53 protein-coding genes (2 of these 53 only partly in view) are annotated in these 55733 nt (G+C 70.1%); 24 read left to right on the top strand and 29 right to left on the bottom strand.

Annotated elements, in window-relative coordinates:
• Positions 1-901, top strand: partial view of an ATP-dependent DNA ligase gene (locus OG984_RS25820; RefSeq protein WP_328528987.1) — the 3' portion only. Its footprint begins 215 nt before the window's first position; 901 of the gene's 1116 nt are visible here — the last part of the coding sequence; its start codon lies beyond the left edge, outside the window; the stop codon is at positions 899-901.
• 10 nt (positions 902-911) lie between these two features.
• Entirely contained in the window at positions 912-1436 is a 525-nt protein-coding gene (locus OG984_RS25815) for a hypothetical protein (protein WP_328528986.1), read from the top strand.
• Between the two features lie 199 nt (positions 1437-1635).
• Here OG984_RS25815 and OG984_RS25810 read toward each other — a convergent pair whose 3' ends face one another.
• Entirely contained in the window at positions 1636-2721 is a 1086-nt protein-coding gene (locus OG984_RS25810; RefSeq protein ID WP_328528985.1) for a DNA polymerase domain-containing protein, read from the bottom strand.
• A 140-nt stretch (positions 2722-2861) separates the two neighbouring features.
• Between OG984_RS25810 and OG984_RS25805 the strand changes: the two genes are divergently transcribed.
• The 3 genes from OG984_RS25805 to OG984_RS25795 all read left to right on the top strand — a co-directional run bounded on the left by OG984_RS25805 (position 2862) and on the right by OG984_RS25795 (position 6449).
• Positions 2862-4127, top strand: a complete 1266-nt coding sequence (locus OG984_RS25805; protein ID WP_328528984.1) for a hypothetical protein — start codon at positions 2862-2864, stop codon at positions 4125-4127.
• Between the two features lie 111 nt (positions 4128-4238).
• Positions 4239-5114 (top strand): DUF4349 domain-containing protein, encoded by an 876-nt coding sequence (locus OG984_RS25800; RefSeq protein ID WP_328528983.1) that lies wholly within the window; start codon positions 4239-4241, stop codon positions 5112-5114.
• A 39-nt stretch (positions 5115-5153) separates the two neighbouring features.
• Positions 5154-6449, top strand: coding sequence for a GNAT family N-acetyltransferase (locus OG984_RS25795; RefSeq protein WP_328528982.1), 1296 nt, complete (start codon positions 5154-5156; stop codon positions 6447-6449).
• A 4-nt stretch (positions 6450-6453) separates the two neighbouring features.
• On the opposite strand, the gene OG984_RS25790 is transcribed toward OG984_RS25795, so the two are convergent.
• Positions 6454-6897, bottom strand: a complete 444-nt coding sequence (locus OG984_RS25790; protein ID WP_328528981.1) for a cysteine dioxygenase — start codon at positions 6895-6897, stop codon at positions 6454-6456.
• A gap of 98 nt (positions 6898-6995) precedes the next feature.
• On the opposite strand from OG984_RS25790, the gene msrB reads away from it, so the two are divergent.
• From msrB to OG984_RS25775, 3 genes are read left to right on the top strand one after another with little or no spacing between them, the layout of a single operon-like run.
• Positions 6996-7400 carry a peptide-methionine (R)-S-oxide reductase MsrB gene (msrB, locus tag OG984_RS25785; RefSeq protein WP_328528980.1) on the top strand — a complete coding sequence of 135 codons (405 nt, stop codon included), beginning with the start codon at positions 6996-6998 and terminating at the stop codon, positions 7398-7400.
• Positions 7401-7436: 36 nt separating this feature from the next.
• A complete protein-coding gene (locus tag OG984_RS25780) occupies positions 7437-8132 on the top strand; it encodes an HAD family hydrolase (protein WP_328532392.1) in 696 nt (231 codons plus the stop codon).
• Positions 8132-9025, top strand: coding sequence for an aminotransferase class IV (locus OG984_RS25775; protein WP_328528979.1), 894 nt, complete (start codon positions 8132-8134; stop codon positions 9023-9025). Before OG984_RS25780 ends, OG984_RS25775 begins: the two co-directional genes overlap by 1 nt.
• 4 nt (positions 9026-9029) lie before the next feature.
• Here OG984_RS25775 and OG984_RS25770 read toward each other — a convergent pair whose 3' ends face one another.
• Both OG984_RS25770 and OG984_RS25765 read right to left on the bottom strand, forming a co-directional pair.
• Complete coding sequence (locus tag OG984_RS25770; RefSeq protein ID WP_328528978.1) at positions 9030-9848, bottom strand: hypothetical protein; 819 nt, start codon at positions 9846-9848, stop codon at positions 9030-9032.
• 25 nt (positions 9849-9873) lie between these two features.
• A complete protein-coding gene (locus OG984_RS25765) occupies positions 9874-10644 on the bottom strand; it encodes an LLM class F420-dependent oxidoreductase (protein WP_328528977.1) in 771 nt (256 codons plus the stop codon).
• Between the two features lie 104 nt (positions 10645-10748).
• On the opposite strand from OG984_RS25765, the gene OG984_RS25760 reads away from it, so the two are divergent.
• Positions 10749-12029: a uracil-xanthine permease family protein gene (locus OG984_RS25760; protein ID WP_328528976.1), complete on the top strand. Its 1281-nt coding sequence runs from the start codon at positions 10749-10751 to the stop codon at positions 12027-12029.
• Between the two features lie 8 nt (positions 12030-12037).
• On the opposite strand, the gene OG984_RS25755 is transcribed toward OG984_RS25760, so the two are convergent.
• The 4 genes from OG984_RS25755 to hemQ form a co-directional block, all read right to left on the bottom strand.
• The gene (locus tag OG984_RS25755; protein ID WP_328528975.1) at positions 12038-12298 is read right to left on the bottom strand and encodes a hypothetical protein; all 261 of its coding nucleotides are present in this window, start codon (positions 12296-12298) and stop codon (positions 12038-12040) included.
• Positions 12295-15849, bottom strand: a complete 3555-nt coding sequence (locus OG984_RS25750) for a colicin E3/pyocin S6 family cytotoxin (RefSeq protein ID WP_328528974.1) — start codon at positions 15847-15849, stop codon at positions 12295-12297. The genes OG984_RS25755 and OG984_RS25750 overlap by 4 nt, the downstream gene beginning before the upstream one ends.
• A gap of 9 nt (positions 15850-15858) precedes the next feature.
• A complete protein-coding gene (locus OG984_RS25745; protein WP_328528973.1) occupies positions 15859-16566 on the bottom strand; it encodes a WXG100-like domain-containing protein in 708 nt (235 codons plus the stop codon).
• 149 nt (positions 16567-16715) lie between these two features.
• Positions 16716-17435 (bottom strand): hydrogen peroxide-dependent heme synthase, encoded by a 720-nt coding sequence (hemQ, locus tag OG984_RS25740; RefSeq protein ID WP_328528972.1) that lies wholly within the window; start codon positions 17433-17435, stop codon positions 16716-16718.
• Positions 17436-17493: 58 nt separating this feature from the next.
• Here hemQ and OG984_RS25735 point away from each other — a divergent pair, with 58 nt between their 5' ends.
• Positions 17494-18447: an alpha/beta hydrolase gene (locus OG984_RS25735; protein ID WP_328528971.1), complete on the top strand. Its 954-nt coding sequence runs from the start codon at positions 17494-17496 to the stop codon at positions 18445-18447.
• A 77-nt stretch (positions 18448-18524) separates the two neighbouring features.
• Here the strand turns inward: OG984_RS25735 and hemG are convergent, their stop codons facing one another.
• Entirely contained in the window at positions 18525-19838 is a 1314-nt protein-coding gene (hemG, locus tag OG984_RS25730) for a protoporphyrinogen oxidase (RefSeq protein WP_328532391.1), read from the bottom strand.
• A 44-nt stretch (positions 19839-19882) separates the two neighbouring features.
• Positions 19883-20194, bottom strand: a complete 312-nt coding sequence (locus tag OG984_RS25725; RefSeq protein ID WP_328528970.1) for a ribosomal protein L7/L12 — start codon at positions 20192-20194, stop codon at positions 19883-19885.
• A gap of 100 nt (positions 20195-20294) precedes the next feature.
• On the opposite strand from OG984_RS25725, the gene OG984_RS25720 reads away from it, so the two are divergent.
• Positions 20295-20999, top strand: coding sequence for a DNA alkylation repair protein (locus tag OG984_RS25720; protein WP_328528969.1), 705 nt, complete (start codon positions 20295-20297; stop codon positions 20997-20999).
• 74 nt (positions 21000-21073) lie between these two features.
• On the opposite strand, the gene OG984_RS25715 is transcribed toward OG984_RS25720, so the two are convergent.
• From OG984_RS25715 to OG984_RS25690, 6 genes are all read right to left on the bottom strand, one after another.
• Positions 21074-21571 carry a flavin reductase family protein gene (locus tag OG984_RS25715; RefSeq protein ID WP_328528968.1) on the bottom strand — a complete coding sequence of 166 codons (498 nt, stop codon included), beginning with the start codon at positions 21569-21571 and terminating at the stop codon, positions 21074-21076.
• Positions 21571-22917 (bottom strand): MFS transporter, encoded by a 1347-nt coding sequence (locus OG984_RS25710; protein WP_328528967.1) that lies wholly within the window; start codon positions 22915-22917, stop codon positions 21571-21573. Before OG984_RS25710 ends, OG984_RS25715 begins: the two co-directional genes overlap by 1 nt.
• 11 nt (positions 22918-22928) lie before the next feature.
• Entirely contained in the window at positions 22929-24077 is a 1149-nt protein-coding gene (locus tag OG984_RS25705; protein ID WP_328528966.1) for an LLM class flavin-dependent oxidoreductase, read from the bottom strand.
• Between the two features lie 31 nt (positions 24078-24108).
• On the bottom strand, positions 24109-25317 hold the full coding sequence (locus tag OG984_RS25700) for an SfnB family sulfur acquisition oxidoreductase (RefSeq protein WP_328528965.1): 1209 nt from the start codon (positions 25315-25317) through the stop codon (positions 24109-24111).
• Entirely contained in the window at positions 25314-26420 is a 1107-nt protein-coding gene (gene sfnG / locus OG984_RS25695) for a dimethylsulfone monooxygenase SfnG (RefSeq protein WP_328528964.1), read from the bottom strand. The genes OG984_RS25700 and sfnG overlap by 4 nt, the downstream gene beginning before the upstream one ends.
• 161 nt (positions 26421-26581) lie before the next feature.
• A complete protein-coding gene (locus tag OG984_RS25690) occupies positions 26582-27823 on the bottom strand; it encodes an acyl-CoA dehydrogenase family protein (protein WP_328528963.1) in 1242 nt (413 codons plus the stop codon).
• A 141-nt stretch (positions 27824-27964) separates the two neighbouring features.
• On the opposite strand from OG984_RS25690, the gene OG984_RS25685 reads away from it, so the two are divergent.
• The gene (locus OG984_RS25685) at positions 27965-28879 is read left to right on the top strand and encodes a LysR family transcriptional regulator (RefSeq protein WP_328528962.1); all 915 of its coding nucleotides are present in this window, start codon (positions 27965-27967) and stop codon (positions 28877-28879) included.
• On the opposite strand, the gene hemE is transcribed toward OG984_RS25685, so the two are convergent.
• Positions 28858-29940 (bottom strand): uroporphyrinogen decarboxylase, encoded by a 1083-nt coding sequence (gene hemE / locus OG984_RS25680; RefSeq protein ID WP_328528961.1) that lies wholly within the window; start codon positions 29938-29940, stop codon positions 28858-28860. The two genes, OG984_RS25685 and hemE, sit on opposite strands and share 22 nt — an antisense overlap.
• A 70-nt stretch (positions 29941-30010) precedes the next feature.
• Here hemE and OG984_RS25675 point away from each other — a divergent pair, with 70 nt between their 5' ends.
• On the top strand, positions 30011-30649 hold the full coding sequence (locus OG984_RS25675) for a DUF3000 domain-containing protein (protein ID WP_328528960.1): 639 nt from the start codon (positions 30011-30013) through the stop codon (positions 30647-30649).
• On the top strand, positions 30646-31914 hold the full coding sequence (locus tag OG984_RS25670; RefSeq protein WP_328528959.1) for a ribonuclease D: 1269 nt from the start codon (positions 30646-30648) through the stop codon (positions 31912-31914). The genes OG984_RS25675 and OG984_RS25670 overlap by 4 nt, the downstream gene beginning before the upstream one ends.
• A 121-nt stretch (positions 31915-32035) precedes the next feature.
• Here OG984_RS25670 and OG984_RS25665 read toward each other — a convergent pair whose 3' ends face one another.
• The 4 genes from OG984_RS25665 to hrpA form a co-directional block, all read right to left on the bottom strand.
• Positions 32036-33364, bottom strand: coding sequence for an ABC transporter substrate-binding protein (locus tag OG984_RS25665; protein WP_328528958.1), 1329 nt, complete (start codon positions 33362-33364; stop codon positions 32036-32038).
• A 142-nt stretch (positions 33365-33506) separates the two neighbouring features.
• Positions 33507-33917 carry a type II toxin-antitoxin system PemK/MazF family toxin gene (locus OG984_RS25660; RefSeq protein WP_328528957.1) on the bottom strand — a complete coding sequence of 137 codons (411 nt, stop codon included), beginning with the start codon at positions 33915-33917 and terminating at the stop codon, positions 33507-33509.
• 274 nt (positions 33918-34191) lie between these two features.
• Positions 34192-34788: a hypothetical protein gene (locus tag OG984_RS25655; RefSeq protein ID WP_328528956.1), complete on the bottom strand. Its 597-nt coding sequence runs from the start codon at positions 34786-34788 to the stop codon at positions 34192-34194.
• A gap of 133 nt (positions 34789-34921) precedes the next feature.
• Positions 34922-38803, bottom strand: a complete 3882-nt coding sequence (hrpA, locus tag OG984_RS25650; RefSeq protein ID WP_328528955.1) for an ATP-dependent RNA helicase HrpA — start codon at positions 38801-38803, stop codon at positions 34922-34924.
• Between the two features lie 187 nt (positions 38804-38990).
• On the opposite strand from hrpA, the gene OG984_RS25645 reads away from it, so the two are divergent.
• On the top strand, positions 38991-39998 hold the full coding sequence (locus OG984_RS25645; RefSeq protein ID WP_328528954.1) for an alpha/beta hydrolase: 1008 nt from the start codon (positions 38991-38993) through the stop codon (positions 39996-39998).
• A gap of 52 nt (positions 39999-40050) precedes the next feature.
• Positions 40051-41061, top strand: a complete 1011-nt coding sequence (locus OG984_RS25640; RefSeq protein ID WP_328528953.1) for a helix-turn-helix domain-containing protein — start codon at positions 40051-40053, stop codon at positions 41059-41061.
• Between the two features lie 64 nt (positions 41062-41125).
• Here OG984_RS25640 and OG984_RS25635 read toward each other — a convergent pair whose 3' ends face one another.
• A complete protein-coding gene (locus tag OG984_RS25635) occupies positions 41126-41596 on the bottom strand; it encodes a hypothetical protein (protein ID WP_328528952.1) in 471 nt (156 codons plus the stop codon).
• A 101-nt stretch (positions 41597-41697) separates the two neighbouring features.
• Positions 41698-42684, bottom strand: coding sequence for an ArsR/SmtB family transcription factor (locus tag OG984_RS25630; protein WP_328528951.1), 987 nt, complete (start codon positions 42682-42684; stop codon positions 41698-41700).
• A gap of 169 nt (positions 42685-42853) precedes the next feature.
• On the opposite strand from OG984_RS25630, the gene OG984_RS25625 reads away from it, so the two are divergent.
• The 3 genes from OG984_RS25625 to OG984_RS25615 all read left to right on the top strand — a co-directional run bounded on the left by OG984_RS25625 (position 42854) and on the right by OG984_RS25615 (position 45066).
• The gene (locus tag OG984_RS25625) at positions 42854-43045 is read left to right on the top strand and encodes a hypothetical protein (protein ID WP_328528950.1); all 192 of its coding nucleotides are present in this window, start codon (positions 42854-42856) and stop codon (positions 43043-43045) included.
• 69 nt (positions 43046-43114) lie between these two features.
• The gene (locus tag OG984_RS25620) at positions 43115-44419 is read left to right on the top strand and encodes a citrate synthase (protein ID WP_328528949.1); all 1305 of its coding nucleotides are present in this window, start codon (positions 43115-43117) and stop codon (positions 44417-44419) included.
• Entirely contained in the window at positions 44416-45066 is a 651-nt protein-coding gene (locus tag OG984_RS25615; protein ID WP_328528948.1) for an HAD-IA family hydrolase, read from the top strand. The genes OG984_RS25620 and OG984_RS25615 overlap by 4 nt, the downstream gene beginning before the upstream one ends.
• A gap of 9 nt (positions 45067-45075) precedes the next feature.
• Here OG984_RS25615 and OG984_RS25610 read toward each other — a convergent pair whose 3' ends face one another.
• On the bottom strand, positions 45076-46317 hold the full coding sequence (locus tag OG984_RS25610; protein WP_328528947.1) for an MFS transporter: 1242 nt from the start codon (positions 46315-46317) through the stop codon (positions 45076-45078).
• Between the two features lie 70 nt (positions 46318-46387).
• Between OG984_RS25610 and OG984_RS25605 the strand changes: the two genes are divergently transcribed.
• Both OG984_RS25605 and OG984_RS25600 read left to right on the top strand, forming a co-directional pair.
• Positions 46388-46927, top strand: coding sequence for a MarR family winged helix-turn-helix transcriptional regulator (locus tag OG984_RS25605; protein WP_328528946.1), 540 nt, complete (start codon positions 46388-46390; stop codon positions 46925-46927).
• Positions 46928-47179: 252 nt separating this feature from the next.
• On the top strand, positions 47180-48328 hold the full coding sequence (locus OG984_RS25600) for a S1C family serine protease (RefSeq protein ID WP_328528945.1): 1149 nt from the start codon (positions 47180-47182) through the stop codon (positions 48326-48328).
• 118 nt (positions 48329-48446) lie between these two features.
• Here OG984_RS25600 and OG984_RS25595 read toward each other — a convergent pair whose 3' ends face one another.
• Together OG984_RS25595 and OG984_RS25590 are read right to left on the bottom strand one after the other, a co-directional pair.
• The gene (locus OG984_RS25595) at positions 48447-49469 is read right to left on the bottom strand and encodes a GNAT family N-acetyltransferase (RefSeq protein ID WP_328528944.1); all 1023 of its coding nucleotides are present in this window, start codon (positions 49467-49469) and stop codon (positions 48447-48449) included.
• Positions 49466-51157, bottom strand: a complete 1692-nt coding sequence (locus OG984_RS25590) for an ABC-F family ATP-binding cassette domain-containing protein (protein ID WP_328528943.1) — start codon at positions 51155-51157, stop codon at positions 49466-49468. Before OG984_RS25590 ends, OG984_RS25595 begins: the two co-directional genes overlap by 4 nt.
• A 118-nt stretch (positions 51158-51275) precedes the next feature.
• Between OG984_RS25590 and OG984_RS25585 the strand changes: the two genes are divergently transcribed.
• Positions 51276-52190, top strand: coding sequence for an alpha/beta hydrolase (locus OG984_RS25585; RefSeq protein WP_328528942.1), 915 nt, complete (start codon positions 51276-51278; stop codon positions 52188-52190).
• A 116-nt stretch (positions 52191-52306) separates the two neighbouring features.
• Positions 52307-53647 (top strand): cytochrome P450, encoded by a 1341-nt coding sequence (locus OG984_RS25580; RefSeq protein WP_328528941.1) that lies wholly within the window; start codon positions 52307-52309, stop codon positions 53645-53647.
• Positions 53648-53651: 4 nt separating this feature from the next.
• On the opposite strand, the gene OG984_RS25575 is transcribed toward OG984_RS25580, so the two are convergent.
• The 3 genes from OG984_RS25575 to truA all read right to left on the bottom strand — a co-directional run bounded on the left by OG984_RS25575 (position 53652) and on the right by truA (position 55567).
• The gene (locus OG984_RS25575) at positions 53652-54032 is read right to left on the bottom strand and encodes a hypothetical protein (protein ID WP_328528940.1); all 381 of its coding nucleotides are present in this window, start codon (positions 54030-54032) and stop codon (positions 53652-53654) included.
• Positions 54033-54108: 76 nt separating this feature from the next.
• Positions 54109-54717, bottom strand: a complete 609-nt coding sequence (locus OG984_RS25570; protein WP_328528939.1) for a class I SAM-dependent methyltransferase — start codon at positions 54715-54717, stop codon at positions 54109-54111.
• Positions 54704-55567, bottom strand: coding sequence for a tRNA pseudouridine(38-40) synthase TruA (gene truA, locus OG984_RS25565; RefSeq protein WP_328528938.1), 864 nt, complete (start codon positions 55565-55567; stop codon positions 54704-54706). The genes OG984_RS25570 and truA overlap by 14 nt, the downstream gene beginning before the upstream one ends.
• A 68-nt stretch (positions 55568-55635) precedes the next feature.
• Between truA and OG984_RS25560 the strand changes: the two genes are divergently transcribed.
• On the top strand, positions 55636-55733 hold the start of the coding sequence (locus OG984_RS25560) for a ketopantoate reductase family protein (RefSeq protein WP_328528937.1). 850 nt of this gene lie beyond the right edge of the window; 98 of the gene's 948 nt are visible here — the first part of the coding sequence; its start codon is at positions 55636-55638; its stop codon lies beyond the right edge, outside the window.

The following is a 55733-nucleotide window of genomic DNA, read 5'->3' as shown; positions in this document are numbered from 1 at the left end:
GGCGCTGCCGGAGAAGATCGTGCTCGACGGGGAGATCTTCGTCGCGATCGGCAACCGGCTCGAGTTCGAGGTGCTGCAGCAGCGAATCCACCCGGCCGCGTCCCGGATCACGCTGCTGGCGGAGGAGACGCCCGCTGCGTACGCCGCCTTCGATCTGCTCGCGATCGGCGAGGAGAGCTTCGTGGAGAAGCCGCTGACCGAACGGCGGGCGGCGCTCGAGGAGATCTTCTCGACCGTGACCTCGGACAACGTCCATCTGTGCACGACGACGACCGACCCCGAGATCGCCCAGGACTGGTTCACCCGGTTCGAGGGCGCCGGCCTGGACGGGGTGATGGCCAAGCCGCTGGAGGCTCCCTACTCCCCCGACAAGCGGACGATGCTGAAGATCAAGCACTCGCGTACGGCGGACGTGGTCGTGGCAGGCTACCGCGAGCACAAGACCTCCACGCCGGAGAAGCCGCTGCTGGGGAGCCTGCTGCTGGGGCTGTACGCGCCCGGGGAGGACGGTCAACCGGAGCTGCAGCACATCGGGGTCTCGGCGTCCTTCACCGCCGTGCGACGCGCCGAGCTGTGGCAGGAGATGCAAGAGCTGGTCGTTCCCATCGAGGAGCACCCGTGGGGCCGCTGGCAGGAGTTCCTCACCGCCAACCCCGACCGGGTCCCCGGCACCCAGAGCCGCTGGTCACAGGGGAAGGACCTGTCCTTCACCCCGCTGCGCCCGGAGCGGGTGCTCGAGGTCGGCTACGACCACATGGAGGGGCGCCGCTTCCGGCACACCGCGCAGTTCAAGCGCTGGCGCCCCGACCGTGACCCGGAGTCGTGCGGCTACGAGCAACTCGAGGAACCCGTGGCCTACGAGCTGTCCGAAGTGCTCGGAGGCGCGTCTAAATCCGGCTAGGGTCGGAGACATGAGCTACGACGTCGTACTCCTGGTCGAGCAGGCAATCACCCTCGACGACGCGACCCGGGTCCACTCCCTCCACGAGGGAGTCGAGGACCCGGTCTACCACGTGCTGCTGCCCTTGGAGGACGCCGCCGCACGGATCGAGTCGGCGATGGGCACGCTCAGCGCTGCCGAATACCTGGGCTCGGCCATGATCATGAACGAGATCGACCTCGACGCCGTGCGCGAGGAAGCCAAGGAGGAGGCCGAGAAGGCCCTCGCCCAGACCCTGAAGGTCCTCGAGACCTCGGGCGCCTCCGCCCACGGCGAGCTGGTCCAGGACCCGGTCAAAGCGCTGCGGGCCAAGGTCGCCGAGGTCGACGGCCGCGAGGCGATCATCATGACCCGGCCGCACGTCGTGGCCGAGTTCTTCCACGTCGACTGGACCCACCAGGCCCGGCGGCACCTTCACGTCCCGGTGCTGCATCTGATCGAGCACGAGAACTTCGACGAACAGGCCGGTGAGGGCGAGGGAATCAGCGGAATGTGAGGCATTTCGCCTCCATTACCGCGAAATCCGCAAATGTGACAGGGGGCACATCAAAGGTTACCGCTCTGTTACCAGGTTCACGTGGCAGTTGTGACTCGCGTTCCCCTAAGATCTTGGGGTCCGCTGTTCCGGGGGGATCCAGCGACAAAGAAGTGCCTGCTCGTGCGATCGGGGGATCCGCGCTGAGCGGGCACTTCTGCTATTTGTCGCCGATCCGGTTGCCCTCCTCGTCCCAGTGGGACGCGACCTTCTTGCTCGGCTGCACCCGCGGCGGCTCTCCTGGCATCTTCGGGTAGTCGGGCGGGAAGTTGAGCTCGCCTCCGGGCAGCTTCTCCCAGAGCTCGAGCAGCGGCGTCAGGTCGTACGCCTCGTCGTCGATCTGCGCCCAGCGGTCACCCTCGGCGAGGAAGTCGGGGACGGTGAAGAGGTTGAGCTCGCGCGGGTCCTCGAGCTCGGCGAGCTCCTCCCAGGTGAGCGGGGTGGAGACCGGGGCGCCGGGCTTGGGTCGCAGCGAGTACGCCGAAGCGATCGTGCGGTCCCGGTTGTTCTGGTTGAAGTCGACGAAGATGCGCTCCCCGCGCTCCTCCTTCCACCACGCGGTGGTCACTCCCCCGTCGCGACGCTCCAGCTCGCGACCGAACCCGATCGCGGCGTGACGCAGCTCCTCGAAGGTCCACTCGGGGCGGATGCGTACGTAGATGTGGACGCCGCGGTTGCCGCTGGTCTTCGCGAAGCCGCGCAGGCCGAGCTCCTCGAGAGTCTCCCGGGCGACGCCGGCGACCCGCACCACGTCGGCGAAGTCGGTGCCGGGCTGGGGGTCGAGGTCGATGCGCAGCTCGTCGGGGTGGTCGACGTCCGCGCGACGTACCGGCCAGGGGTGGAAGGTGAGGGTGCCCATCTGGGCGCACCAGACCGGGATGGCGAGTTCGGTGGGGCAGATCTCTCGCGCCTTACGCCCGCTCGGGAAGGTGATCTCGACCTCCTCGAGGTAGTCGGGCGCACCCTTGGGCGTGCGCTTCTGGTAGAAGCCGTCGCCCTCCTTGTCGGTGGGGCCGGTGGCCAGCTTCATGCCCTCACGCCAGCCGTCGGGCCAGCGCTCCAGGGCGGTCGGGCGCTCGCGCAGCGCCCGCATCAGCGGGTCGCCGACGGACGCGAAGAACTCCGCGACCATCAGCTTGGTGACCTCGGGAGTACGGTCCGTCGCCTCGTAGATCACCCGGTCCGGGCTGGAGATCCGCACCTCGCGCTCGCCTGCCTGCACGTGTGCCGCCGGTGTCTTCGCCATGGCGCCAACCTAGCCCGACCCAAGCCCCTCCCCCAGCGAAATCCTCCGGATGCACCCGCAACTCACTGGCCAGTACGTCCCGGGACCGGCATGATCCGCTCCAACGTACGGCGACCGCCACGATCTCGGAGGACCCCCACATGTCGACTCGAACCACGGCACTTACCGCCGCCACGGCGGCCCTGGCCGCCGCCATCACCCTCGGCCTCGCCGGTGCGCCCGCGACGGCGAGCGCCGATCCGGGCTGCGGGACCGTCGCCTCCCCCGACATCCGGGTGGAGCACACCCGGCTCACCGACCCGGCGGTCACCGACATCCTGACCCGCTCCGGGTTCGACGACGTCGCCGCCGCCGTACGGACGGCCGTCTGCGAGGCGCGCGACAGCAAGGCTGCCACCGCGGTGGCACGGCTCGCCGGCGAGGCGCTGTGGCAGCGCGCGGTCGACCGGGTGCAGGGCCGCGGCGACGCCGGCGGCGACCTGCCACGCAGCGACGACCGTCCGCTCTACTGGGCGCGTCTCGCGGGCGAGCTCGAGATCGCCCGCGTGGCCCCGGGATTCCCGACCTGGTCCGAGGACGCCCGGGCGAAGGTGCTGGCCGCCTTCGACCGGAGCTCGCGCGGGATCGAGTCGACCGCCTTCGCCCGTGGCGAGTCCGGCCGGTCGAGGCAGGTGCTGGCCTCCGGCTTCGACCCGTTCACCCTCGATCGCAACATCCGCCAGTCGAACCCGTCCGGGGCGACCGCGCTGGCGATGGACGGGCGGGTCGTACAGACGGCGAAGGGTCCCGTCGAGATCCAGACCGTGGTGTTCCCGGTGCTGTGGGAGCCGTTCGCACAGGGCATCGTCGAGCGCGCCTTCCTGCCGCACCTGGTTCCCGGCAAGCGCGACGTGGACACCGCCGTCACCATCAGCCAGGGCCGTGCGGGCCGTTTCGACCTGGAGGTGTGGAACGGCGCCCATCGCGGCACCTTCCCCGACAACGACCGGATCAGTGTCAACGAGACGATCCCGATCCCGGAGGACCTGCCGCACGCCACCCCGCAGCCGCAGTGGACCCGGACCACGCTGCCGGTCGAGGCGATGAAGGCGGCCGTGCCCGGCACCTTCCCGGTGAACATCAACCGCGTCGTCACCGAGATCCCGGCCGGATCGACCGAGCCGGTCACCCGGGAGGACCCGACGCCTGGCTCCACGGCGCTGGCTGGTGGCGGCGGTGACTACCTGTCCAACGAGTCGGCTTACCGCACCACCGCCCTCCGCGACGCGCTCGAGGCGGACACCAAGCAGGGACACATCCACGTGCCGGTGCTGTCCGGAGACGCCAGCGGTGAGCCGCTCGCCGAGATGCGGTCCGACATCGTCTCCCAGACCCTCGCCCTGGTGGTGGCGGCCGCGACGAGCTGATCCGGAGAATTGCCCGAAGAAACCAGCCGGATCCCGCACCGTTTCCATGCCCCCGGGCGTACTGAGAGCATGAAACCAGCAAAGGTCAGGCCTATCTCGGGTGCGGCCCTTGTGATTGTCAGCATCTTCGCCCTCGGCGCGTGCGGCGGGTCGGACGGTTCCGGCGAGTCCGCCGACGCCGGCTCGGCGCCGGTCGAGTCGTTGGCCGATTCGTCGGCCGGGAAGGCGGCCGGTCCGGAGATGGCCGAGCAGGATGCGGATGCGGCGGCACCGAACCAGGCCGTCGTGAAGCCATCGATCATCTCCACCGGCTCGGTCGCGCTCAGCGCGAAGGACGTCGGAAAGACGCGTACGCAGGTGCAGCACGTCTCCGACAAGTACGCCGGCCAGGTCACCGAGCAGGAGACCAGCGACAGCGACGACGACGGTCCGCGCTACGCCCGCATGGTGCTGCGGATCCCGTCGAAGTCGTTCGACGACGCGATGGCCGACCTCGAGGACACCGCCACACTGGTCGACTCCAACACCACGACCACCGACGTCACCACCCAGGTCGTGGACACCGAGGTGCGGGTGAAGAACGCCCGCACGAGCATCGAGCGGATCCGTACGCTGCTCTCCCGCGCCGAGAGGATCGGCGACGTCATCTCGATCGAGTCCGAGCTCGCCCGTCGTGAGGCCGACCTCAACTCGCTGCTCGCCCAGCAGGCGGCTCTCGAGGACCAGACCTCGTTGTCGACGATCACGGTCTCCATCGACCGGGCCGGTCCCGGCGGCTCCTCCGACGACGACCCCGGCTTCCTGGCCGGGCTGAGCGCCGGCTGGGACGCGCTGGGCGCCTCGGCCCGCGTCCTCGCGGTCGCCCTCGGCGCCGTCATCCCGTGGACGCCGGTCGTCCTGCTCCTGGCCGCACCCGTGTGGCTCCTCTCGCGGCGCCGCCGGCAGGTGGTCACGACAGCCCCGGCCACCGACCTGACGGAGGAATAACCAGTCGAGATCGGGGTGCCGACGGCGTACGTTCTGAGCATGAGCGCGCTCGAGCACCCCGGTCTCGTCTTCCGCAGCCTCGACCCGTTCGACGGGGACGAGGCCCAGCTGAAGGGGTGGTACGAAGCCACCCGGCGTGGCTTCCACCAGTCACGCGGCAACGACGACGGGATCCAGGTCTGGCGCGACCACACCCGCGCAGACTCGGTGACGCTGCTGGGGGCGTGGGCGGAGAGCTCGGAGTTCTCCTCGGCCACGATCCCGGTCGCGACGTTCTCCTCCTGGACCTCGCCGGTCAACGTGGGCGGTGGCGCCAGCCTGCCGACGCTGCTGATCAGCGACGTGACCGTCTCCCCCACCCACCGGCGCCAAGGGCTGCTGCGCAAGCTGATGACCGTCTCGCTCGCCGACGCCGTCGCCGCCGGGGTGCCGCTGGCGGCGCTGACCGTCTCGGAGGGCTCCATCTACGGCCGCTTCGGGTTCGGCACGGCCACCCACCTGCGCCAGATCGAGGTCGACGTGACCTCCAAGTTCCGCTACCGGCCCGAGGTGCCGGCCGACGACGGTTCGGTGACGCTGATCGAGCCGGCCGACGCCTGGAAGACGGTCGCCGAGATCTACGGCACCTTCCAGGAGCGCACCCGCGGGTCCGTCACCCGGCCACAGTTCTACGAGCCGTGGCTCTCCAGCGCCTACGACTTCGACGGCGACTCGAAGGGCGAGTCGAAGCAGCGGGCCGTGCTGCACCTCGACGCCTCCGGCACCCCTGACGGCTACGCCATCTACAAGACCGCCGACGAGCGCAACGACTCCGGACTGCGGATGGCCCGGGTCGTCGACCTGGTGGCGCTGACCCCGGCGGCCTACCTGCGGCTGTGGCGGTTCCTCGCCGACATCGACCTCGTCGAGCGCGTCGGCTGGCGCCGGGCTCCGCTGCAGGACCCGCTCTACTGGGCGCTCGCCGAGCCGTTCGCGGTCAAGAGCGCCGAGCTCGACGACATGCTGTGGCTGCGCGTGCTCGACGTGCCGACCGCGCTTCAGGCGCGACCGTGGTACGCCGCCGGCGAGATCGTCCTCGGCGTCGAGGACCCGCTCGGGCACGCCGACGGATCCTGGCGGGTCGTCGTGAAGGACGGTGTCGCCGAGGTCTCCCGGACCGAGGACGCGCCGACCGTGGAGCTGGCCGCGGACACTCTCGGCGCCCTGTATCTCGGCGGCGTCGACGTACGCACCCTGGCGGCCGCCGGCCGGATCACGGGCTCGCCCGAGGCGATCGAGACCTGGGCGGCGATGGCAGACGGCGGTCCGCTGCCCTACTGCATCACCGGCTTCTGACGGCTCAGTCGCGTCCCGGCTCGGCGCCGATCAGAGTGATTCGGTCGCCGCGAAAGTGGTAGTTGTGCATCGCGTCCAGCCGCGGTGCGTACGCGTGCAGGCTGAGCGCCGGGCGCGAGCCGACGTTGCGTACGTCATGGACGTGACCGGCCGTGTGCGCCCGGGCATCGCCGGGACCGACGTCGGCGAGCTGCAGTCCGCCGAGCCAGTTGTGCTCGACCAGGCTGCCGGTGAGCACGGTGAAGGCGGTGGTCGCGGTGCCGTGGTCGTGGAAGCCCGTGCTGGCGCCGGGCGCCCAGGCGATCAGCCACACCTCGACCGCGTCGTCGCGACGGAGCAGGTGGAACTCGCGCCCGGTCTCGGGCGGCTGCACCTGCGCGATCAGGTCCTCGTCGTCGGCGTAGGTGCGGATGGCGTCCAGCAGGGGCTGTGTGGCGAGTGCGGTCATGGTGGCCTCCTCCAGAAGCGTCGTACGGTTTAAGTATAGTAGATCAGTCCACTTTGACAATGGAGTTGTGCTCCCACCCCAGACGTACCATTTCAACCATGGGTTACAACGTGGAGAAGTCCGACGAGGAGTGGCGGGCAGAGCTGACGCCCGAGGAGTACGCGGTGCTGCGCCAGGCGGGCACCGAGCGGGCATTCACCGGTGAGTACACCGACACCGAGATCAAGGGCGTCTACTCGTGCAAGGCCTGCAAGGCCAAGCTGTTCGAGTCCGACACCAAGTTCCACTCCGGCTGCGGCTGGCCGTCGTTCTACCAGCCGATCAGCGACACCGTGGAGTACATCGAGGACAAGTCCCACGGTATGGACCGCGTGGAAGTACGCTGCGCCAACTGCGGCTCCCACCTCGGCCACGTCTTCCCCGACGGCTACGGGACCCCGACCGGCGACCGGTTCTGCATCAACTCGATCTCGATCTCGCTGGAGCCCGCGGATCAGGCCTGATCCGGCTAGCGTGGCGCCGTGACAGTGCGGATCGCCATGTGGTCAGGCCCGAGGAACCTATCCACGGCGCTGATGCGCTCGTTCGAGAACCGGCCGGACTGCACGGTCCTCGACGAGCCGCTCTACGCCGCCTACCTCTCGGCGACCGGCCTCGACCATCCAGGACGTGACGAGGTGCTCGCCTCCCAGCCGAACGACTGGCGGGTCGTGGCCGAGGAGATCACCTCCGGTCCGGTCGGCTCGGCGGTGCAGTACCAGAAGCACATGACCCATCACCTGCTTCCGGAGATGGACCACGGCGCCTTCGCCGGGCTCTCGCACGCGTTCCTGGTGCGGGACCCGGAGCGGGTGCTGACTTCGTACGCCAAGGTCCGTGAGGAGCCGACGCTCGAGGATCTCGGTCTGCCGCAGCAGGTGGCACTCTTCGAGGAGTTCGGCGGGCCGGTGGTCGATGCCGCCTCGATCCTGGCCTCGCCGCGCGCGGCTCTCGTCGGGCTGTGCGAGGCATTGGGGATCGAGTTCGACGAGGCGATGCTGTCCTGGCCGGCCGGCCGGCGCGACTCCGACGGGGTGTGGGCCCCGCACTGGTACTCAGGCGTCTGGGCGTCGACCGGTTTCGCGGCCTCCTCCCCCGGCGCGGCCGATCCGCTGCCCCCACGCCTGGCGCCGCTCCTGGAGCGCTGCCTGCCCTACTACGATCGCCTCGCCCCCTATGTCATGAAAGTTGACTGATGCTGCAGACATACGACCCCCGCAACGACGACATCCAGGTCTGGATCAACGGCGAGCTCACCCACCGCCTGGAGGCGCGGATCTCGCCGTTCGACTCGCTGGCCCAGGGCGGCGACGGTGTCTGGGAGGGCCTGCGACTCACCCGGGGACGGATCTTCAAGCTCTCCGAGCACCTCCTCCGGCTGCGGCGCTCGGCACGGGCCATGGCCTTCTCCGACATCCCGTCCGACGAGTTCATGACCCAGGCGATCCGCGAGTGCCTGGCCGCCAACGGCATGCGCGACGACGTCCACATCCGGCTCACCCTCTCCCGCGGCGTGAAGGTGACCTCCGGCATGGACCCGCGGCTCAACCAGTCGGGTCCCACGCTGATCGTGCTGGCCGAGTTCAAGTCGCCGGTCTACGACGACTCCGGGATCACGCTCATCACCGCGGCCCAGCGCCGCCCGCGCGCCGACATGCTCGACCCGAAGATCCACCACAACAACCTGATCCCCTCGATCCTGGCCAAGGTCGAGGCCAACAACGCCGGCGCCGACGACGCCCTGATGCTCGACGACGTCGGCTTCATCGCCGAGACCAATGCCACGCACTTCTTCCACGTACGCGACGGGGTGCTGCGCACCTCGACGACCAAGGCGTGCCCCGAGGGCATCACCCGTGCCACCGTCCTGGAGCTCGCCGCCGACCTGGGCCTGCCGGTGGACGTCGGCGACTTCTCGCTCACCGACGCCCACACCGCCGACGAGGCCTTCGTCACCGGCACCATGGGCGGCATCACCCCGGTCGTCTCCCTCGACGGCCGCCCGATCGAGCGCGGGCCGGTGACACAGCAGCTCGCCAAGGCGTACGCGGACCTGCAGGCGACGTCAGGGACGGTCGTCGTCGGCTGACGCCTCACTCCACCGGCTCGAAGACGGCGCCGTCGAGAACGACCGTGCCCTTGCCGTACCTCTCGTCGAGGCGCTCCTGGAGACCGCCGTCGTCGATCAGCACGCGCAGGTGGACGACGCCACGGGACAGACCGCTGCTGACGTGGTGCGGCTGGTCCGAGAGCTCCTCCTGGATCTTGCCAAGCTCCTCCTGCGACACCGTCGCGCGCGAGACGCAGAGCATCCCGCCCCAGGTCTCGCGCAGCTCCTTCTCGGCCGCGGCGGGGTCACCGGTCACGCGTACGTTGAGGATGAGCTTGCGCGGGTCGTTCGTCGGGCGCGCCACCTGCGTCTGGTCGAGCCACAGGTCGCTGTAGCCCGGCAACCGTTGCGCGGCGGCCACGGTCGCCTCCTGGCTCTCCACCGTGGTCCGCTCGGGATCGAGAACTTTCCAGCCACCCTCCGGCTCGGGGCACGGAGTGCTGAAGTCAACCTCCTCGACCGGCGGAACCGACGCGTCGTCGGCCGGCACGGCGTCGGTCACGGCGAACGTCGTGTCGTCGAGCGTGCCCGTGACCTGGAAATCACCCCAGCGCGTGCCCGCGTGCTCCTCGTGCTCGGGATGGTCGGCCCAGTCCCAGCCGGTCATCTCGAGCCCGTCGCACTGCGGCGGCATCGACTCCGCGATCGCCCCGTAGCACAGCTGCGGGCCACCGCCGTCGTCGAGCACCGTCACGGTGCCCGTCGAGCGGACGGTGCCGCTCCCCGTGGCCGGGTCGAGCACCCGGTCGTTCCCACATGCGCTCGCCGCCACCAGGAGCAGCACCCACCCATATCGCCACATGTTGTTATGACGGCCGAGGCGGGACCTACGTTGCGCTGCCCTGGCCGTCGCGCCAGGCGACGAGCTCCTCCAGGAACGAGAGGTCGTAGTCGGGGCCGTTGACGCCGTGGGTGAACAGCGTCGCTCCGGCGTCGGCGAACGCCTTGGCCGACTCGACGTCGCTGACCTCGACGGAGATCTCGATCTCGGAGACGTCGCGGCCGACACCTCTGCAGTGCTCGGCGAGGATGCCGCGCTTGCGATCGAGGGTGGGGATGTCGGAGAAGGAGTGCCAGATGTCGGCGTGCTTCGCGACGTACTTCAGGGTCTTCTTCTCACCGCCGCCACCGATCATGACCGGGATCTTCCGGACGGGTGCGGGGTTGAGCTCGGACCAGCGCTTCTCGATGCGCGGGAGCGCCTCGCCGAGGGCGTCGAGGCGGGAGCCGGCGGTGCCGAAGTCGTAGCCGTACTCGGTGTAGTCCCGCTCGAACCACCCCGATCCGATGCCGAACAGCAGCCGGCCGTCGGAGATGTGGTCGACGGTGCGGGCCATGTCGGCGAGCAGCTCGGGGTTGCGGTAGGAGTTGCAGGTCACCAGGCAGCCGATCTCGACGCGCGTGGTCTGCTCGGCCCAGGCGGCGAGCATCGTCCACGCCTCGAAGTGCTTGCCGTCGGGCTCACCGTACAGCGGGTAGAAGTGGTCCCAGTTGAAGATCACGTCGACGCCGATCTCCTCCGCGCGGCGCGCGGCGTCGCGAATCTGGGCGTAGTCGGCGTGCTGGGGCTGGATCTGGACTCCGATGCGGATGGTCATGTGTCCAACCCTACGGAGCACCTGGCTTCCGTACCCGCACGAATCGGCCCTATCGTTCGGCAGGCGGCGGATCGTGCCGTACGAGAGCTGAAGAGGGGTGCGAGATGCGATTCGGGTGGAACCTGCACGAAGACGGCAAGAACGTACGCGAGGGGGCGATCGTCAAGCCCGGCGAGCGGCTGAGCTGGCCCCGCACGATCGGCTTCGGCGGCCAGCACGTGGTCGCCATGTTCGGCGCCACGTTCCTGGTGCCGCTGCTGACCGGCTTCCCGCCGACCACGACGCTGTTCTTCTCCGGCCTCGGCACCCTGCTTTTCCTGCTCATCACGCGCAACCGGCTGCCCTCTTATCTCGGCTCGTCCTTCGCCTTCATCGCGCCGATCGGTGCCGCGATGGGCGGCGGCGGGATGGGCGCTGCGCTCTTCGGCATCCTGGTCACCGGCGCACTGCTGGCGCTGGTGGGCGTGATCGTGATGGTCACCGGCACCGGCTGGATCGAGGCGCTGATGCCGCCGGTGGTGACCGGTGCGATCGTCGCGCTGATCGGTCTCAACCTGGCCGGTGCCGCGACCAACAACGTGGTCGGCGGTGACCCGGCCGACCCCGACAACGGCGCGGTGCTGGTCGCCGCGATCACCCTGGCCACCGTGCTGGTCGTCGCCGTCGCCTTCCGTGGGCTGATCGCCCGGCTCTCCATCCTGGTCGGCGTCGTCGTCGGCTACATCGCCGCGCTGCTCCTGGGTCAGATCGACACCTCGGCGTTCGAGAAGGCCGCCTGGTTCGGGCTGCCCGACTTCACCACGCCGGACGTGACCTGGTCGGTGGTCCCGATGTTCCTGCCGGTCGTGCTCGTCCTCGTCGCCGAGAACGTCGGCCACGTACGCAGCGTCGCCCACCTCGCCGGCGACGACACCATCAACCGCGAGACCGGCCGGGCCCTCTTCGCCGACGGCCTCGCCACCACCATCGCCGGTGGCTTCGGCGGCTCGGCGACGACGACGTACGGCGAGAACATCGGCGTCATGACCGCGACCCGGGTCTTCTCGACCGCCGCCTACTGGGTCGCCGGCGTGGTCGCGATCCTGCTCTCGCTGTCGCCGAAGTTCGGCGCGTTGTTGAACACCATCCCGCCCGGCGTGCTCGGCGGCATCACCGTCGCGCTCTACGGCCTCATCGGCCTGATCGGTATCCGGATCTGGCTCGACAACCGCGTCGACTTCGCCGACCCGGTCAACCAGTTCACCGCCGCCGTCGCGCTGGTCATCGGCATCGGCAACCTGACCCTGACCTTCGGCGACCTCACCTTCACCGGCATCGCGCTGGGCACCATCGCTGCGGTCGTGATCTACCACGGGATGCGCGCCCTGGCGCGGCTCCGGAGGTAGTTGGTGCCTCATCCGTTCTCGTCGGACCGGTACCCGAGGAAATGCTCGTAACGCAGTCGCCGAAGACGCGACAAGTACGCCGGATCTTCAAGGTGCGAGCGGACGAGGTCCACCAGTGCCCCGGTCACGGGCCACTCGGCGTAACGCACAGGTCCGGTGGTGCCGATAGCTTTCCGAAGATCCTCTTCATCCAGGTCTTCACCGAGATCGACTTCGTCCACCAACCCCTGCGGGCCGACCCGGTGGTACCGCTCCAACCGCCACGTCATCGCACACACTTCCGCCCTGCCTCAGGGCCCTTCACTTGATTGCCCGTTTCCGGATCGTACGCTCCCAGGTGCTTGCCACGCTTGTTGTACATCTCGACTTCACCGTGCTGGGAGTCCCACTCGAGAATATTTCCGTCCCAGGTCCATCGCTTGCGCAGCCCGCCTCCGCCTTGAACCGGCGTCATCGGCTTGGCGCGCTGAGCCCCGGGGAATCCCGGCAAGGTGCTGGGCGCCGGGACGTAGCTGTCGCCAGCCAGCCCAGCAGGGTCCACCCAGGTCGTCGGGTTGTGGACGTAGGTGTTGGGGTTGGGCGCCGGCTCGAGGCCGAGTGGGTCCTGGGAAAGGTAGCGCCCGGTGTCAGGGTCGTAGTAGCGATGGTGGTTGTAGTAGAGCCCGGTTTCTGGATCCGAGTACTGGCCGGCGAAGCGGAGCGGGATCGCCGAATCCTCAGATGGCGCGCCCCAGATCGTCCGGCGCGCGTGCCAGTGCAGTTCCCCGTCAGAGCCAACCAGCTCCGACGGTGCGCCGGCGAGGTCGGTGACGATCGAGTAGAACTGGGCGTCGACCTCGTCCTGGGTGAGCTCGACCTGGGCGAGGGGCTGGTGGCCCTGATGCGCCCAGGAGAGCGTTTCACCGCCGCCACTGGTCTGCTCGAGGAGGACGGCGCCGTCCCAGGCGAAGAGCACCTCTTCGACGACCTCCCCGGCCTCGGCGTGGCGACGTTTGGCGACGCGGCGGCCGAGCGCGTCGTAGAGGTAGGTCCAGCGGGTGCCGTCGGGGGTGCGGACGGCGGTGAGGCGGTCGTTGGCGTCCCACTCGTAGAGCCAGGTGTCGGGCTTCTCCGACAGCCGGGTGCGGGTATGGCGCACCAGACGGCCCTGGGCGTCGTAGGCGTAGCGGCTGCGGCCGGCGCGGGTGAGGAGAGTGCCGTCGTAGACGCGGCGCTCGGTGTCTCCGCCGCCGGTGGCCGAGCGGGTGATGTTGCCGAGGGGGTCGTAGGAGTAGGTCTCCGAGACCGAGTCGTCGAGGGCGACCGAGGTGATCCGGTCGGCCAGGTCCAGCTCGAAGCGGCGGGCGCCGGTGAGCTTGTCCTCGACACCGATCAGGCGGCCCGCGGACTCGTAGGCGTAGGTGCGCTCCTGGAGCACATCCGCCGGCGAGGAAGCGGCATTGCGCGCGAGGCGTTGGGTCAGAGGCTGCCCCAACGCATCCCAGGTCTGTTCCAGCACGAGGTCGCCGGTGGTGCGCCGGGTCTCGCGGCCGGACAGGTCGTGCTCGAAGGCGATCTCCTGGCCCGCGACGGTCATCCGCTCGGGCGCGAGCCCGAGACCGTAGGACCACTCCGTCTCGACACCGGCGGGCGTCGTGCGACGGGTCGGTCGACCGAGGGCGTCGTACGTCTTGGCCGTACGCCGGCCGTTGACCGACTCCGCGAGCACCCGACCGAGCGGGTCTCGCTCGATGACCAGGTCGACGCCGGGAGAGGTCGCATGCATGAGGCGACCGACCGGGTCGTACGCCATCGTGGTGGTCTGGTCGCCGGCCTGCTCGGAGACGACGTTGCCGAGCGCGTCGTAGTCGTAGGCGACGCGCTGACCTGCGCCGTTGACCTGCTCGACCATCTGCCCGGCGGCGTCGTAGGCGTAAGTCAGGGTGCGGCCGTTGTAGTCGGTCTCGGTCGCGAGGCGACCGGCCTCGTCGTAGACGTAGGACCAGACGGAACCCTGCGGGCTGGTCACCGAGGTGAGCCGCAGCTCGGGGTCGTAGGCGTAGCGCGTGACCGTGCCGTCGGGCGCCATCACCTCAGCGGGCATGTCGAAGTGGGTGAACCTGGTCATCGTGACCCGGCCGGCGGGGTCGGTGTAGGAGACCGGGTTGCCCTCACCGTCGTAGGTCCAGGTCTCGGTCGAGCCGTCCGGAAGCACCCGGGACGCGAGCTGGCCGTCGACGGTCCAGGAGTAGGTCGTGCGCGCGCCCAGGGCGTCGGTGCTGGCGACAACCCGGCCGAAGTGGTCGCGCTCGAACTCGGCCCAGCGGCCGTCGGGCTCGTCCACGCGCCGCGGCAGACCCGCGGCGTCGGTCTCGATGGCGCGGACGCGGCCGAGCGGGTCGGTGACCGATGCCAGGTGACCGTCGGCCCCGTAGCCGAACGAGGTGGTGGCGCCGGTGGGGTCGGTCGCCGAGGTGCGGCGCCCGGCCTCGTCGTAGGCCATCGTGGTCGCGGAGCCGTCGGGCAGCACCTGGCCGGACAGGCGCGGCCCGGCCGGGGTGTCGACCCACTCCATCGTGACCTGGCTGCCGTCGGGGCGGGTGACCTCGGTGAGGTTCCCCGCCGCGTCGTAGACGAACGACGTGCGGCGACCCAGCGGGTCCACCCGGGCCAAGAGCTGGTTCTGCTCGCTCCACTCCGAGCTGGTCGCGGCACCGAGCGGGTCGATGGTCGCGACGACCTGGTAGCGGGAGTTGATCTTGAAGACCGTCGCGAGGTCGCGGGAGTCGGTGACCCGGGTCTCGCGCAGGCCGCTGGCATTGGGCTCGCCGTAGGTGAACGTGTTCCGCATGACCCCGTCGGAGCCACCCTGGGAGACACATCGACCTCGGTCGTCGTAGACGTAGTCGTAGAAGGTGCCGTTGCGGTCGACCCAGCGGGTCAGCCGGTGCTGGGCGTAGCCGAACTCGAGCTCCTCGCCGGAGCCGTTGACGACGCCGACCAGATCACCGTGGACGTCGTAGCGGTAGCCCATCACCTGCACCGCGTCAGCGCCGTCGGGGCGGGTCACCGACAACCCGGTCACCCGATTTCCGGTGGTGGACACCTGCACCCGATACCCGGCGCTGTGGGTCACCTCCGAAGGTGCGCCCTGTTCGTCACGGGTGAACCGGATCCAGTCGCCCGAGGGATTCGTGATCGACGACAACCAAGCGGTCCCGCCCACGACCGTGCCGTAGTGGCGGGTCTCGCCGGTCGCCGTGTCCAGCAGGCGATAGCCACCGTCGTCGCCGGTGTGCAGCTGGAGCGGCCCGCCCGCGACCGGCCGGGCGTCCTCGCCAGCCGTGAGGTTCTTGAAGACATGCGCTCGGGTATCAGCGGCCACGACGACTGCCGAACGTCGTCCGACCAGATCGGCGTGGACATCGATCCGCTCGTCGAACGTCGAGGACCACGAGAGACCGAACCAATGACCGTAGGTCCAGTCGCTCGAGTGCTTCCGGGTCAGGACCAAGGCGAGATCGCCCGGCAGCGACAGATCTGTCTGCTGCAGGAAGACCGCACCCGTGGCCACATCGACCGGGTCACCACAACCCTGCTGGTCGCGGCTTCCGTCCTTGTCCGTACCACCCTTGTCCGAGGGCAGGCTGTCGGTCCGGCCGGGCTTGTCGGAGCCGGACCTCGCCATGTCGCTGTCCAGGTCGCGCCGGGCGTCCGCGTGCTTCCGGATGCCGTCGGCGACATCGTCGGCGTTCTTCTTCAGAGACTGGCCGACATCGCTCATGGCTTTCGTCGCGGCCTCGCGGAGCTCCTCGACGACGTCATCCATCTTTCTGGCCATCGGGATCTCCTAGGAGGCGAAGAAGGGCAGGGCGGACACTTCGGCTGCGAAAGTGGTGCAGAGGTCGTACTGATCCGCGCCACAGTCGTTGAGCGCCGAGGCGATCTGCTCCATCACGTCGTAGCTGAGCTCGGTCGCGGCGGTCGCGTCCCCGTCGGTCACCAACGGGGCGTCGGCGATCGCGATGGCGAGCTCGGCGATCGTTCCGGTGAGCGGCTCGACCACCATGGAGGCGAGCTGACCGATGAGCTCCTCCATCGCGATGTCGGTGGCGATGTCGAGCGCCTTCTTCCGCACCGCGATGAGTGCGGCGTTGCCGGCCACGCTGAGGCCGGCGGTGACCACCGCGGTCGCGGCGGCAGCCGCGATCTGCGCGGCGGTGATCGTCAGCTCGGCGATCACCTTCACCTTCAGCGCGACGATCGCGTCGGCGGCGACATCGATCCCGGTCGCGACCCCGGGCAGCGCGTCGAGCACCGCATCCATGTTGGCCGTACGGTTCTCGGTCCAGGCCCTGATCAGGGCATTCGTCGACTGGGCCTTGGCTCCGTCTCCGAGCTCGTTGACCCGGACCTGCAGGTCGTCGAGGGTGCCCCGAAGGTCGGACTCGAGTCCGCGCAGCAGCTGCGCAGCGTCACGGACCGCATCCTCGTCGACGTTCGGCCATTCGTAGCCGAGCAGGTCGAGTACGAAATCGAGCTCTCCCGGGATCGTCATCCCCACACTTCTGCCCTCCCGCGGTCGTTTGGAGATCAGGCGACCATGACGGGATCGGCAGTCGAACCCGAGCACGTGCCACCGCGACGGACGAGGTTAGTGGAGACCTACGGGGGCCGACAGCGTATTTCCGGGACCCGGCCGAGCGGTCAGGGAAGGCGCTCGAGAAGGTCGGCGACGTCGACGCGGGCACCCGTGTAGAACGGCACCTCCTCGCGTACGTGGCGACGGGTCTCGGAGCCGCGGAGGTGGCGCATCAGGTCGACGATGCGGGAGAGGTCGTCGGCCTCGAAGGCCAGCATCCACTCGTAGTCGCCGAGCGCGAAGGACGGGACCGTGTTGGCCCGCACGTCGGGGTAGTCGCGCGCCATCTGGCCGTGCTCGGCGAGGAGGCGGCGGCGCTCCTTGTCGTCGAGGAGGTACCACTCGTAGGAGCGGATGAACGGGTAGACCGCGACGTAGTCGTGGGTGCGCTCGTCGGCGAGGAACGCCGGCAGGTGGCTCCGGTTGAACTCCGCCGGGCGGTGCAGGGCCATCTGCGACCAGACGGGCACCAGGCGGCCACCGAAGGCGGTGCGGCGCAGGCGGTGGTAGGCCGACTGGAGCTTGTCGGAGGAGTCGGCGTGCAGCCAGAACATCACGTCGGCGTCGGCGCGCAGGCCAGCCACGTCGTAGGTGCCACGGACCACGATGTCCTCCCCGGCGAAGGCGGCGAAGAGCTCCTCGACCTCGACCGCCTCGGCCTTGCGGTCGGCGTCGCCGAGGGTCTCCTCCAGGGAGAAGACCGACCACATCGTGTAGCGGATGGTCGCGTTGAGCTCGTTGATCTTGGCTGCGTTGGACTTGATGTCGGCCTGCGGGTCGGTCATGCCCCCATTTTGCGCCAAGGCCGGTCACCGGGTCCCCACCGGGCTCTATGGTGAGCGCATGCTGCCGCTGCGTACCCGCATCTTCGCCTTCCTCCAGGAGCGCCTGGTCAAGACTCCGCTGAACGCCGAGGAGATGATCGCGCTGCGCGCCCAGCGCGAGGGGCTCCGCACGGGCCCGGTCACCGCCTTCCTCTTCGGCCGCCCCGCGGACGTCGAGGTCAAGGAGACGTACGTCGACGGCCGCCGCTTCGCGATCTACACGCCTCCTGGTGTCGGCGAGGCCGCACCGGTCGTCATCAACTACCACGGTGGCGGCTGGTGTCTCGGGACGCCGGAGCAGAGCGCGTGGGTCTCCTCGCACGTGGCCGCGGAGACCGGGTCGATCGTGATCGCGCCGTCCTACCGGCTGGCCCCCGAGCATCCGTTCCCAGCCGCCGTCGAGGACGCCTGGTCCGCCTTGGAATGGGTCGCGAAGAACGCCGCCGACCTGGGCGGGGACCCGTCGCGGATCGCGGTGATGGGCGACAGCGCCGGCGGCAACCTGGCTGCCGTGGTGTCCCTGATGGCTCGCGATGCGGGCGGGCCGTCGGTGCGGGCTCAGGTGCTGATCTACCCGGCGGTGGAGATGTACGAGAAGTTCCCCTCCGAGGCCGCCAACGCCAACGGGCCGGTGCTCACCTCGACGCAGATGAGCACCTTCGGCCACCTCTACATGGGCGAGCGCTACGGCGACGAGTCCTGGCAGGCCTCTCCCCTGCGGGCCACCTCGCACGCCGACCTGCCGCCGGCCCACATCATCACCGCGCTGCACGACCCGATCCGCGACCACGGGACTCGGTATGCGGAGGCGCTGCGTGCTGCCGGGTCGCCGGTCTCGCTGGTCGACTACGACACCGCGTTCCACGGGTTCATGTCGCTGCCCGGGGTCGCGCCGGCGGCTCCTGAGGCGCTTGCGGGGATCGTGGAGTTCCTGCGGGATGTCGACCGAGGTAACTCGGTCAGCGGTCACTGACTTCGCGGAGTTCCACGAAGTCAGTGCGGGCTCGCCGAGTCACCTCGGCAGGCTCAGGACATCGCCTCGGTGAGCATTCAGCCGATCTCGGCCGCTGCCCGGTGCGCCGAGCCGATCGTGGCGGGGATGCCGACGCCGTCGTAGGAGGCTCCGGCGAGGGCCAGACCAGGCACCGCGCGGAGCCCCTGGCGGATCCGGGCGACGCGGTCGAGGTGACCGACGGGATACTGCGGGAGAGCGTCGGTCCAGCGCTGGACGTGCACGTCGGTCGGCGTCGCGGTGATGCCGGCGATGTCGGCCAGGGCGGCGAGGGAGTCGGCGACCAGGCGGTCGTCGTCGTCCGAGGGCGGCTCGCCGTGGCGCCCGATGGAGGTACGCAGGTAGTTGCCGCGCGCCCCCACCCACGCCCACTTGGCGAAGGAGAAGGTGGACGCCTTGATCGCGCACTCCTCGACCGGCGGGACGAGGAACCCGGACCTGCCGGCCAGTTCCGCGGGAAGCTCGGGGAAGGCGAAGGTCACCACCGCCACGCTCGCGGTCTCGATCCCGGACAGCTCGCGGGCGACCGACGGGGCGGTCGAGCGGAGCAGTCTCGCGGCCACCGGAGCGGGGGTGGCGACCACGACCGCGTCGGCCGCCTCGACCTCACCGCCGGTCTCGACCAGGCTGTGCTCGACCAAGAAGCCCTGCGGGGTCCGGGTGATGGTGTCGACCGGGGTGTCGAGCCGGATGTCGAGGCCCTCGGCGAGGGTCCTGGGCAGCCGGGACATGCCGCCGTCGATCCCGGCGAAGACCGGGACGTCGGAGGCCGGCAGCGCCGCGGCGGCCTCCAGCAGCGATCCCTTCTCGGCGAGCATGAACAGCTGCGGCGCGGCCGCCTTCACCGAGATCGCCCGGGCATGGCCGGCGTACACCCCGGCGAGCAACGGGTCCGCGAGCCGATCGGCGGTCTCGTCGCCGAACCGCGAAGCGATGAAGTCACCGACCGAGATGTCCTCGTCCGTCTTCGCAGGTGGGAGCGTGGGTTCGCGGCGTACGACCTCCAGGGTCTCCTCGGAGAGGAGACCGGCCGACTCCAGCGCAGGCAGATCGAGGGGTACGCCCATGATCGAGCGTGGGATCGGCCGCAGCGCGCCGCGCGACCAGATCGAGGACTTCGCGTCGGTCGGGTGCACGATCTCGAGGCCGAGCTCACGAGCAAGTGACACGCCCTCGGGTCGGCGGTTGAGCATCGCCTCCGCACCGACGTCGACCAACTGCCCGGCGACCGACTCCCCACGGATCTTCCCGCCGACCCGGTCCGATGCCTCCAGCACCGTGACCCGGTGTCCTTTCGACGACAGATCACGCGCTGCTGTCAGCCCGGCAATGCCTGCCCCTACGACGATCACTCGCACCAGGTCAGTCTTTCATCCTGCACTGAGCAGATCCTGAGTCAGGCGAGCTGCTCGACGGCGTCCTTCGCCTCAGCAAGACCTACCCCGGTGACATCGCGGTAGAGCTTGATCGCGTGGATCTTCTTCCCTGAACGGGCGAGCTCACGGATCTCGTCGAGACGCGGAACGTCCGGCGTGGCCATCCGTACGCCGGCTTGGGCGAGCAGCAGGTCGAGCTTGTCGTTGACGCGTCCGATCCGTCGTGCCATGTCCCGCCGAGCCTGCTTCATCGCCATGTCGATCGCGATGACGTAGACGAACATGACCATGATCAGCACGAGGGCGATGGTCCCGACCGCGGCGAACTCCATGTCGACGACCGTAGCGCACACGATGGTTACGCATGTGACGCATGAGGCGCCTCAAACACCCCACCCGTAACGACCGTGGACATTTCGTACGATCAGGCCCATGTCCGAGCCTGGCGATGCCTTGATCCGCGACCTGCACGAGCGGATGGCAGAGGCCGCGGATCCCGGGCGGGCACCGCAGATGCAGGCCTACATGAAGTCGGACATGCCGTTCCACGGGATCGCATCACCGGTGATGAAACGGCTGACGCGCGAGTGCTTCCAGGCACACCCTCTGGACGAGACGGCGTGGTTGGCCGCGACCGAACGCCTCTGGGACGAGGCCACTCACCGCGAGGAGCGCTACGCCGCGCTTGCCCTGTTCCGGTGGCGTACGCATCGTGAGGCCGCGGCGCACCCGGACCGACTCGCCCTCTACCACCATCTCGCCATCACTGGCGCCTGGTGGGATCTGGTCGACGAGATCGCTCAGCATCTGGTCGGCCCCGTGCTGCTCGCTCACCGCGACCGGGTCACGCCAGTCATCGCGGAATGGGCCGCCGACAGCGACATCTGGGTGCGGCGTACGGCCATCCTCAGCCAGGCACGACACAAGGCCGAGACCGACCCGGTCCTCCTCGACCGCGTGCTGAACCTGAACCTGGAGGACTCGCTCCACGGCAAGGTGTTCTGGATCCGCAAAGCCGTTGGGTGGGCGCTGCGGGAGTACGCGAAGACCGACCCGGTCTGGGTCCGCAGCTGGGTCGACGACCACGACGACCGCCTCTCCGGGCTGGCCCGGCGCGAGGCACTCAAGCACTTCTGAGGGCCGTCCGCGTGCACCGGCGAGGCTGCAGGTGCAGAACCCCGCCATGGCGGGAATTTTCCCGCTGGACAACCTCACCCGGCGAGCCGGCCGAAGTTGGAGCGGTGGAAGACCAGGGGCTGGCCGGCGCCGTGGTCGGCGGCGTGGAGCTGGAGGAGTACGACGATGTGGTCGCCGGCCTCGACCTCGCGATAGACGGTGCAGTCGAACCGGGCCAGGCCCTCGTCCAAGGTCAGCGCCCCGTCGCGGGACTCGCTGACGACCAGACCGTCGAAGCGGGAGTCGACGGGACCGGCGAGCTGGCGGCACACCTCGCCGTGGTGCTCGGCGAGGACGGTGACGCCCAGGTGCGAGGAGCGACGCAGGTCGGGCCAGGTCTTCGAGGTCCTGGCCACCGAGAAGGAGACCAGCGGCGGATCCAGGGACACCGAGGTGAACGAGGACGCCGCCAGGCCGACGGGGCGGTCGTCGACGACGGCGGCGACCGCCACCACGCCGCTGGGGAAGACCCCGAAGGCCTGCCGCAGCGCGGCCGGGTCGAGATCCTGGTTCGTACGCAGCGGACCGGACATCACGCCACCACCTCTCGTGCGGGCTCTGCCCGCGCCTCATCCACCGCCGTGTCCCGCAGCCTCTCGCCTCGGGTCTCCGGCAGCAGCCACATGCAGGTCAGACTGATCGCCGCGACCACGACGTTGTAGCCGGCCACCCACCACAGCGAGCGGTCGTCGGAGAGCGCCACCAGGGCGGCCGCGATCAGCGGCGTCAGCCCGGAGGCCACCACTCCAGAGATCTGGTAGAGCGCGTTGAGCGCGGAGAACCGGTAGCGGGTGTCGAACAGCTCGCTCCAGAACGCCGCCAGCGGCCCGTAGACGGTGCCGTAGACCAGGCCCAGCCCACCGATGAACGCCGCCACCGACGGCACCACCGCTCCGGACTGCACCGCGGCCGCGACCGGGAAGGCGATCACCAGGCCCAGCACGGCTCCGACGGTGTAGACCGGGCGCCGACCGAACCGGTCGCTCAGCGCCCCGGCGGCGATGGTCGTGACCACACCCAGCAGCGCTCCCGCCATGATCGCGTTGAGCACCACCGACCGGCTCAGGCCTGCGTCCGTCACCGCGTAGGAGAGCAGGAACACCGAGTAGAGGTTGTAGGTGAACCCCTCGACGAACCGCGTGCCCATCCCGAGCAGCAGCGTGCGCGGCTGACGGCGGAAGAGCTCGCCGACCGGCAGCTTGGAGACCTTCTTCTCCGCCTGGACCTCCTGGAACGACGGCGTCTCCATGATGGAGAGCCGGATCCAGGCGCCGATGGCGAGCAGCACGATCGAGATCAGGAAGCAGACCCGCCATCCCCACGCCAGGAACGCCGCGTCGGGCAGCTGCGAGGCGATCGCGAACGCTCCCGAGGCGAGCACCAGCCCGCCCGGGACGCCGATGTGCGCGAAGCTCCCGTAGAGCCCACGCCTCCCCCTCGGCGCATATTCGGTGGCCAGCAGCACGGCCCCGCCGTACTCGCCCCCGACACCGATCCCCTGCAGGATCCGCAGCACCACGAGCGCGATCGGGGCGAGCACCCCGATGGAGTCGTACGTCGGGAGCAGCCCGACCAGCGACGTACCGATGCCCATGATCACGAGCGTCCAGATCAGCATGGTCTTGCGGCCGATCCGGTCGCCGAAGTGCCCGAAGATCAGGCCGCCCACGGGGCGGGCGAGGAACCCGACGGCGAAGGTGCCGAAGGAGGCAAAGGTCGCGGCGGTGCCGCTGAGCCCGTTGAAGTAGAGCCTGTCGAAGACGAGGCCGGCGGCGGTGCCGTAGAGGAAGAAGTCGTACCACTCGATGGTGGCGCCGACCGAGGCCGCGAGGGCGACCCGCTTCGGGTCGGCGGTGGCCTTGGGGGTGACCGCAGACATCGCAGACCTCCCTACCGGGCCGCGGCGCCGAAGGGCACCGCAGCCCCTCGGCCGACGACAGGGGCGGGGTGGGACCACGGGCCCCGGCGGGCGAGCTCGGGCAGGACGCCCTCGCCGAACCAGTAGGACTCCTCCAGGTGCGGGTAGCCGGAGAGGACGAACTCGGTGATCCCCACCGCGTGATAGGCCTCGATCAGGTCGGCGATCTCGGTGTAGGAGCCGACCAGCGCCGTGCCGGCGCCACCGCGGACCAGCCCGATCCCGGCCCACAGGTTGGGGTGGATCTCGAGCCCGTCGCGCGAGCCCTGGTTGAGCTCCAGCATCCGCCGCTGGCCCTCCGAGACGCTGCGGGAGAGCCCCGCCTGGACTCGCTCGATGTCCTCGTCGGAGATGTTCTCCAGCAGCCGGTCGGCCTCCGCCCAGGCGGCTGCGGAGGTGTCCCGGGCGATCGAGTGGAGGCGGATCCCGAAGCGGAGCTCACGCCCACGGTCGGCGGCCAGCTTCTGAACGCGCGCGATCTTCTCGGCGACCGCGGCCGGCGGCTCGCCCCAGGTCAGGTAGACGTCGGCGTGCTCGGCGGCCACCTCCAGCGCGGCCGGCGAGGAGCCGCCGAAGTAGACGTCGGGGACCGGCGTCGGCCGCTGCTCCAGCCGGGCGTTCTCCACCGAGAGATGCGCGCCGGAGAAGGTCACCGTCTCCCCCGCCCAGAGCCGGCGGACGATGTGCAGGAACTCCCCGCACCGCTCGTACCGCGCGTCCTTGGCGAGGAAGTCGCCGTACATCCGCTGCTCGTGGTCCTCGCCGCCGGTGACGACGTTGAGCAGCAGCCGCTGGCCGGACAGGTTCTGGAAGGTGCCTGCCATCTGCGCGGCCAGGTAGGGCGAGACGGAGTCGGGCCGGAAGGCGACCAGGAACTTCAGCCGATCCGAGAGCGAGCTGAGCATCGCCGTCGTCACCCAGGCGTCCTCGCACCACGCCCCGGTCGGCGTCAGCGCCGCCTCGAAGCCGAGCTGCTCGGCGCTGCGGGCGATCTGGCCGAGGTAGGGCACCGTCGCGGGACGGCCGGCGGCCAGCGCGCTGACGCCGTGGCCGCCGCCGATCACGTGACGGCCGTCGCCGCCGTTGGTCGGGAGGAACCAGTGGAACTTGAGGGCGCTCATCATCTGCCTTTCGCGTGGGGGATGTGGGATGTCAGATCTGTCCGTGCCGCGGCGGTGGGGTGCCGTCGACGGCCCACCGTCCGAGGTGCTGGACCTTCCAGGCGGCCGGGTCGTGCAGCGTGTGGGTGCGCGCGTTGCGCCAGTGGCGGTCGAGGTTGGTGGCCGTCAGAGCCGACCGGGCACCGGAGACCTCGAGCAGCCGGCTGGTGACGTCGACCGAGACCTTGGCGGTCGACGCCCGGGCGGCCGCCACGGCGAGGCTCGCCTCCGCGGCCGAGCTCTCGGTGAGGTCGGCGTCGGCCTCGTCCACGCGTCGCCCGGCCTCGGCGAGGAGCGCTTCGGCGCTGCGTACGGCCAGCTCCATCTCGCCGAAGGCCTGGACGACCAGCGGGTCCTGCGCCGCCGTCTCGACGCCGGCGATCGCGACGGCGTCGGCGTAGGGACGGGACTTCGTGCACACGAACGCGGAGGCCTCGTCCAGCGCACGCCGGGCGATCCCTGCGTCGATGGCCGCGTGCAGCAGCTGCGCGAACGCGCCGTAGGTCGTCGGCACGTCGAAGGTGATCGCGAACGGGGTGATCCACTCGTCCGGAACCACGACGTCGGTGAGGCGCACCGTCCCCGACCCGGTCGTACGCTGCCCGACGGCGTGCCAGTCGTCGATGATCTCGACGCCCGAGGTCTCGGTGCGGACCCACGCCACATGGAGCGGCCCGTCGACGTCACGCCGGGCGAGGACGGCGAGGTAGTCGGCGAAGAGCGAGCCGGTGCAGTAGAACTTCTCGCCGTTCAGCAGCCACTCGCCCTCCTCCCGGGCCGGGGTGAGGGTGGTCCGGATGTCTCGCACGTGCTTGGTCCCGAACTCGGACTGCGCATTGGCGACCAGCGCTCCGGCCCGCACCTCGCTGTAGATCCGCTGCTGCTGCTCGCGCGTGCCGTTCAGTCGCAGCTGGTTGAGGAAGACGAAATGGCTGTGCGGCACCTGTCCGACGTTGGGATCACCCCAGGAGATCAGCCGGAACACCTCCGCCACGGTCGTGGCCGGGAGCGCGGGACCGCCGAACTCGAGCGGGACGGTGAGCGCACCGAGCCCGGCGGCGGCGTACGTCTTGACCTGGTCGTGGGGCAGCGCCCGGTCCCGGTCGCGGGCGCCGTCGGCGAGCGCGAGCTCCTCGGCCACCCGTCGGGCGACCAGGGGCGCGGTCTCGGCGTCGAGCCGGACGATCTCGGTCGCACTCAAGCCACGGGCTCCAGCTGCTGGGCCTCGAGCTCACGCACGAGCGGGAGCACGCGCTGGCCGAAGTACTCCACGTCCTCGAGGTAGTGCAGGAAGCCGCCGAGGATCAGGTCGGCGCCGGCCCGCTTGAGCTCCACGATCCGCTCGGCGACCTGCTCGGGTGTGCCGATCAGCCCGGTGCGGAAACCGTCGTTGTACTGGACCAAGTCCTCGAAGCTGGAGTCCTGCCACATCCCGGTCTTGTCGCCGGTCGACTGCCCGGCCTGCTTGACCGCGGAGCCGAAGCCCTCGACGGCCTCCCGGTCGGCCTTGTCGATGATCTCGCGGAGGGTGTCGCGCGCCTCCTTCTCGGTGTCGCGCGCGACGATGAAGCCGTTGATCCCGAACCGGACCCGGCGGCCCAGTGGCTCGGCGACGGCGTTGACGTCCTGGATCTGCGCGGCCAGGCCCTCGGGGGTGTTGCCGTTGGCGAAGTACCAGTCCGAGACGCGGCCGGCCATCGCCTTGGCGTCGGAGGAGTTGCCGCCCTGGAAGATCTCGGGGTGCGGCCGGCCCTCGCTGGCCAGCGGCTTCGGCTTCAGGTCGAAGTCGTGCAGCCGGTAGAAGTCGCCGTTCAGCTCGGCGGCGTCGCTGGTCCAGATCTCGCGCAGGTAGCGGATGAACTCCTCCGAGCGGCGGTAGCGCTCGCCGTGCTCGAGCCACGGCTCGCCGAGCTTGGTGAACTCGTCCTTGAACCAGCCGGAGACGACGTTGACCGCCGCCCGCCCGCCGGAGATGTGGTCGGCGGTGGCCAGCCACTTCGCGAGTACGCCGGGCTGCCAGAGCCCCGGGTGGACCGCGGCGATCACCTTCAGCCGCTCGGTGGCCAGCAGCAGCGCGAGGGAGAACGAGGTCGACTCGTGCTGGTAGGCCGCGCCGTAGGAGGCCATGTAGCGCACCTGGGAGAGGGCGTACTCGAAGCCGTTGCTCTCGGCCAGCTGCGCCAGCTTCTTGTTGTATTCGTAGCTCCAGTCGGTGCGCTGCTCGATCTTGCTCACCACGAGGCCGCCGCTGACGTTGGGCACCCAGTAGGCGAACTTCAGGGGCTCGGTTGCCGGTGAAGTCATGCTGGTCTCCTTGGATCGCTAATGTCTATTAAACTTATCGGATTAAACAGAGGGCGAGACCGGGTCTTCCGATGTGGACCACCGGAAGACCCGATCCCGTGATTGGTGCCGCCTATCAGGCAGCCTCCGGGCGAGAGGCCCTGCTGATCACCGAGGGCGGCTCACGTGTACCAGGTCGGCGCGGGGATCTCGCCGAGCAGCGCATAGCGCCCGACCTCGGCCCGCTTGTGCGCCACCGGGTCGTGCAGCGAGTGCGTCCGGATGTTGCGCCACGCGATGTCCAGACCGACCTTGTTGGAGGTCGCCCGGGCACCGGTGAGGTCGTACACCCTGGTGCCGATCTCCAGACCGACGTCGATCGCGACCTGCTTGGCCGCCGCGATCACGACCGCGGCCTCACCGCGCTCCTGCTCGGTGACCTCGTCGGCGTGGGCGTTGATGGCCTCGATCAGCCCCGCCGCCCGCTCCGCCAGCGCCTGGGCCGCCCACAGCTTCGAGGTCAGGTCGCCGTACGCCTCCTGGATGTAGAACTCCTCGCTCGCCTTCTCCTTGACGTCGGCGGCGTAGGGCCAGGCACGAGTGGTGTCGCGGGTGTAGGTCGCGGCGGTCGCCAGGGCGCCCTCGGCGATGCCGAGGTAGAAGTTGGTGAAGACGAGCTGGATGATCGGCACGTTGAGCGTGTTGTAGACCCGGGGGACGAACTCGTACGCGCCGTCGCCCTGCCTCACGTAACCGGCCGCCGACTCCCATGGCACCCGCACGCCGTTGATCTCCACGGCGCCGGACTCGGTGAGCCTCTGGCCGAGGTTGTCCCAGTCGCCGGCGAAGACGATGGCCTCCTGCTGGGTCGGGACGATCGCGAAGACGTGCTTCGCCGTCCCCTCGATCACACCTTCGAGCACGGTCAGGTCGGAGATCCGCCCGCCGGTCGAGAACGACTTGCGACCGGTGAAGACGAGCTCGTCGCCGTCGACCTCGATCACCAGGTCGTCGTCGCGGGGGTTGACCGCGCCGCCGAAGAAGAAGTTGTTCTCGGTGTAGAGCTGCTCGACGGCGGCGATCTGCTCCGGGGTGCCGACCAGTCGCGCCGCCCAGGCCCAGAGGTAGTGGTAGCCGAGCAGCTGCCCGATCGAGCCGTCCCCCGCGGCAACCGCCCGGACGACGCGCAGCGCGGTCGTCCAGTCCTGGCCGGCGCCGCCGTGCTCGACGGGCCCGAGCAGGGTGACCAGACCGCTCTGCTTGAGCAGGTTCACCTCGTACGTCGGGACCTGGTTCGCCCGGTCGCGGGCGACCGCGTCCACGGAGAGACGCGTGGCCACCTCGCGCGCCCGGTCGATCCAGCCCTCGGGGGTCGTGGGTGCCGCTCCGAACTCCGCGGCGTTGCGTACAGCCTCTGTGGTCATTCGCGCCCTCTCAGTCTTGTGTCGTGGAACCTGCATCCTTAGTCGACTAAATTAGTAGAGAATGGGCGTGCGGGCGCCGGATGGACGCCAGCGATCACCGATCACCCGCTCGGGATGACCGATCACCCCCAAGGGAGCGACATGAGGATCGAGCAGCTGGAGTACATCGCGGCCGTGACGCAGCACGGCTCGCTGCGCCGCGCGAGCGAGCAGCTCCACATCTCCCAGCCGGCGCTGAGCGAGGCCATCACCAAGCTCGAGCGCGAGCTCGGCGTGACCCTGCTCGACCGGCGCCGGGCAGGCGCCCGGATCAGCCGTGAGGGTCAGGATCTGCTGCACTCCATGTCCGACGTGCTCGAAGCCGTCGACCGGCTCCGCCTTGCCGCAGGTGACCAGCACGCAGGGGTCAGCTCGGTCCGGGTCGGCACCGTCCACGCGGGCACCTCGACCGTGCTTCTCCCGACCCTGCACCACTTCAGTGACGAGCATCCGCGCACGAGCGTCGAGGTACGCACGATGGTGCAGGAGGACATCTACCTCGCCCTGACCGAGGGCACGGTCGACATCGGCCTGGTCAACCTGCTCGACGGCGACGACCTGCCACCGACGGTCGAGGGCACCGCGCTCCTCCACGGGCGGCCGATCGTCGTGCTACCTGCCGGCCATCCGCTCGCCGCGCGTGACGAGATCACCGTCGACGAGCTCCGCGAGGAGCCGTTCGTCGGCATGCGCTCGGGCTATCTGATGTACCGCTTCGCCCACCGTGTCTTCGGTCGCGACCTCCCCCGTCACTGGCACGCCACCGACGGCGCCGAGATGGGCAAGATGATGGTAGGCGAAGGCCTCGGGCTCACCCTGCTCCCGGACTACAGCGTCGTCGGCGACCCGCGCGAGACCGGCGGACACATCACCGTGCGCCCCCTCGCCGGAGATCGCTCCCGGGTGACGATGGTCGCGGTGCAACGGCACAACGCACGTACGACCTCGGGAGCTCGCAGCCTGCTCGACCTGCTCGTCGAGACGGCTGCCCGAGCTCAGCCCGCGGCCGGCTCGTAGCTCTGCACGAACTCCGTGAGGCGGGCGAGCTGGTCGGGGTCGGTGCTCGGGATGACACCGTGACCGAGGTTGAAGACGTGGCCCTTGGCCCGGCGGCCGGTCTCGATGATCTTCCCGGCCTGCTCGAGCATCACCTCGGTGGGCGCGAAGACCAGGGCGGGGTCGAGGTTGCCCTGGACGCCGAAGCCGTCACCGAGCTGGTCGACCGCCCAGTCCAGCGGGGTGCGCCAGTCGACACCGACGACCTCAGCACCGGCGCTGCCCATCAGCGGCAGGAGCATGGCGGAGTTGACGCCGAAGTGGATCCGCGGGACGCCGAGCTCGCCGATCCGGGTCATCACCTCGGTGGAGTAGGGCAGCACGTGGCGCTCGTAGTCGGCGGGCGTGCAGGCGCCGGCCCAGGAGTCGAAGAGCTGCACCGCGGAGGCACCCGCGCGGACCTGGACCTCCAGGAACGCGCCGGAGATCCCGGCGATCTTGCGCATCAGGGCGTCCCACACGTCGGGAGCACCGAACATGAGCGCCTTGGTCTTGGCGTACTCCTTCGAAGGGCCGCCCTCGACCAGGTAGGAGGCCACCGTGAACGGGGCGCCGGCGAAACCGATCAGCGGGGTGCCGCCGTTGATGCCGGCCAGCTCGCCGGTGAGGGTCTGGACGGCCTCGGTGATGTAGGGGACGTGCTCCGGAGTCAGGTCCGGGATCGCCTCCACGTCGGCCATGGTGCGCACCGGGTCGGCGACCACGGGGCCGACACCGGGCTTGATCTCGAGGTCGACCCCGACCGCCTTCAGCGGCAGCACGATGTCGGAGAAGAAGATGGCCGCGTCGACCCCGTAGCGGCGTACGGGCTGGAGGGTGATCTCGGTGATCAGCTCGGTGTTCTGGCAGGACTCGAGCATGCCGATGCCCTCGCGGACCTTCAGGTACTCGGGCAGCGAGCGGCCGGCCTGACGCATGAACCACACCGGCGTCCGGCTCGGCTTCTGCCCGGCGAGCGCCTGCAGGAACGGGGAGGAAGCGAGCGCGTCAGCGGTGTTTCCAGGGATGTGTACAGCGGCCACCGGGCAATGGTCCCATCCGGTGCGGCGTGTACGCACATCGCGAATCGCGCAGAAGACATACCCTGTTCACATGGTCGTCCGTGGAGAGTCGCGTCCCGCCGCGGGGCCGGAGAGCGGTCCTGCCGTGTTCCGGTCCGCCGCGGAAGGAATGCGCGCCGCGACCTTCCGGCCCGAGGTGCTGGCCGAGGAGATGCCGGCGCCGCAACGGATCGCTCCGTACGCCGCGGCACTGTCGGCCGACGTGACCGTCGGCGACGTCGACGTGGCGACCGGACGACTGATCCTGCTGCACGACCCGGACGGCAACGACGCCTGGGGCACGGTGCACGGACTGCCCGGCACGTTCCGGCTGGTGGCGTACGCACGGGCCGACATCGACGTCGAGCACATCAGCGACCCGCTGCTGGGTGAGGTCGGCTGGTCCTGGCTTCTCGACGCGCTGTCCGGTCACGGCGCCGAGCACGTCGCCGCTGCCGGCACGGTGACCCGCGTCGCCACCGAGTCCTATGGCGGGATGGCCGATGAGGACGGCACCGCCCAGATCGAGATCCGCGCTTCCTGGACTCCGGTGGGGAGCGTTTCGGGCGACCTGGACCTGCGACCGCACACCGAGGCATGGGGCGAGCTGCTCTGCACGGCTGCGGGACTTCCTCCGGTGCCGGAGGGCGTCACCGTCATACCGAGCCGGCGAGGGCAGCGAGGCGCGTGATCGAAGAGAACGCCGAGGCCGAGACGGGGCCGGACACACCTGAAGATGCTGCTCCGGCACCGCTGCTGACCCTGCGTGACGGGCTGCCTCCGGTGACCGACACCGACGAGGGCCTGGCCAAGGCCGCGGCGGCCATCGCCGCCGGGACCGGACCGGTCGGGATCGATGCCGAGCGTGCCTCCGGCTACCGCTACTCCAACCGCGCCTACCTGATCCAGCTGCGCCGCGAGGGTTCCGGGATCTGGCTGATCGACCCGATCGAGCTGACCACGATGCAGCCGCTCGTCGAGGCGCTCGAGGGCACCGAGTGGATCCTGCACGCCGCCACCCAGGACCTCCCCTGTCTCAGCGACCTCGGCCTGCATCCGGCCGCCCTGTTCGACACCGAGCTCGCAGGGCGTCTGCTGGGCTATCCGCGGGTCGGCCTCGGCACCCTGGTCGAGACGGTGCTCGGCTTCACCATGCTCAAGGAGCACTCCGCGGCCGACTGGTCGACCCGGCCGCTGCCGGACGCCTGGCTGGAGTACGCAGCGCTGGACGTCGAGGTCCTCGTCGAGCTGCGCGAGGCGCTGGCCGCCGAGCTCGTCGCACAGGGCAAGGACGCCTGGGCCCGCCAGGAGTTCGACTGGCTGCGCGGGTTCGAGGCGCCGGTGCGTACGGATGCCTGGCGGCGCACCTCCGGCATGCACCGCGTCCGTGGTCGGCGCGGACTCGCTGCGGTGCGTGAGCTGTGGACCGAGCGCGACCGGATCGCGCAGCAGCGTGACGTCACCCCGAGCCGGATCATCCCCGATGCCGCGATCGTGGCCGCCGCACAGGACCTCCCGCAGGACAAGGCCGCGCTGCTCGGGCTCAAGGGCTTCCACGGCCGTGGCGCCGAGCGCTACGTGACCTCGTGGGTGAAGGCGCTCAACCGCGCGCTCACGATGGACGAGGACGAGCTGCCGGTGCGGTCACCGCGCGCCGAGGGTCCTCCCCCGCCGCGCGCGTGGGCCGACAAGGACCCCGTCGCCGCCCGGCGCCTCGCGCTGGCGCGCGAGTCCGTCAACGCCCTCGCCGAGGCCCGCAACCTTCCGGCGGAGAACCTCCTGACCCCCGACTTCCTGCGTCGCGCGATGTGGACGCCTCCGAAGACCCGGGACCCCGGCGCCCTGCTCGACGGCATCATCGAGCTCCTCTCCGGCTTCGGCGCGCGCGGCTGGCAGATCGCTCTCACCGCCCCGCTGCTCACCGACGCCGTCCTGCACGCAGACCTCGAGTCCTGACCCCTGTCGAAGAGCCAGCCCCGTCGGTCGAAGCGTCACTCGCCCTGGCCGAGGTGACATCCGCCTGACGTCTCAGCCGACGTACGCGACGCCTCGGCCGACCGGGCCGACGCCTCGGCAGCTAGGAGCTGGGCGAGGTGGAGGGTGACGGCGAGGTCGACGGCGTCGGCTGGGGGAAGACGGTCTTGGAGAGCTCGTCGATCTGGACCGCGAACTCCTCGACCTGGTCGGGTTCGGCGACCGCGAGCGATCCCCGGACCGCGACGGCGGCGACCTTCTGGAGCCGGGCGAGCTGGGTGGCCTCGGGGAGGACCTGCATGTCGCGCACGGTGTCGGTGAAGATGCGGGCGTTCCTGGGGTTGCGCTCGGGCTGGGTGAAGACCGGGGCGTAGCCGACCTCGGAGTTGACCGGCACGAAGTGGCCGGTGCGGACCATCTTCACGACCGACTCGGTCGAGATGAGGTAGGTCAGGAAGTCGGCGGTGGCGTCGGGATCGGCGGTCTCCGAGCCCATGCACAGGCCGGCGTAGTCACCGGTGGTGCCGTTGCCACCCGGCATCGGCATCACGTCCCACTCCATGCCGTCGGTCGCCCGGAGGTCCGAGACCAACGAGCGGTCACCGACCAGCGCGACCAGTCGGCCCTGCTTGAAGGCCTGGAACGGGGTGCGGCCGCCGAGGTCCTTCGGGGTGGCCAGCACGTTGGGCTGGGCGAGCACCTCGACCAGGTCCTCGTAGGCACCGGCCGAATCACCGAGCGCCGTGGACGTCGGAGCCAGCGGGTCGTCGAAGAGCGTGGCGCCGGCGCCGGCGAGCCAGGGCATCAGCGCGGAGAGGTTCTGCTCGACGTAGGTGCCCCGGACCCCCTTGTGGTGCTCGGCGGCGTAGGTCATCGCCGAGCCGAACTGCTCGAGGGTCCAGCCGCGCAGCGAGCCGTCGGCCCGGACGGTGGGGGTCGGGAGACCCTCCTCCTTCATGGCGTCGAAGTCGATCAGCCCGGTGTTGACGTAGACGACCTGCGGCGAGACGGAGTAGGGCATGCACTCGAGGCGACGCTCGACGGAGAAGTCCTCCATCGCCTCGCGGGAGTACTTGTCACCGAAGTCGACGTTGCGGGCCTCGAGCAGGGTGTCGACGGGCTGGATCCGCTTGTCCTCGGCGAACATCTCGACGTCGGCGCGCGGAGTCAGCACCACGTCGACCTTCTCGCCGCCGTTGACCGCCGCGGTGAGCTGGTCCGCGGTCGGCCAGGACTTCACCTCGACGGTGACGTTGGGGACGCTCTGGGTGTATTCGGCCGCCAGCTGCTTGTAGGTGTCGACCAGTGTCTTGTGGCCGGAGACCCCGAAGACGAGCTTCACCTTCGTCGGCGCCTTCGTCGCGGTGCTCGGCGAGGGCTTCGAGGCCGGCTCACCGCCGCAGGCGGCGAGCGACACCGAGAGAACCGTCACCAGAAGCGCCGTTGCCAACCGCGTGCGCCGCACCATTTCCTCCATCTCAACACCAGGACCGGGTCTGTGATGGAACCACAGACCCGGTTTACCAGCGATTCACTTTACGATACGTACCTGGACACTTCCTGAGAAGAAGACCTCAGGCGAGGTGATCGCGTGCGGCCTTGATCACATCATCGAAGATCTCTTTGGCCAGCACATCGCCCTCACGGCGTACATCGGCGGGGTCCATCCGGATCAGCCGGTCCAGACGAACCTCCGAGGGCCGGCCCTGGCGGTCCCACCCTCCGGTGCCGACATCCATCCAGTGCCGACCGTACCGGGCCTCCTGGGCCTCGTCACGATCGTGGTCCTTGCTGGTCAGCATCAGACAGAGGAGTACGCCGGCCTTCTGGCCGATCACCAGAACGGGGCGATCCTTGCCCTGGGTCTCGTCATCCTCGTAGGGCACCCAGCCCCACACGACCTCGCCCGGGTCGGCGTTGCCGTCGCCCATCTCGGGCTCGTAGGAGATGGCGCCCTCGCGCGAGGCGGGCTGGGTGTCGGTCACTTCGGCTCCTGGGTCGGTGGCTTCGTCTGGCCACCCGGCCGAGGAACATCGGAAAATTAGATGAACACGCCGGACCGGGAGCGCCTCACGGCGCAAGGCCGCTCGTAGCGGCTGAAGTTGGGACCCGGGGCTGCCGCAGCCCGACGTGCTCGGCGACCAGTGTAACGGTGCCGCCAACCTCAGCCACATCAAAGCGATCAGGAGGCTACCGCACCCATCGCTTCAGGCTCCGCTTCAGCAGGACCCATCGCTTCGGGCTCCGCTTCAGCAGCAACTACGTGAGCCGCTGCTCCAGCTCGGCGTGCCCCGCGGCCTCGAGCTGCTCGGAGAGCTGCAGCATGTTGCGTACGTCCTTGGCGGCCGCATCCGGGTCCAGGGCCGCCCGCCCGGCGGCGATGACACGGGAGAAGGCGGCAGCGCGAAGGAGCACGACGGCGAAGTCGCTGCCCGCGATGCCGCGCAGCACCTCGTCGACCATCGCCTTGAGCTCCTGCGGGCCCGGGGGCTCCGCGACTCCGGCCACGACCTGCGCAACCTGGGCCTTCGCCCGTCCCGCCTCGAACTCGCGCGCGGCACCGACCGGGTCGGCGTAGACCCAGCTGCGGAGCAGGTAGAGCCGCCACAGACAGCCGGCCAGCGACTCCGCCGGCGAGCTCGACCACACCTCCGCGATCGTCTCGATGCCCTCGGACTCGGCCAGATGGAGGATCCGCTCGGCGACCGCCGGGTCGTCGCTCTCCCGCGCACCGCGCACGAGCGCCGTCGCCGCCGCGTCAGCCGCCTCCTGCACCAGGGCAGGGTCGTCGCCCCCGAGGAGGGAGTCGAAGAAGCCGTCCCCGGGACGCATCGGCGAATGAAACTCTCTGGGCATCAGATCGAGCGTAGCGGCCGCCGCGGCCATGTAACACGTCGTTCGAAGGACTGGTCGCCCTGTCAGAACGACCGGATAGTCCTACGAACGACGTGTTACACCGCGCCCGCGCCCGCCTGGCACCGTTCCGAGATCAGCCGAGCAGCTTGCGGATCCGCGCGTCGGAGACCTTCTCCGCGGTGCCGAGCTGCTGAGCCCACAGCTGGACGCGGTACTCCTCGAGCATCCACCGCACCTGCCGCAGCCTCGGACCGGGCGGCCGGCCCTCGGGGAGCGCCTCGATCTGGTGCAGGTAGGCGTCCTGGAGCGACGCGATCCGGTCGTGCGTGGCCCGGTCGGCGCGCAGGTCGGCGTCGAGCTTGCGACGGCGCTCGACGATGGCCCTGAGGTAGGTCGGATACCGCCGGATGTGCAGCGCACCCGCCTCCGCGACGAACCCGCGGTGCACCAGCCGGGCGAGCTGGTCCTTCATGTCGGTCAGGGCCGGGAGCTGGAACATGTCGGCCCGACCGGAGAGCGCCTTGTCGGTCTCCCGGTACGCCTCGAGCGCCCGCATCACGTCGGCGAGGACCGCCCGGACGCCGGCGACCAGGTCGGCCGGCGTGCCGGCGGCGGCCAGCAGCGCGGCGTACGCCTCCTCGGTCCGCGGCAGCGGCCGGGCGTCGACCAGCTGGCGGACGACGGCGGCACGGCAGTCTTCGACGAGCTCGGCGGCGCTGGGATAGGGAGACCCGGCCAGGGCGAGCTTCTCCATGGTGGAGAGCCCGTCGACGACCTGCTTGCCGACGTCGGGCAGGGCCAGGAGCAGCAGCCTGACGACGCCGAGGCGGTGACGCGCCTCGGCCTCCTCGGCGGAGCCGGCGACGACGAGGCCGACCGTCGCGCCCTCGTCGGAGAGGCACGGGAAGACCGTGACCTCATGACCTGCGCGCTTCTCGGTGACGGTCGCGGAGATCGACCCGAAGACCCACGACGTCTCGCCGGTGCGGGTATGACCGGCCGAGGCGGCGACCTCGGCGATCGCGGCCTCGAACTCGCCCTCCAGCGGCGCCCTGAGCGCGTCCAGGTCCTTGCCGCGGGCCGTCTCGCGACCGTCCTCGCCGACGACCCGGTAGGTCGGCCGCAGGTGCTCGGGCACCTTGTCCCAGTCCCAGGCCTCGCGCGGGATGTGCACGCCCGCGGTGGAGCGCGCCCAGCGCTCCAGCGCGGTCAGCAGCGGCTCCTCCCCCGGCGGCGTCTCCTTCAGGAAGGCTCGCGCCTTGTCGGGGGCCGGCACGAAGCTGACCCGCAGCGGCTTGGGCAGCGACCGGATCAGCGCGGTCACCAGCTCCTCGCGCAGCCCCGGCACCAGCCAGGAGAAGTCGTCGGCGCCGACACGGTTGAGCGTGGCGACCGGTACGTCGATCGTGAGCCCGTCGTCGGCGGCACCCGGCTCGAACTGGTAGCTCAGCGAGAAGGTCAGCGGCCCAGCGTCCCACTCGGCCGGGAAGTCGGCCTCGGTGACCTCGCCCGCGGCATCGTTGGTGAGCATCGACAGGTCGAAGGTGAGCAGGTCGGGGGTCTCCCGCCGGGCCTGCTTCCACCACTGGTCGAAGTGGGCCCCGGACACGATGGACGCCGGGAGCCGGCGGTCGTAGAAGTCGAAGAGCGCGTGCTCGTCGACCACGATGTCGCGGCGGCGGGCCCGGTGCTCGAGCTCTTCCGCTTCCTCCATCAGCTTCGCGTTGTCGCGGAGGAAGCGGTGGTTGGTGCGCCACTCGCCGTAGACCAGCGCGTGCCGGATGAAGAGCTCACGGGAGAGCTCGGGATCGATCTTGCCGAAGGCGACGGGACGGTCCGCGACCAGCGGGACGCCGTAGAGGGTTACCTTCTCCCGGGCCATCACCGAGGCGCGCTTCTGCGACCAGTGCGGCTCGGAGTAGGTGCGTTTGACCAGGTCACCGCCGAGCCGCTCGGCCCACTCGGGCTTGATCGAGGCATTCTGCCGGGCCCAGAGCCGGGAGGTCTCGACGAGCTCCGCGGACATCACGAACTGCGGGTTCTTCCGGTGCAGCGTCGAGCCGGGGAAGATCGCGAACTTCGCACCCCGGGCGCCCAGGTACTCCCGCGGTCCCGGCCGCCGCTTCTCCCGAGCCCGCGCCGCGTCGGCCTTCTGGTCCCGCTCCTCCAACGCGCCGATGTGCGAGAGCAGCCCGGAGAGAAGCGCCTGGTGGATCCCGTCGGCGTCGTAGGCGGCCCCCTCAGAAATCAGTCCAGTCTCCCCGTCGTCGTGACCGACCTCGCGGTGTCCCTTGCCGAGGTCGATCTTCATCTCCCGGCACACCTGCCGCAGCTGCGACTCCAGGTCCTGCCACTCCCGGACGCGTACGTAGTGGAGGAACTCCCGCTTGCACAGCCGTCGGAACGCCGAGGAGGAGAGCTCGTGCTGCTGCTCCTTCAGGTAGCGCCACAGATTGAGCCAGGTGAGGAAGTCGGAGGTCTCGTCCTTGAACCGCGCGTGCAGCTGGTCGGCCTGCGCCTGCTCCTTGGGGTGGTCCTGGCCCGGCCGCTCACGCGGGTCCTGGAGCGAGAGCGCGGCGGCGACGACGATGACGTCGCGTACGCACCCGAGTCGCTCGGCCTCGAGCACCATCCGCGCCAGCCGCGGGTCGATGGGCAGCCTGGCCAGCCGTCGGCCCAGCTTCGTGAGCCGCTGCCCGCGCATCGCGCCGAGCTCCTCCAGCAGCTGTACGCCGGCGGTGATGTTGCGCCGGTCCGGCGCCTCCACGAACGGGAAGCGGGCGATGTCGCCGAGCCCCAACGACGCCATCTGCAGGATGACCGACGCCAGGTTGGTCCGCAGGATCTCGGGGTCGGTGAACTCCGGCCGTCCCTCGAAGTCCTCCTCGGAGTAGAGCCGGATCGCGATGCCCGCCTCGACCCGCCCCGTACGTCCCGACCGCTGGTTCGCGGAGGCTTGCGAGATCGGCTCGATGGGCAGCCGCTGCACCTTGGTGCGTGCGGAGTAGCGGGAGATGCGGGCGACACCGGTGTCGACGACGTACTTGATCCCGGGGACCGTCAGCGACGTCTCGGCGACGTTGGTCGCGAGCACGATCCGACGGCCGGTGTGGGGTGAGAAGACGCGGTGCTGGTCGGCGGCCGAGAGCCTCGAGAAGAGCGGGACGATCTCGACGAGACCGGTCGACGGGCCGGCGCGGTTCAGTCCCAGCGCGTCCCCGAGCGCATCGGCCGCGTCCCGGATCTCCCGCTCGCCGGGGAGGAAGACCAGCACGTCGCCTGGCCCCTCGGCGGAGAGCTCCTTGACCGCGTCGACGATGGCCTCGGTCTGGTCGCGGACGACGACCTCGCCCTCTTCGTCCTCCTCGGAGAGCTCCATCAGCGGCCGATAGCGGACCTCGACCGGATAGGTGCGGCCGGAGACCTCGATGATCGGCGCCGGCTCACCGGTGCTCACATCGGAGAAGTGGGCCGCGAACCGCTCCGGGTCGATCGTCGCCGAGGTGATGATCAGCTTCAGGTCCGGGCGTCGCGGCAGCAGCCGGCGCAGATAGCCCAGCAGGAAGTCGATGTTGAGCGACCGCTCGTGGGCCTCGTCGATGATGATCGTGTCGTAGCGGCGCAGATCGCGGTCGCGCTGCAGCTCGGCGAGCAGGATGCCGTCGGTCATCAGCTTGATCCGGCTGGCGGCGGACGACTTGTCGGTGAACCGCACCTGATACCCGACGAGATCCCCGAGCGAGGTCCCGAGCTCGGAGGCGATCCGCTCCGCGACCGACCGGGCCGCGATCCGGCGAGGCTGGGTGTGCCCGATGATCCCGTTCGAGCCCCGGCCCAGCTCCAGGCAGATCTTGGGCAGCTGTGTCGTCTTCCCCGACCCGGTCTCACCGGCGATGATCACGACCTGGTGGTCACGAATGGCGGCGGCGATGTCTTCGCGGCGCTGGGTGACCGGGAGCTCGGCAGGGTAGGTGATCGCCACGGAGGCGGCGGCGGACTGGTCGGACTCGGACATGAGGTCTCCCATTCTCCCCCGGCGCACCCCTCGACCGCACATCGGTTTATCCCCGGCCGCGGCGAGGGCCCGGCGCCCGCCGGATGGCGGGAGCGGTCGATGTGATTCCCGCCACAGGCCGGGTTCCGTGACGCATGATGCCCGGAGGACGCTGGGTACACCCCCGTTCACCGAAGGAGTGTCCCCCATGACCGAACCGACCGCCGACCAGATCTTCCCCGACGCCGCCCCCGTCCACCCGCCGTTCGACCCGGAGCTCGTGCCGGTCCTCGAACTGGTACGCCAGGCGATGCCGTCCCTCTCGGCCGAAACCCTCTCGCTGGCGCGGCAGCAGAGCGCCGACGGCTTCCCCGGCATGGAGCCGGTGGACCTGACCGTCGGCGGTGCGGTCACGGTCGAGGAGCGTCAGGTCCCCGGCCCGGAGGGCGACCCCGACATCACGCTGCTGATCCTGAGTCCCGCCACCGGCGGCCCGCCGCGGCCGGCGATCTACCACACCCACGGCGGCGGCATGGTGATCGGCAACCGCCGGCTCGGCGTGGAAATGTTCCTCGACCAGGTCGCGGCCGGCAACGCCGTGGTCGTCTCGGTGGAGTACCGGCTCGCTCCGGAGCATCCCGACCCCGCGCCCGTGGAGGACTGCTACGCCGGCCTGGTCTGGACGGCCAAGAACGCCGCCGAGCTCGGCATCGACCCCGAGCGCATCATGATCGCGGGAGCGAGCGCCGGCGGTGGTCTCGCCGCCGGCACGGCGCTGCTCGCCCGCGACCGCGCCTTCCCGAAGCTGAGCCACCAGATCCTCATCTGCCCGATGCTCGACGACCGTTTCGAGACCCACAGCAGCCACATGCTCGACGACGAGGGGGTCTGGGACCGCGCCGCCAACCTGTTCGGCTGGACGGCGCTGCTCGGCGAGCGCCGCGGTGGCCCCGACGTCTCCCCGTACGCCGCGCCGGCACGCGCCGAGGACCTCAGCGGCCTCCCCCGCACCTACATCGACACCGGCTCGGCGGAGACGTTCCGCGACGAGACGCTGGCCTACGCCCGGCGGCTCTCGGAGGCCGGCGTCAGCGTCGACCTCCACATGTGGGGCGGCGGTTTCCACGGGTTCGACATGATCGCCGCGCACGCCGCCGTCTCCCGCGCCTCGGTCGCGACCCGCGACGAGTTCGTCCGCAGAGCCCTCGAGGGCTGATCCGCTGGTCTGCCCGCGTCCGGTGGGCGAGAGTAGACCAGGGAGGTTTCAGGTGCGAGATCTGATCGGCAAGCTCGAGGTGGTCGACGACGACGCGGCCAGCGCGCTGCGCGTCATCGACCACTTCGACCGGCTCGTCGACGAGCGGGCGTCGACCGCAGCCGTCGTACGCGCCGCCGCGGCGCTGGCCGGCTCCACCGCGGGCCTTCACGACGCGGCCCGGGCGCTGGTGCGGCGGTTCACCCCCGACGGCCGGGCACTGCCCGGCAAGCAGGAGAGCGAGTGGCGCCAGGAGCCCGTCCCGGGCCACCCCGGCTCGTGGCTCTGGCTGGAGCGCGCGGGCGAGGACGGTCCGCTCGACGCGCTCATCCTCGAGCGCGCCGCCCGGGCGCTGCAGGCGCTCGGCACCGGCTCCTCGCAGCCCTCGACCAGCGGGCTGGTCAGGATCGCGTGCGATCCCGACGCGACCGACGCCGACAGGCGCGACGCGGTCGGCCGGCTCGGCCTGACCGGGTCGGTCACGGTGGCGCTGAGCCTCTCCGCCGGCCTGGGGGCGCCCCTGATCAGCACTGTCGGCGACCTGGTGGTCGCTCTGCTCCCCGGCACCCCCGCCCTCCCGGAGGACATCCGAGCAGGCGCCGCCGTCGCACCCGACCCGCTCCGGCTGCCGACCGCGTTCGAGCAGGCACGCACGGCTCTCCGGCTTGCCGCCGGCGGCGGACTCGCTCCTTCGGTGGTCCGCTACGAGGACCTCGGCGCGCTCGCCGTCATCGCCGAGCGGATCAGCGCCGCGGAGGCGGCGGGGGTGGGTGACGTACGACGTCTGGACGAGCTGCTCGCCGGACATCCGTGGGGCGTGGACACGCTCCACGCGGTCCTGGACCAGCCGAGCCTGAGGCAGTCGGCCGCGATGCTCCATGTGCACCACTCGACCCTGCAGGACCGGCTGACCTGGCTGAGCGGCCAGCTCGGCTACTCGCCGGTCAAGGGCCGGGGACGGCAGCGGGCTGCCGTGGCGCTGCTGCTCTGGCGAGTGGCCCACGGCACCGACCAGGAGCGCTGAGCGACGCAGAACGGGCGATCTCGACACGAGATCGCCCGTCGGCTGCGCTGTGCGCTGCTGGTGGTCAGCAGACGTCGATGAAGTTGATCGGGTCCCAGCTGATGGAGCGCTCGCCGTGCTTCGCGGTCGACCTCAGGTACCGGTCACCCCAGCTCCGCTCGAAGTAGGTGTTGGTTCCGCTGGTCTGGTTGTTCTCGAACTCCGGGGTGTTGGTCGAGTAGAAGGCGGAGAGCGAGTGCGTCTGACACCGGTAGAACTGGAACACCTTGTAGGTGCCGCGGGTCGGGTCCCACACGTCCACGCACAGACGACCCGACGGGCAGTCGTACTCCCGGACACCGGTCGCCCGGTAGACGACCGCCTCTGCCGCAGGCGAGACCGACGGCGACACCGCAGCCGCGACCACGCCCTCCCGAGCGTCGCCGCCGCCCTTCGTCGCGGCGCCCGTGCCTTCGCCGGTCGCCGCCATGGCGCCGGAGCTGATGCTGGTGACGGCCATCGTGAGTGCTGCCGCCGCCAGGATGCGCTTGATCATGAGCTTTCCTTCCAGAGAACCTGATGTGGAGCAATGACGTTCCGAGGTTCGGGTCAGCGGCCACGTCGGCGAAACCTTTTTGGCCAGGGCCGAAAGGCGTATCAGGACGCCGCCGCCCCGCTCAGCACCTGCACCCCGAGACTGGTGATCTCGTGCCGGACCGAGGTGCCCACGCGCCGGGTGGTGATGAGTCCACCCTCACGGAGGATGCTCGCCTGCTGGCTGGCGGAGCCGACCGAGATCTCGCACCGGCGGGCCAGCTCACCGGTCGAGCACCCGGTCCCGATCGCGGCGAGCGCGGCCGCCCGCGTACGCCCCAACAGCGCGGTCACCGACCGCCCGGGCGCCGATGCCGACTCCGTCGAAGCGGTGAGCCCGGTGGCCGGCTTGGCCGTGGGATAGACCAGCATCGGCTCCGGCCCGGGGTCGCACAGCTTGATCGGGGTGTCCGGCTCGCAGAAGTAGGACGGCTGGAGCAGGAGCCCACGGCCCTCGAGGCGCACCTCGGCGTCCTTGTAGTTCTCGATCTCCAGCACCGGCGCCCGCCAACGGCACCCGGGAAGCCCGGCCAGCACCGCCCCGACGCCCCTGGCGGACATCTGCTGGGCGCGCATGCGCCGGTCCGCGGCGACGACGTCCGACAACGATCGCCACACCGGTGCGATCGCGCCCTCGTGATAGATCGCCACCGCCCGCCCCAACGTACGCAGCGCCGACGTCTCGGCACGACGTACGGCCTCGAGCCACGGCGTCAGCCGACGCTGGCCCGCCATGGCGGCAACCTGCGCGGAGATCGTGGCCTTCGGCGTACGCAACGAGATCTCCATCCCGTCGCCGAACCCGTGGGCACCGCCCGACGGCGTCAGGAAGTCCGGCGAGATGCCGCGCGGCGGCGCGATCTCGGCGAGCGGTCGCACCACCTCGCGGGGCAGTGTGTGCAGCGTGTGTCGACGCCACGGCGTCAGCTCCACGGCGCGCCCGTGCGTCTGGAGCGCATGCAGGCTGAGCTGCACCTCCCAGAGCGCATCGGGCCCGTCGGCGATCCTGACCCGGGCGAGGTCCTCGTAGGTGAAGTGAATCCGCAGCATCGCGTCCCCCGAGCATGATGGCGTCCCCAGCCGCTTCCGCGACCATCGTCCGACCATGCTGCGCGCCCGACCTCACAGACTTCTGACAGAAATCTGCCAGCCCTGGGATCCGCGACGCGCAAGAACCCGCGGTCGCTTCCTTTGGCCCGGGCACCTAGATTATGTCCCCATGACCGGGGAGCCGAGCGAGACCGAGGTCCAGGACGCGCTGCGTGCGCTCCGCGGAGAGGACGACACCCTCAACGAGCGGTCGGTGCAGACCGTTCTCGACCTCCATCGGCTGCGCGACGCGCTCACCCGGTTCGGCGACGACGAGCCCTCCGGCGACACCAAACCGGCACGGAACACGTTCCGCCTCTGAGTCGAAATCGGCCAATGGGTGGGACACCGAGTTACGTAGGCGATTTCAAGAGGGTTACCGTTGCTGATCGTGACCGAATCTCTAACAGTGCGTGACAACCGCACCGGGGTGGAGTACGACATCCCGATCACCGACGGCACCATCCGCGCCGCCGACCTGGGGAAGATCAAGGCCGCGGACCCGGCTAGCAACGAAGAGGGGCCCGGCCTGGCGGTCTACGACCCCGGTTTCGTCAACACCGCTTCATGCCGATCTTCCGTCACCTATATCGACGGTGACAAGGGGATCCTCGAATATCGCGGATATCCGATCGAGCAGCTCGCGGAGAACTCCAACTTCCTCGAGGTCTCCTATCTCCTGGTCCACGGCGCGCTGCCGACCAAGGAGGAGTACGACGCGTGGGTGCACGAGATCACCTACCACACGTTCGTGCACGAGAACATCAAGGAGTTCATGCAGGGCTTCCGCTATGACGCCCACCCGATGGGCATGCTCATGGCGTCGGTCGGTGCGATGTCGACGTTCTACCCGGACGCCGCCAACATCTCCGACCCCGACAACCGTCGCCTGCAGATCATCCGGCTGATCGCCAAGATGCCGACCCTCGGCGCCTGGGCGTTCCGGCACGCGCAGGGCAAGCCCTACGTCTACCCGGACAACGACCTGTCCTACACCGGCAACTTCCTCTCCATGCTCTTCAAGATGAGCGAGTCGAAGTACGCGCCGGACGAGCGCATCGAGAAGGCGCTCGACACCCTCTTCATCCTGCACGCCGACCACGAGCAGAACGCCTCGGCCAACGCCGTTCGTAGCGTCGGCTCGACCCAGGTCGACCCCTACTCCTCGGTGGCCGCCGGCGTCGGCGCCCTCTTCGGCCCGCTCCACGGCGGCGCCAATGAGGCTGTGCTCCGGATGCTGCGCCGCATCGGCAAGGTCGAGAACATCCCCGCCTTCATCGAGGGCGTCAAGGCCGGCAACGAGCGGCTGATGGGCTTCGGCCACCGGGTCTACAAGAACTACGACCCGCGGGCGAAGCTGATCAAGCAGCAGGCCTACAACGTGTTCGAGGTGACCGGCACCAACCCGCTCCTCGACATCGCCCAGGAGCTGGAGAAGATCGCGCTGGAGGACGAATACTTCGTCTCCCGCAAGCTCTACCCCAACGTCGACTTCTACTCCGGCCTCATCTACGAGGCCCTGGAGTTCCCGCCGGAGATGTTCACCGTGCTGTTCGCCATCGGGCGCACCCCGGGCTGGCTCTCCCAGTGGCTGGAGCTCGTCCAGGACAAGGAGCAGAAGATCGCCCGTCCGAAGCAGATCTACACCGGCGAGCGCGGGCTCACCTTCGTGCCCCGCGACGTTCGCTGGTCGTGACGGCTCCCGACACTCAGACCCCGTCCACCACGGCCGTGGTGGACGGGGTCGTCTGGGATTTCGGCAACGTGTTGATCCGCTGGGACCCGCTCCCGGCGATCGCCGCCGGGATCGGTGACGCCGATGCCCGCGCGTTCCTCGAGTCCTACGACTTCGGGTCGTGGAACTATGCCCAAGACGCCGGCCGCACCTGGGCCCAGGCCCTGACCGTGCTCGAGAACGAGGCTCCCGAGTGGATCGCGGCGGGGGCGGCGTACGTCGACAACTTCCCGCTCTCGCTCCTCGGCCCGGTCCCCGGCACTCATGACCTGGTCCGCGAGCTCGCAGCTGCCGGGTTCCCGCAGCTCGGGCTGACCAACTGGTCGGCCGAGCTCTATCCGCATGCTCCGGCGACGTACGACGTGATCGGGCTGCTTCGCGAGGTCGTCGTCTCCGGCGAGGTGTGCCTGGCGAAGCCCGATCCGGCGATCTACCGGCTCGTCGCCGAGCGTGCCGGGATCCCGCTGGAGCGGCTGGCGTTCGTCGACGACAGCGTCGCCAACGTGGCCGCCGCCGCGGCACTCGGCATGCAGGCGTTCCAGTTCACCGGGGCCGAGCAGCTCCGCAGGGACCTGCTCGCGCTCGGCCTCCCGGTGACGGCGCTCTAGGCGAGGGCTCTAGACGAGGCTCTGGTCGGGCGCCCGCTCGAGGCGGCGCACTCCCGCGAAGGACATCGAGAGCAGGGCGCTGCCGGAGATCACCGCGGCGACCACGAGCAGCCAGGTGTCGAAGCCGACCGCGACCGCGACCGGGCCGACGAGCGCGAGCCCCACCGGTCGGGCGACGAACGAGCCCACGATGTCGAAGGCGTAGACCCGGGAGAGCTTGTCCTCGGGGATCTCCTGCTGGATCGCGATCTGCCAGAAGACGTCGAAGATCTGAAGCCCGAACCCGTGCAGGAACGCACCGATCAGGATCGGCCAGAGCGTGTCCGAGAGCGCCATCGAGATCGGGAAGAGTCCGGTCATCGCCAGGAAGACCACGCCCACGGAGAGCAGCCGGCGCGGGCGGAACCGCAGGCAGACAAGGCCGCCGACGAAGAAGCCAGCCATCAGCGCGGCGAGCGCGAAGCCCCACGAGGCCCGGCCGATCCCCTCGCCGACCACGATCGGGCCGAGCACGCTGTGCGCCCCCGACCAGAACAGGTGGTAGAGCAGCGCCTGCAGGATCAGGAACCACAGCCACGAGTGCCGCATGACCTCGCGGAAGCCCTCGCCCAGGTCGGCGAGCATCGAGGCCTTGCGCGGCTCGCGGTCGTGCGGGACCCGCATCCCGGAGTAGGCGATCGCGGCGATGGCGAAGGTGAGCGCGTCGATCGTGATCGCCCACCCGGATCCGACGGCCGCGACGAGCACACCGCCGAGGGCGTAGCCGACGGTCGACGCGGTGGTCTGCAGCAGCGACCGGAGCGAGACGGCCGCGCCGAGGTCCTCGTCGGGCACGACCACCTTGGTCATCGCCATCGCCGAGGGCTGGTTGAGCGCGGCGACGATGCCGGCGAGGCCACCCATCACCGCGATCGACGGGATCGTCGCGACCCCGAGGATCACCGTCGCCGCCAGCGACCCGACGACGACGGCACTGATCGCCGCCGTGCCCTCCATCATCACCTTGCGTGAGACCCGGTCGCCGAGCACTCCCCCGGCCAGCGTGGTCAGCACCTGGCAGGCCGCGAACACGGCCTCGACCAGGCCGAGCTGGGTCGCGGTGCCACCCAGGTCGAGCACCGCGAACGCCAGCGCGACCGGGGTGATCGCGTTGCCCAGCGACGAGGACGCCGTGCCGGTCACGAGGCGGCGGAAGTTGCGGTGCCTCAGCGGCGATCGACGCGCGGTGGGCGGCGGGGTCGTGGCGGTCATATCGGCAAGGTAGTTCGCTGACGAACTATTCGTCAACGAATTATCAGTCGGCGAAGGGTAGGATCGGCGCATGCCCGAGATGCGAGCCTCCGAGACGCCCGGCGACGACATCACCGAGGACCGGGCCGACCGCCACGTGGCGCGGTGGCGCGACCACTGGCTCGACATCGACTTCGACGACGAGGTCGAGGCGATCACGGTGCGGATCGGGTCCATCTCCAAGTTCTTCAGCGACGCGCGCCGAGCGGCGGCACGCGAGGTCGGGCTGGCCGACTTCGAATACGTGACCCTCCACATGCTGATGATCCGCGACACCCCCGGCCACGCCTCGCCCACAGCCCTCGCGAAGGACCTCGACATCAGTCCGGCCGGGATGACGGGACGGCTCGACAGCATGGAGAAGGCCGGGTGGGTGCGGCGTACGGCATCGGTGGAGGACCGCCGCAAGATCAGCGTCGAGGCGACCAAGGCCGGCATCGAGATCTGGCGGCGGGCGATGGACCTGCGCGGCGAGGCCGAGAACAGACTGCTGGAGGCGCTCAGCCCGGAGCGGCGTACGGAGCTGGCGGCACTGCTCAAGCAGGTGACACTGCAGATCGAGGCCGAGTAGGCGGCTGCGCAGATCTGCGTACGCCGACCCGGTCGTCGGCCGTTCTTGCCGGGTCCTGAGCATCTCTTCGCGACCGCATAGGGCTGTCTCAGCCGGCTCACAGGGAGGCTGGCCAGACTCGAAGACATGACCGAACTCCCTCCTCAGCAGCCGAGTGGGACCCCGCCGCAGTGGACTCCCCCGGCCCCTCCTGCCGGATCCACCCAGCCTCCCGCCGGCCCTTTCGCGGCTCCGCCGGCCCAGACCTCCGTCATGCCGTCCGTGCCAGGTGCGCCCGGTACTCCTCCCAAGAAGCGCGCCATCGGCCGTACCGGTCTCGTCGCCGCGGTCCTCGCCGGAGCCCTGGTCGCCGGTGGCACCGCGGGCGTCGGTGGCGCGGCGATCTACGACGCCCTCGCCGGTGACGGCGCCACTGGCGGGGCGAACACCCCGGCCACCTCGCAGGTCGTCGACGCGAAGGCCCCCGAGGGCAGCATCGAGAAGGTCTCCGCCAAGGTGCTCCCCTCGGTGGTGAAGATCGAGGTCGCCTCCCAGCAGGGCTCCGGCTCGGGCTCCGGCGTCGTCATCTCCTCCGACGGCACGATCCTGACCAACAACCACGTGGTCGAGCTGGCCGCCAACGGGGGCACGGTGACCGTCGACTTCAACGACGGCACAAAGGCCTCCGCCGAGGTTCTCGGCACCGACCCGCTCACCGACACCGCCGTGATCAAGGCCAAGGGCGTCTCCGGCCTGACCCCGATCACGATCGGCAAGTCCGCCAACCTCACCGTCGGCCAGAGCGTCGTGGCGATCGGGTCCCCGTTCGGGCTCGACTCCACGGTGACCACCGGCATCGTGAGCGCGCTCAACCGCCCGGTCAACGTCGGCGTGGACCAGAACGGTGCGGCGACCGTCTACCCGGCGGTGCAGACCGACGCGGCGATCAACCCGGGCAACTCGGGTGGCGCGCTGGTCGACCTCAACGGCAACCTCGTCGGCATCAACGCCTCGATCCGCTCCGGCGGCGGCGCGAGCAGCGAGGACGCGGGCTCGATCGGCATCGGGTTCGCGATCCCGATCGACGAGATCCGCCCGATCGTCGAGCAGCTCGAGAAGGGCGAGCAGGCCACTCACGCCCAGTTCGGCATCTCGGTCTCGGACGCCCCCGCGGCCCAGAACGGCCAGAACTCGGTCACCGGGGCCCAGGTCCAGGAGGTCAGCTCGGGCAGCACCGCCGAGAAGGCAGGCCTCCAGAAGGGCGACGTCATCACCAAGGTCGACGACCACGTCATCACCGGATCGGACTCCCTCGTGGCCACCGTCCGCTCCTACCGCCCCGACGACAAGGTCGAGGTCACCTGGTCCCGCAACGGCGAGGAGCAGACCGCGCAGGTGACCCTGGACTCCGACGCCTCCTGATCTCCCCGCAAGACGCTGGGGTCCGCAGGGTCTCAGTTGCCGCGGGGTGCCACCCTCCGAGCGCCTCATGCCCGTCTCTGACCGGGTATGAGGCGCTCGTGCGTTGTCCGGAGGCGGGTCAGGACACCTGTTTCTGGATGCTGCACAGCCACTCGACCGGCTCGAAGCCCATGGCCTCGTTGACCTGGATCATGTGGGAGTTGACCTCGGCGTTGTAGGTGCTCAGGGTCGGCACCTCCGGCCGCTCGGACTGGAGCAACCTGAGGTTGGCGACCTTCACCGCCAGACCGAGCCGGTGGCCGCGGTGAGCCGCCTCGACCAGGGTGCCCCACTGGTAGCTCTTTCCGTCCAGGCTCGAGTAGCCGATCACCGTGTAGGCCACCACCTTGCCGTCGGCGTCCAGCGCCACCGAGTGGTAGAGGGTCCGCTTCTGGGCCGCGACCAGCTCTTCGGTCTCACGCACCTTCGCCACGTCGGGCTCGGGCGCCTCGATGTCCAGGTCACCGGTCGGCGCCTCGGTCTCCAGGCTGGCGTCGAGCACCGCCCAGCTCTCGACGATGTCGTCGGGCACCCGGCCGACCCAGGACCGCAGCGTGTAGGCCCCGTGCCGCTCGGCGGCCTGCGCCGCCAGCCGGTCGAGGACGTCGTCCGGCACCGGCAGCCTCAGCAGGCGGCGTACCTCCACCAGCGCGGGCGCATAGCCCCGGGCCACGCCGAAGTCGCGACCCGGCGAGCCCTCACCGCCGGAGCCGAGCGACCACGGCCACCAGACCTCACCCGTCAACGACGTACGTCCCTGGGCGCGGGCCTCCGCCTCGACATGGTCCAGCAGCGTGGTGCCGTGGCCGCGCCTACGGTGGGCCGGCAGCACCGCCACGACGAGCGTGGCGCGGTGGAGGTTGTCGAGCAGCGGCATGGCGAGCCAGCCGGCGGCCACCGCCTCGCCGTCGACGCGGCCGACGTAGGCCCGCCGATCGGTCTTCTCGGTCTGCTGCTGCAGCTCGACGCGCTGCTCCTCGCGTGCCCACAGATCCGCGTCGGGGCCGCGGGCTTCGAGCCACGACGCGGTCATCACGTCGTGCCAGGCGTCGAAGACCTCGTCGTCGAACGGGTCGACCCGCTCGATCACCAGCTCACTCATCGTGACCTCTCCACTCTCGTCTCGTCCCAGACCGGTTCCGGGGACTCGTAGACGTCGCCGTTGGCGCCATAGACCAGGAAGCGGTCGAAGCCGCGGGCGAACCAGCGGTCATGGGTGACCGCGATGACGGTGCCCTCGAACGACTCCAGGCCGGTCTCGAGCGCCTCGGCGGACTGGACGTCGAGGTTGTCGGTCGGCTCGTCGAGGAGCAGCAACGTGGCCCCCGAGAGCTCGAGCAGAAGGATCTGGAAGCGCGCCTGCTGCCCGCCCGAGAGCGAGTCGAAGGTCTGCTCCGCGGCGTGCGCCAGCTCGTAGCGGTCGAGCACCCGGGAGGCGGCCTCCCTGCCCATCCCCGCGCGTCCCCGCCCGTCAGGGGTGACGTCGCCGCGGTGCAGGATGTCCAGCAGCGTACGTCCCACCAGCTCCGGATGGGCATGGGTCTGCACGAACCAGCCCGGCCGCACGCGGGCTCCCAGCCGGGCGACCCCGCGGTGGCGTACGGGCTCGATCACGACCTCGCCCACCGGCTCGTGCTCCTTGTCGGGCATCGAGCCACCACCGGCCAGGAGGCGCAGGAAGTGGGACTTGCCGGAGCCGTTGGAGCCCAGCACGGCGACGCGCTCGCCGTACCAGACCTCCAGGTCGAACGGGCGCATCAGCCCGGTCAGCTCGAGCGACTCGCACACGACCGCACGCTTGCCCGTCCGGCCGCCACGCAGCCGCATCACGACCTGCTGCTCGCGCGGCTGCTCGGTCGGTGGGCCGGCCTCCTCGAACTTCTCCAGCCGTGTCTTCGCGGCTTGGTAGCGCGAGGACATGTCGGAGTTGTAGGCCGCCTTCTGCTTGTACATCAACATCTGCGCCCGCAGCTTGGCATGCTCCTCGTCCCACCGCTTGCGCAGCTCCTCGAACCGCTCGAACCGCGCCGTCCGTGCCTCGTGGTAGCTCGCGAAGCCGCCGGGGTGGGTCCAGACCAGGTTGCCGGCGGAGCCGAGCTCGACCGTCACCACGCGGGTGGCGGTGTTCGCCAGCAGCTCGCGGTCGTGGCTGACGTAGAGGATCGTCTTCGGGGACTCGCGGATGCGCTCCTCGAGCCACATCTTCCCGGGCACGTCGAGGAAGTTGTCGGGCTCGTCGAGCAGGAGGACCTGATCGGGACCGCGGAGCAGATACTCCAGGACGAGGCGCTTCTGCTCGCCGCCCGACAAGGTGTCCAGCGAGCGGTAGCGGGCGCGGTCGTAGGGCACCCCGAGCCCGGCCATCGTGCACACGTCCCAGACGACCTCGAGGTCGTAGCCGCCGGCGTCGGCGTACTCGGCCAGCGCGGTCGCGTAGCGCATCTGCAGTCGCTCGTCCTCGGACGACATCAGCTCCAGCTCGCACACCTCCACGGCCGCGGCGGCCTCGCGCACGCGCGCGGGCGCCACCGAGAGCAGCAGCTCGCCGACGGTCGAGGACCCCTTTCCGACCATCTGCCGCATCACCCCGAGGCCGCCCGAGCGGACGACGGATCCCGCCGTCGGGGTCAGCTCCCCGGTGACGATCCGCAGCAGCGTCGTCTTCCCGGCGCCGTTGGCGCCCACCAGCGCGACCTTCGCCCCCTCTCCCACCCGGAAGGAGACGTCGTCGAGCAGCACCCGCCCGTCAGGCAGCTGGAACCGCACTCCAGCAACGTCCACATGTCCCACAGCCGTCCAGTCTGGCACCCGTGTCGAATGGTTATTCCCGGTCGCGTTCGACAAATCGGTCCCATCAGTAGAACGTGATGCTCGACACATTTTGGCGATTACCGATATGACTGTCGCCATGCCTCCGCTCGACAGCCAGATCGCTGACCTGCTCACCCTCTTCGCGAAGGGCCAGCCCCTGGAGTCCTACGACCCGCCGACGGCACGAGCGCTCTACCGCGCGTTGGCCGAGGGCGTGCCACTTCCACCCGTCGCCTCGGTGGAGGCCTCCGTGATCCCAGGGCCGGCGGGCGACCTGGACGTACGCATCTACCGACCCACCACCCAGGGCCCGCTGCCGACGATCGTGATGTTCCACGGCGGCGGTTGGGTGGTCGGCGACCTCGACACCCATGAGGACCAGGCCCGCAACCTCTCCACGATCTGCGACGCCGTGGTCGTCGCGGTCGACTACCGGCTCGCTCCCGAGCACCCCTTCCCCGCCGCCTACGACGACGCCCTGGCCGCGGCCCGCTGGGTCAGCGACAACACCGCGACCCTCGGTGGTGACGGCCGAGTCGCGGTCGCCGGCGACAGCGCCGGCGGCAACCTGTCGGCCGCCGTGGCCCAGGCCTTCCGCGCCGAGGGGCGCGAGCTCGCCGGCCAGCTGCTGATCTACCCGGCGACCGACATGACCAGCGGCTACCCCTCCTACGCGGAGAACGGCCACGGCTACTTCCTCGAGCTACCGACGATGAAGTGGTTCTCCGACAACTACGTGGCCGACGCCGACCGCGCCGACCCGCGGCTGAGCCCGATCAAGGGTTCCTTGGAGGGGCTGGCGCCGGCGGTCGTGGTGACCGCGGAGTTCGATCCGCTGCGTGACGAGGGCATCGCGTACGCCAAGGCGCTGGAGAGCTCGGGGGTCCCGACGACCTACCACCACTGCGACGGCCTCATCCACGGATTCTTCGCGATGGGCCACCACTCGCAGGCGGCGCAGCTCGCGATCGAGGAGACCTGTGGGCTGTTCAGGACGGTGCTCCACGGGTGATCCCGGGCCGTCCCGGCGGACGTTCCCGAGGCGCTGCCGGGGGTGATCGAGGACACGTACTCGAACCAGGGGTATTCCTGATGCCCGAGGTTTGAGGATGGTCCAGACTGGGCCGCATGCCGATTGCTGCCCAGGTGCCTTCCTCTCTACGGGCGATGGCGCGACCGCTGACCGAGCGCGTCCGCAAGCTTGCCCTGCAGTTCGCGATGCGGGGCAAGGAGTCGCCGATCCCCGACATCACCACGCTGCGCAAGATCCCCGAGCACCTGACCTTCCCGCTGCGCCGTGACGGCGTCGACCCGGTGCCGCTGCTCGCCGAGAGCCGAGCGCAGGCACCGGTCACCAAGCTCGGCTCGGTGCTCGGCCTCGACATCGTCCTGGTCACCGGACACGCCGAGTCAAAGCACGTCCTGGCCGACAAGGACGCCTACTCCAACGACATGCGCCACCTGCTCGGCACCCGCAAGCGCACCGACGCCGAGGGCATCGGCGGTCTCGGCATGACCGACCCGCCCGACCACACCAAGCTCCGCGGCCTGCTGACCCCGGAGTTCACCATGCGCCGCCTGGGTCGTCTCAACGAGATGATCGACCGGATCGTGACCGACGCCCTCGACGGCATGGAGGCCAACGGCCCCGAGGTCGACCTCGTCCAGCACTTCGGCTTCGAGATCCCGTTCCGGGTGATCTGCGAGCTGCTCGGCATGCCCGAGGACGTACGCGACGAGTTCCACAAGCTCGGGATGGCCCGTTTCGACCTCTCCGAGGGCGGTGCCGGCGCCTTCGGGGCCGCCACCGAGACGAGGACGTTCCTGATCGAGCAGGTCCGTCAGCAGCGCGCCAACCCGGGCGACGGCATGATCGGCGAGATCATCCGCACCAAGGGGTCGGAGTACGACGACGTCGAGCTCGGCGGCCTCGCCGACGGTGTCTTCCTCGGCGGCTACGAGACCTCCGCCTCGATGCTCTCCATGGGCGCCTACGTGCTGATGCAGAACCCCGAGGCGTACGAGATCCTGCGCTCGGGCGAGCGGGCCGAGGTCGACAAGGTGGTCGAGGAGCTGCTCCGCTACCTGTGCCCGGTGCAGCTCGCGTTCCCGCGGTTCGCGCGCGAGGACCACGACCTGTTCGGCCTGCCGGTCAAGAAGGGCGCCGTCGTCCTGGTCAGCCTCACCGGTGCCAACCGCGACCCCGCGGTGGTGCCGAAGCCGGAGCAGTTCGACCTCCGCAACGCGCAGACCATGCACTTCGCCTTCGGCCACGGCATGCACCGCTGCGTCGGCGCCGAGCTGGCCCGGATGGAGCTCCGCGCCGCCCTCACCGGCCTCGCCCGCCGCTTCCCCGACCTGGCCATGGCCACCGACGATCCCGGCGATCTCGGCTGGCGCGACCTCTCGGTCGTCTACAGCCTCGACCGGCTCCCGGTCCGGCTGGCCAAGGACCCGGTCCCGGCCTGACCTCTCAGCCGTTCCAGTGCTGCGGCGCCGGCTCCTCGCTGATCGCCACGGCGATCCACGGCGCCAGGACGTACGCCGGGATCGCGAGCAGCGGCAGGCTCGTCATCGGGGTCGCGATGATCACGAACGCCGCCCCGGTGCAGAACCGCCCGAGCCCGGCGCGTGCGCTCAGGAACGCCCCGACCACCGGCCCGATCAGGCCCACGACGACCATCACCGGCACGCTCACCAGCCGCGACAGCTCGACCCCGGAGCTCGTGACGGCGAGGTAGACGGGCAGCACCGTCACCAGGCTCGACAGCGCGGCGACGCCCCAGGCCTTGTAGGAGCGGGCCAGGCGCTGACGGTTCGTCAGCGCAGGAGTAGTCATCGCAGGACTGGTCATGGGCGGATTCTGGCAGCGCACCACGCGCGACCGGCCGCGAGACGCGCGCGACGGCGGAAACCGGCACCTGGACCGTTCAGGCGCGGCGGGTCTCCAGGACGCGGAAGCCCTTCGCGCTGCCGATCCGTTCGGTCGGGAACCCCTGCTCGCCGAGCCAGCGCTGGAGGGAGTCGCCGCCGAGGTTCTTGCCGACGACCATGACCGCGCGCCCGTCGGGCGCGAGGCGGGGCAGCCAGGTCAGGAGCAGCTCGTGGAGGGCCTGCTTGCCGATCCGGATCGGCGGGTTGCTCCAGATCTCGTCGTACGTCGTCCCCGGGTCGATCTCGGCCGGGACCGCGGCGCGATACCGGTCACCGAGTCCGAGCTTCGCGGCGTTCTCGTTCGCGAGCAGGACGGCGCGCTCGTTGACGTCGATGCCGGTGACCTGGGCGGAGGGTGCGGCCAGCGCGCAGGCGAGGCCGATGATCCCGTAGCCGCAGCCCATGTCGAGGATGCGGCCGCCCTCGGGCGGGTCGGTCTCCCGGAACAGCACCGCGGTGCCGACGTCGAGACGCCCCTTGGCGAAGACCCCGGATCCCGAGACCAGCGACAGGTCCATGTCCCAGACGGTCGCCGAGACCGGGATCCGCTCGAACGGCACCGACGGGTCGGCGGAGAAGTAGTGCTCGTCGTCAGTCCCGGTCAAGCTCGCTCGCCTCTCTGCGGTTCATGGTGCGTTCGTGCTGGGCCGCCAGCTGCTCGTCGGGCGGGTAGGCGACCTCTTCGAGGGTCAGGCCGTTGGCCGGCGCGATCGGGATCGACGAGGACCGTGAACGCGAGGCAAGCGACTCCTTGGCCCAGCTGACGTCCTTGCGCCCCTCCCCGATCACCATCAGGCACCCGACCAGCGAGCGCACCATCGAGTGACAGAAGGCGTCGGCGAGCACCGTCGCCTCGATGATCCCGTCGGGGCGCCGCTCCCAGCTGAGCTGGCGCAGCTCGCGGATCGTGGTCGCGCCCTCGCGCGGCTTGCAGAAGCTGGCGAAGTCGTTGAGCCCGACGAGGTCGGCGGAGGCGACATTCATCAGCGACAGGTCGAGCGGCCGGGTCCGGTAGAGCACGTGCCCGCGCTGCAGCGGGTCGACGAAGGCCGGGTCGTCGACGATCCGGTAGACGTAGCGTCGCGACAGCGCCGAGAACCGGGCGTTGAAGCCCACCGGCGCCTCGACGGCGGCACGTACGCGGAGGTCGGCCGGGAGGATCCCGTTCAGCCGGCGCACCAGCGAGTCGAGCGGCGTCTGCTCCGAGCGGCCTCGCGAGGCCTCGAGCACGTCGGCGTCGATGTCGAAGTGTGCGACCTGACCGCGGGCGTGCACGCCCGAGTCGGTGCGCCCGGCGACCGTCACCCACACCTGGGACCGCTCCCCCGTCGACGGCACCCGCAACGCGGTCGCCAGCGCGGCCTGCAGCTCGCCCTGGACCGTACGCAGCCCCGGCTGGGTCGCCCAGCCGTGGAACATGGTGCCGTCGTAGGCGAGGTCGATCCTGATGCGCACGTCGCTCATTGTCCCAGCAACACCGGCCCCGGACGGAATGCGCGAGGCCGCTTTGCCAGACTCGGGCCATGCGCTACGTGATCTTCGGAGCAGGAGCCGTCGGTGGTGTCGTGGGCGGCCTGCTGCACAGGGCAGGGATCGACGTCACCTTGGTGGCACGCGGGGA

Origin of the sequence: Nocardioides sp. NBC_00368 (assembly GCF_036090055.1) — a bacterium.
Lineage (GTDB): Bacteria > Actinomycetota > Actinomycetes > Propionibacteriales > Nocardioidaceae > Nocardioides.
The sequence above is the reverse complement of the archived record's forward strand: the minus strand, read 5'-3'. Positions and strand labels throughout refer to the sequence as shown.

Excerpts from the sequence above, each read along its gene's own strand:
- OG984_RS25780 (WP_328532392.1), top strand. The coding sequence starts at position 7,437 with ATGTGGTCAGGCCCGAGGAACCTATCCACGGCGCTGATGCGCTCGTTC.
- OG984_RS25790 (WP_328528981.1), bottom strand. The coding sequence starts at position 6,897 with ATGACCGCACTCGCCACACAGCCCCTGCTGGACGCCATCCGCACCTAC.
- OG984_RS25715 (WP_328528968.1), bottom strand. The coding sequence starts at position 21,571 with ATGTCCGGTCCGCTGCGTACGAACCAGGATCTCGACCCGGCCGCGCTG.
- OG984_RS25735 (WP_328528971.1), top strand. The coding sequence starts at position 17,494 with ATGCTGCCGCTGCGTACCCGCATCTTCGCCTTCCTCCAGGAGCGCCTG.
- sfnG (WP_328528964.1), bottom strand. The coding sequence starts at position 26,420 with ATGACTTCACCGGCAACCGAGCCCCTGAAGTTCGCCTACTGGGTGCCC.
- OG984_RS25720 (WP_328528969.1), top strand. The coding sequence starts at position 20,295 with ATGTCCGAGCCTGGCGATGCCTTGATCCGCGACCTGCACGAGCGGATG.
- OG984_RS25770 (WP_328528978.1), bottom strand. The coding sequence starts at position 9,848 with ATGTGGCGATATGGGTGGGTGCTGCTCCTGGTGGCGGCGAGCGCATGT.
- OG984_RS25805 (WP_328528984.1), top strand. The coding sequence starts at position 2,862 with ATGTCGACTCGAACCACGGCACTTACCGCCGCCACGGCGGCCCTGGCC.
- OG984_RS25605 (WP_328528946.1), top strand. The coding sequence starts at position 46,388 with ATGCCCGAGATGCGAGCCTCCGAGACGCCCGGCGACGACATCACCGAG.
- OG984_RS25710 (WP_328528967.1), bottom strand. The coding sequence starts at position 22,917 with ATGTCTGCGGTCACCCCCAAGGCCACCGCCGACCCGAAGCGGGTCGCC.
- OG984_RS25655 (WP_328528956.1), bottom strand. The coding sequence starts at position 34,788 with ATGCCCAGAGAGTTTCATTCGCCGATGCGTCCCGGGGACGGCTTCTTC.
- OG984_RS25685 (WP_328528962.1), top strand. The coding sequence starts at position 27,965 with ATGAGGATCGAGCAGCTGGAGTACATCGCGGCCGTGACGCAGCACGGC.
- OG984_RS25705 (WP_328528966.1), bottom strand. The coding sequence starts at position 24,077 with ATGAGCGCCCTCAAGTTCCACTGGTTCCTCCCGACCAACGGCGGCGAC.
- hrpA (WP_328528955.1), bottom strand. The coding sequence starts at position 38,803 with ATGTCCGAGTCCGACCAGTCCGCCGCCGCCTCCGTGGCGATCACCTAC.
- OG984_RS25630 (WP_328528951.1), bottom strand. The coding sequence starts at position 42,684 with ATGCTGCGGATTCACTTCACCTACGAGGACCTCGCCCGGGTCAGGATC.
- OG984_RS25755 (WP_328528975.1), bottom strand. The coding sequence starts at position 12,298 with ATGACGTGGCGGTTGGAGCGGTACCACCGGGTCGGCCCGCAGGGGTTG.
- OG984_RS25690 (WP_328528963.1), bottom strand. The coding sequence starts at position 27,823 with ATGACCACAGAGGCTGTACGCAACGCCGCGGAGTTCGGAGCGGCACCC.
- OG984_RS25610 (WP_328528947.1), bottom strand. The coding sequence starts at position 46,317 with ATGACCGCCACGACCCCGCCGCCCACCGCGCGTCGATCGCCGCTGAGG.
- OG984_RS25765 (WP_328528977.1), bottom strand. The coding sequence starts at position 10,644 with ATGACCATCCGCATCGGAGTCCAGATCCAGCCCCAGCACGCCGACTAC.
- OG984_RS25595 (WP_328528944.1), bottom strand. The coding sequence starts at position 49,469 with ATGAGTGAGCTGGTGATCGAGCGGGTCGACCCGTTCGACGACGAGGTC.
- OG984_RS25810 (WP_328528985.1), bottom strand. The coding sequence starts at position 2,721 with ATGGCGAAGACACCGGCGGCACACGTGCAGGCAGGCGAGCGCGAGGTG.
- OG984_RS25625 (WP_328528950.1), top strand. The coding sequence starts at position 42,854 with ATGACCGGGGAGCCGAGCGAGACCGAGGTCCAGGACGCGCTGCGTGCG.
- OG984_RS25675 (WP_328528960.1), top strand. The coding sequence starts at position 30,011 with ATGGTCGTCCGTGGAGAGTCGCGTCCCGCCGCGGGGCCGGAGAGCGGT.
- OG984_RS25795 (WP_328528982.1), top strand. The coding sequence starts at position 5,154 with ATGAGCGCGCTCGAGCACCCCGGTCTCGTCTTCCGCAGCCTCGACCCG.
- OG984_RS25585 (WP_328528942.1), top strand. The coding sequence starts at position 51,276 with ATGCCTCCGCTCGACAGCCAGATCGCTGACCTGCTCACCCTCTTCGCG.
- OG984_RS25645 (WP_328528954.1), top strand. The coding sequence starts at position 38,991 with ATGACCGAACCGACCGCCGACCAGATCTTCCCCGACGCCGCCCCCGTC.
- OG984_RS25635 (WP_328528952.1), bottom strand. The coding sequence starts at position 41,596 with ATGATCAAGCGCATCCTGGCGGCGGCAGCACTCACGATGGCCGTCACC.
- OG984_RS25760 (WP_328528976.1), top strand. The coding sequence starts at position 10,749 with ATGCGATTCGGGTGGAACCTGCACGAAGACGGCAAGAACGTACGCGAG.
- OG984_RS25775 (WP_328528979.1), top strand. The coding sequence starts at position 8,132 with ATGCTGCAGACATACGACCCCCGCAACGACGACATCCAGGTCTGGATC.
- msrB (WP_328528980.1), top strand. The coding sequence starts at position 6,996 with ATGGGTTACAACGTGGAGAAGTCCGACGAGGAGTGGCGGGCAGAGCTG.
- OG984_RS25815 (WP_328528986.1), top strand. The coding sequence starts at position 912 with ATGAGCTACGACGTCGTACTCCTGGTCGAGCAGGCAATCACCCTCGAC.
- OG984_RS25580 (WP_328528941.1), top strand. The coding sequence starts at position 52,307 with ATGCCGATTGCTGCCCAGGTGCCTTCCTCTCTACGGGCGATGGCGCGA.
- OG984_RS25750 (WP_328528974.1), bottom strand. The coding sequence starts at position 15,849 with ATGGCCAGAAAGATGGATGACGTCGTCGAGGAGCTCCGCGAGGCCGCG.
- OG984_RS25745 (WP_328528973.1), bottom strand. The coding sequence starts at position 16,566 with ATGACGATCCCGGGAGAGCTCGATTTCGTACTCGACCTGCTCGGCTAC.
- OG984_RS25575 (WP_328528940.1), bottom strand. The coding sequence starts at position 54,032 with ATGACCAGTCCTGCGATGACTACTCCTGCGCTGACGAACCGTCAGCGC.
- hemQ (WP_328528972.1), bottom strand. The coding sequence starts at position 17,435 with ATGACCGACCCGCAGGCCGACATCAAGTCCAACGCAGCCAAGATCAAC.
- OG984_RS25725 (WP_328528970.1), bottom strand. The coding sequence starts at position 20,194 with ATGGAGTTCGCCGCGGTCGGGACCATCGCCCTCGTGCTGATCATGGTC.
- OG984_RS25600 (WP_328528945.1), top strand. The coding sequence starts at position 47,180 with ATGCCGTCCGTGCCAGGTGCGCCCGGTACTCCTCCCAAGAAGCGCGCC.